This window comes from Cognatundibacterium aquatile, assembly GCF_014699135.1.
In the GTDB taxonomy this organism is placed as follows: Bacteria; Pseudomonadota; Gammaproteobacteria; order Burkholderiales; family Burkholderiaceae_D; genus Undibacterium; species Undibacterium aquatile.
The window spans coordinates 1-46015 of the sequence record NZ_JACOFT010000008.1 but is presented as its reverse complement, the minus strand read 5'-3'; the positions used below and the strand labels follow the sequence as shown (position 1 = coordinate 46015).

The following is a 46015-nucleotide window of genomic DNA, read 5'->3' as shown; positions in this document are numbered from 1 at the left end:
ATCCCGAACAGGACCGTGAAACGACTCTGCGCCAATGATAGTGCTGCAACCAGTGTGAAAGTAGGTTATCGTCAGGCTTGTATTCTGCGAACCCCCCGTTACTAGCGTAACGGGGGGTTTTGCTTTTAGTGAGAGTACTAGTTTTTTAAATGTTTTTTCGCTGAAATTAAGCGAAAAAACGAATTGAGAGACTAGACAAAAAGCAGATGTTAAACTATAATGTTGCTTCTGTTGACGTTGGTGACACAGCGTTAAATGTTTATCTGACTAAGCAAGAATATGGGTGCTTAGCTCAGTTGGTAGAGCGGCGCCCTTACAAGGCGTAGGTCGGGAGTTCGAGCCTCTCAGCACCCACCACAGATAAACATCGCAGTACAGGTTAAGTAGTTTCGGAGTGGTAGTTCAGTTGGTTAGAATACCGGCCTGTCACGCCGGGGGTCGCGGGTTCGAGCCCCGTCCGCTCCGCCAGTAATTGAGAAAACGAGTTGCGTAAGCAGCTCGTTTTTTTATTTGTACGTTCTGAATTCAATTTACCGTGCGCTGTGTCACTTATGGTGCATCACTGTATTTTCCCGGACCTGACGCTAAGCATCAGGTATAAAAAAAGACGAGTGAGATACTCGTCTTTTAAATTCTCCCATCAAACTTGCTTACGCCGTTTTAGAACTTTCGAGTTCTCCATCCAGTGCAAACACGATGTCATCGAGCATTTTTGCTAATTCCGCCGTCATCAGCATAAAGTCTGCATCGAAGCGCTCTTCCTCATTGGTTCCTTTGTCTTTATCCTCATCAAGAATATCCAACGGTTTAATCCGTTTGATCGTCAGCGTATCTGTCAACACAAAGCTGATGCGGTCGTCCCAGGTTAATGCCAGCTTAGTGCACTGCTTACCAGCCGCGATATGTTTCTGGACATCGTCAGGGTCAAGCGTATGACGCACATAGCGCACCGTCGCTTTATCTTCGGTCGATGATTTCAGCTCTGTATCTTGGTCAATCGTGAAGCCTTTTGGCGCTTCATTGCCAGCCAACCAGCCTGTCATTGCAGCCTGAGGTGAGGATTTGACCCGCAAACCTTCGAGCGGAAGCTTGTCACAGCACTTCAATAGCAATTTGACGACTTCATCGGCACGAGACGGGCTTGATGCGTCAATCACCAGCCAACGATTCGCCGGGTCGATCCAGACAAAGGTATTTCGCTTAACGCCAAATGCGCGAGGCAATAATTCATCAGTTACGCGTTCTTTTAAATCTTTCATCGCCTTTCTGCCGGGCGCAAAACCTTGCTGCTCCTCTAACTCTGCCGCGCGCGCTTTCGTGACCTGATTAATAACGCTGGACGGCAGCAGCTTTTTCTCTGTTGCCAGTGCTATCAGAAACTGATGATTGACACTGTGAACCAGCATATCGTTGTTGCGAGGCGATGCCCAACCCTGGCTTTGCATTTCATTCGATGCACATTGCGCGAAAGAGATTCTGGATAATTGCGCATTTAATTCCTCTGCGCTGATGTTCCAGGGCGAGGTAAGACGAAAAACCTGTAAGTTCTTAAACCACATAGCGTATCCAAACGAAGAAAACTGACATTCTACACGCCGCCCCATCGCAACTCACGTCGTAAAACGCCAGCTTCACGACATTCAGCGTCCACCGGTCACATAGGATTGGAACGCAGTTCAATTGCCCACCATACTTCGCACACAAATACATCAATTCATTACTTACCGTAGGGGGCAATCATGTTGCAACAAATCCTGATCAACACACCAATCTGGGTATGGGCGTTACTGGCGTTTCTCATTTATCGCGGAGTCTTGATGAGTCGTGACCGTCAGGTCACTTTACGTGCAACATTTATTTTGCCTCTGCTTATGTTGGGTCTGTCTTTGCAAGGGCTGATACAGCATTTTGGCATTCGCTTTGAATCAGTAGGGCTGTGGCTGCTTTCTGCCGTTTGCGTTAGCATTTTGAACGCTGCCTTTTTCGGAAAAAATAGTGTCCGTGTGGTATCAGAAAAGCTGATTCAGTTGCAGGGCAGCTGGATGCCACTCATCCTTATGATGTTGATTTTCTTCTTGAAATACTGTGAAAACATTGCTGTTGTAGTACAGCCAGAGCTGCGCTCGAATATTGGGTTTATCAGTGTCTGCAGCATCAGCTTCGGCATCATGAATGGTCTGTTTCTCGGTAAGCTTCTGAGAGTGCTGAGTTTGCTGACAAAACATAAACAACCTGCTTTGATGAAAACCGCATCAACGCTTACACTTGCAGACGGACATGGCGCGGGGGAGACAGTATAATGACCGCTGTCCTTATTTAGATTTGTTGCGCGAAACGCGATGAACCCTATGTGCCATGTTAGCTGAACAAAAACAAGAAATTCTCAATTCCTTAAAAAACGCGGTTGCCCCCATTTTGGAAGGCAGCGATCTGCAACCCACGATATTGCTTGAACGCCCACGAGATCCATTGCATGGCGATATCGCTTGCAATATCGCCATGCAGATCGCCAAACCATTGCGTAAAAATCCACGTGAAATCGCTCAGGCAGTTGTTGCGAACCTGGAGGCACAAAATAATCCTCTGATCAGCGCGGTAGAAATTGCGGGTCCGGGTTTTATTAATATTCGTATCGCAACGGCTGCCAAACAGTCAGTGGTCAAAACGGTGCTGCAACTAGGCACGACTTACGGTCAGAGTCAACGCGGAGCCGGGCAAAAAGTTGTTGTCGAATTCGTGTCGGCAAACCCTACCGGTCCTTTGCATGTCGGCCACGGCCGTCAGGGCGCGCTCGGTGATGCACTTGCTGCCTTGCTCGATGTACAGGGTTACGACGTCTCACGCGAGTTTTACTACAACGATGCCGGTGTGCAAATCGGGAATCTGGCTTTATCCGTGCAGGCACGCGCCAAAGGTCATGCACCGGGCGATGCCGCGTGGCCAGAATCAGCGTATAACGGCGATTACATCGCTGATATTGCCCGCGATTTTCTCGACAAAAAAACCGTTTCTGCCAGCAATGGTCAGCCAGTCACAGCAACGGGCGATGTCGACGATATAAATTCTATCCGCGAATTCAGCGTGACTTATCTGCGCCGCGAACAAGATACCGATTTGCTCGCATTCGGTGTGAAATTTGATAATTACTATCTCGAATCCTCTTTGTACACAGACGGTAAAGTCGAAGCCACTGTCAATGCGCTCAAAGCTGCCGGTAAAACATACGAACAAGACGGCGCATTGTGGCTACGCACCACTGAGTATGGTGACGACAAGGACCGTGTGATGAAGAAGACCGACGGCACCTACACCTATTTTGTGCCGGACGTTGCCTATCACGTCACCAAGTGGGAACGCGGTTATCGTCAGGCCATCAATGTGCAGGGTAGCGACCATCATGGCACGATAGCCCGCGTCCGTGCCGGTTTGCAGGCATTGAATGTCGGTATTCCACAAGGCTACCCTGACTACATCCTGCATAAAATGGTCACCGTTATGAAGGATGGTGCCGAAGTCAAGATTTCCAAACGGGCTGGGTCTTATGTGACCGTGCGCGATCTGATCGAATGGTCGGGCGGCGGTGATGAACAGCGTGGCCGGGATGCAGTGCGTTTCTTCCTGATTTCGCGTAAAGCTGATACCGAGTTTGTATTTGATGTCGACGTTGCCCTGGCACGTTCAGATGAAAACCCAGTGTATTACGTCCAGTATGCGCATGCGCGTATCTGTTCCGTATTGGCACAATATGCGACCGATGAAGCCGCTTTTGCGCCATTGCTGAATGTTGATCTGTCACCGCTGACAGCGCCGCGCGAAGCGAGTTTGCTGGCAAAAATTGCGGAATATCCTGAAGCATTGGAAAAAGCGCTGGATGAACTTGGCCCGCATCAGGTTGCTTTCTATTTACGCGATCTGGCTGGTGAATTGCATAGTTATTACAATGCCGAACGGGTATTAGTGGATGATGAGCCGACCAAGCTGGCGCGTCTGGCACTGATGCTGGCAACCCGTCAGGTAATCCGTAACGGTCTGGCTCTGATCGGTGTATCTGCACCGAATAAAATGTAATAGTCATTTCCTTTCTGTCGTTCTGGTTGCAACTGTTGTCATGATTTTCAACCAGAATGACAGATTGCCTAAGCAGTACCGGTCAGTATTCACAGAGTACAATTTTTTCGTCGGAGACGCATGAAATCACATCACTCAACGCTGCAGCGTCAGCAAGGTAATACCTTAACAGGCATCATTATTGGTCTGGTCATTGGACTGGGCATTGCGGTGGCAGTCGCATTGCTGATCACAAAATCATCGACGCCTTTTACAAACAAAGGTGGAAAATCGGACAAACCCGATCAGCCGGTAACGCAGCTGCAGGATCCGAACCGGCCTATGTATGGTAAGCCTGATGCGGTTAAAGAGGCGGCAAAGGAACAGGCAAAAGACGCCGCGGTGGCCAAACCAGCCGACGCTGTACCGACGCAGGCGGCTGTCCGCCCACCCGAAGTGAAAGCCGAAACAAAGCCAGCGCAGGAAAAGCCGGCAGCTGATAAAGTGAGCGACAAATCGGAAAAAGCAGCAGATGCGGCGGCGGATGATAAATACATCTATTTCCTGCAGGCCGGCGCATTCAAAGAGCAGGCCGACGCTGATAGTGCCCGTGCCAAGCTGGCTTTGATCGGCTTTGAAGCCAGAGTGACAGAGAAAAATTCAGATACCGGTACGATGTATCGCGTCCGTGTCGGTCCGATAAATAATGCCGAAACAATGAACCGAATGAAGGCCAAATTGTCTGAGAATGGCGTTGATGTGGCAATTGTCAGAACTGCGAAGTAATCAGATTCAGTAATTCAGATTAATAAAGGAAAAGATATGCGTAGATTTACTCAAGCGATATATGCAGTATTTTTGCTGGGCTTAGGCCTGGTTTCAGCAGGTGCGGGAGCCTCTCCGGCGATGCCGCAATCCGGCGTTGAATACCGCGTACTCGGTCGTCCGCAGCCAACAGAAGCTGGTAAAAAAGTTGAAGTCATTGAATTCTTTGGCTATTTTTGCCCGCACTGCAATGCGCTCGAGCCTTTGATCGCCGAATGGGTCAAAAAGCAGGGCGACAATATCGTGTTCAAACGTGTGCACGTGAATTTTCATAATCTGGTGCAACAGCAAAAACTGTATCTGACACTGGAAGCAATGGGTAAAGCCGACGAGTATCAGATCAAAGCGTTCAACGCTTTGCACGTCGAACGTAACCGTTTGCAATCCGATGCAGAAGTCATGAGTTTCGTTGCCAAGTCGGGTCTCGATAAACAGAAATTTACTGATGTTTATAATTCCTTTGCGATTCAAAGCAAACTGAACCGTACCAATCAATTGCTGGAGTCGTATCAGGTTGATAGCGTTCCTATGGTTGCGGTAGATGGCCGTTTCCTTACTTCACCGGTAGAGTCCGTCCGCACCATGGGTCGCGTTTCTGAAGAAACTCAGAACCGTTCATTGTTGCAGGTACTCGATTTCCTGGTCAGTAAAGCGCAAAAAGAAAAAGCGGGCGCAGCACCTGCTGCTGCGGCTGACAGTGGCAAGAAAAAATAAGCTGAAGTACGATGCAATAAGTCCGCTTCTGGCGGACTTTTTTTTTAATTGGACACTATGAAAAACGTTTTTATTACGGGTGCATCTTCCGGCATAGGCGCTGCGCTTGCGCGTGAATATGCGGCGCAAGGCGCAAAGCTGGGCTTGCTGGCTCGCCGCCGCGATAATCTTGAACAATTGCGCCGCAGCCTGCCAAATCCCGAGCTACATCATATTTACGCGCTCGACGTCACCGATCATGCGGCCTTAGCTGCCGCTGCTGCCGATTTCATACAAAAGACCGGCAAAGTCCATGTGGTGATTGCGAATGCAGGTATTTCCGTCGGCACCTTGACCGAATACGCTGGCGATCTCGCTGTTTTTGAACGCGTTGTACAAACCAATCTGACCGCCACCGTGGCGACATTTGCGCCATTCATCCAGACCATGAAACGCGATGCGCAACAGGATGCGTGCCGGCTCGTCGGGATTGCCAGCGTCGCCGGTATCCGTGGTCTGCCCGGTGCTGAAGCCTACAGCGCCTCCAAAGCCGCTGTCATCAGCTATTGCGAATCGCTGCGGGTTGAATTGAAAAAAAGCGGCATCCGCGTTGTCACGATTGCGCCGGGCTACATCGACACGCCGATGACGCAGATCAACACCTATCGCATGCCCTTCCTGATGCCGGTACAAAAATTCGCTGCGAAAGCGGTGCAGACGATAGACGCAGGTTGCTCGTATCGTGTTATTCCGTGGCAGATGGGCATAGTCGCCAAGTGTTTAAGGCTGTTGCCGAATGCGCTGTACGACGCCGTATTTTCACGCGCCCCGCATAAGGCGCGGGCAGACGAGCAGCGATAGATCAAATCAGATACCAGCGACGACTATGGTCAAAAAATGACGAACGATATCTTCCTTACCGATGCCATCGGGCAACAACATCAGCCCGTGGCCGCAGCACAGGCCAGAATTGTCAGTCTGGTGCCTTCAATTACCGAATTGATCTGCGATCTGGGCCTGGCATCGTCTCTTGTCGGGCGTACCGGGTTTTGTATACATCGCGCCGAGACGGTGCAAGCGATTCCCAAAATCGGCGGTACTAAGGATGTGAATATTGAAAAAATCCGCCGGCTCGCACCAACGCATCTGATTGTCAATATCGATGAAAATGAAAAACCGACGGTGGACTCGCTCGCAGAATTTATCCCGCATGTGATCGTCACCCATCCGAATACCCCGCGCGACAATCTGGCTTTATATCGTCTGCTCGGTGGAATTTTTCAGGTCGAGGCCGCTGCTGAACAACTCTGCGCGGCATTTGAAAAGGCATACGCTGATCTGCCGTTGCGTATATCCACGCAACGCGTTTTGTACTGTATCTGGAAAGACCCGTGGATGACCATTGCTGGCGATACCTATATCGCCAATATGCTGAATCTGGCGGGCTGTCAGGTCTGGACGCCGGAAAACAATACCTTGCGCTATCCGGCTTTCAGTTGGAATGACACGATGGCGGCGCAATTTGATAGCGTCTTATTGTCGACCGAACCTTATCGCTTCACGGAAGACCATGTCGATGCGCTGGAACGCCAACTCGGCAAGCCTGTGCAACTGGTCGATGGTGAAATGCTGTCGTGGTACGGCAGCCGGGCAATCAAAGGCTTGATGTATTTAAAAACATTGAGATTTTAAATCTGAAAATATTTTTACAAATTTTGGCTATTCCGCATAAATGTCACACTGAGGACACAAACCAGACACACCAGGATTGACATGTTTTTCTTCAGGGGCTGATACTCAAATGCATAGAAATCTGTCTGAAACCAAGGGCTGGCCTGCACTTCGATTGGGCATGGCCTGACGCTATTGCTGTTTTGCCCGGCTGACAGATTTCTCATCAAATTGAATATCTCCCAATCAACATTGCAATTCTAAGGAATCTTGTCATGACCAAAATGCGTAAGGCCATTTTGCTCGCCCTCTATGGTGCCAGCTCTGCCGCAGCGTTTACTCCGGTTTGCGTGTACGCGCAGACCAGCCCGGAAAAGGCCTCTGATGCGCCGGTACAAACGATGACCATCGTCGGTTCCCGCCGGATCAATTCTTCGGCCACGGAAACGCCATTACCAATCGACTTTATTTCTGTTTCCAAATCCGCTGAACAAGGTGGACAGTTCGATCTTGCTCAGACTCTGGCGAATATCTCGCCTTCGTTCAATTCCACCCGCCAGACTGGTGCCGATGGTGCTGATCTGGTGGATTCTGCGGCATTGCGCGGCCTGGGCTCAGACCAGACGCTGGTGCTGGTGAATGGCAAACGTCGTCACACCGTGTCGCTGGTCAATCTGTTTGGCGCGCGTAACCGTGGCAATACCGGTACCGATCTGAATGCGATTCCGGTCATGGCGATCAGCAATGTACAGGTGTTGCGTGATGGCGCAGCGGCGCAATACGGTTCCGATGCGATTGCCGGTGTGATGGATATCAGCTTGAAAAAATCGCTAGGTTGTGAAGCCAGTTTCGGTTACAGCCAGTATTCTGTCGGTGATGGTAAAAACTATTTGCCGTCTGCCTATTGCGGCATACAGATCGGTGAAAAAGGCGTGCTCGGTGTAACCGTGGAATACACCGATCGCGGCCGTTCAAACCGGGCAGATCCGGGTAATCCGCGCACCATCGGTGACACCAAAGTCACAGGACCCACCGTTTATCTGAACGGTGAAGTGCCGAATGGCGGCAACGATAAATTCTATTTCACGCTGGGAACGCAGCAACGTAAAGCCTCTTCAGCAGCATGGGCGCGTGGTGGTGTAGGTTCTGACGACATTCCTTCGCGCAATTCTGCTGCGATGTACCCGAATGGCTTTGTGCCTTACATCAACGGCGATATCAACGATATCTACGGCATCGCCGGTTACCGCTTCAGCATAGGCGAGTGGCGTGCGGATTTGTCGCAGACTTACGGTTTCAACGAACTCAAGTACAACATCAGCAATACTCTGAATGCATCCATCGCGAATAAAGATTTGCTGAGCGGCGGCAAAGGCATCAGCCCGAGCAGTTTTGATGCGGGCGGCTTCTCATTTTCTCAGGCGACGACGAATCTGGACTTCAGCCGTTTCTTTGACGGTTTCATGAATGGCGTGAACGTCGCGTTTGGTGGTGAATATCGCCGTGAAAATTACAAAATTTTCGCCGGTGAGCCAGGGTCTTACAATGATGTCGATGGCGTTGGTTTTGGTGGTAATGCCGGCAGTCAGGGCTTTCCGGGCTTCCAGCCAGGTGACCGCACCGACCGCAGCCGCAACAGCCTCGCAGCCTATGTCGATATCGAAACTGATGTGACGAATCGCTTTAAAGTACAAACCGCAGTGCGTGGCGAACGTTACAGTGATTTCGGCTCCACACTCACAGGTAAAGTTGCTGCGAGCTACAAAGCGACCGACGACGTGAATCTGCGTGGCTCGTTGAGCACGGGTTTCCGCGCACCATCGCTGCAGCAAGTGTATTTTTCGTCGACCTTCACCGACTTCATTTCCGGCGTACCGATGGATGTGGTGCTGGCACCGAATGGCGGCACGATTGCGAACGCCGCAGGCATCCCGAAACTGCATGAAGAAAAATCGAAAAACTACACGCTGGGTCTGACGTATAAACCAAGCAATACGTTTTCTATGACAGCCGATTTGTACCGCATCGATATTTCTGATCGCATCGTTTTATCGGGTCGTTTTGATGCGAATAATTATCCGGCGCTGGGTGCAACGCTGTCTGCGCTGGGTGTTGGTCAGGCACAGTTTTTTGTGAATTCCATCAATACTAAAACACAAGGTATCGATCTGACCGCATCGCATAAAACCAATCTTGGTGCCGGCAAACTCTCGACCTATCTGGGCCTCAATTACAGCAAAACTGAAGTCACGAAAGTGAATGCGCCGACATCGCTGAAAGGCTATGAAGATGTGTTGCTGTCCGAGCGTGAACGCCTGTTCATCGAGCAAGGCGGCCCGCGCGTGAAAGGCACGCTGGCATTTAACTATGAGCAAGGTCCGTGGGCCAGCGAATTCAAAGTTATCCACTATGGTTCGCAAACACTGGGCACTTTCTCCGGTACGGCAGCAGGTGTGCCGAATGCATATTACGAACCAAAAACCTCTGCCGATCTGGCAGTGACGTATGCATTCAATGACACCACCAAACTGACGGTCGGCGGCACGAATATTTTCAACGTCAAACCAACGCGTCAGAATCCGAACGAAACCGACAACGGCTTTTATTACGACAGCGTGCAGTTCGGTCTGGGCGGTGCAGCGTATTTCGTCAAACTGTGGAAAAAATTCTGATCGACATTCTGATCTGTCCGCTTATTTTTCTGGCGTAAAAAAAGGAGGCAAATGCCTCCTTTTTTATTCGATCAGCAATGCAGAACATGCGCTGATCCTATTGCCGGTTAGTCAGTGATACGCCCGCAATCACCAGCAAACCGCCAACGATCATCGACAACAAAATTGGTTCGCCCAGCAACAGCGCGGCGAGCGTGATACCGAATACCGGCACCAGATTATTGAATACCGCGGTTCGCGCCGGGCCGATGGCTTTCACGCCTTCGTAATACCAGACAAAACCGATCACCGTACCGAATGCACCCAGATACACGATGGCGGCAAGTACCGGCCAGGTCAGACGACTGGTATCGAATTGCGGCCATTCCGTGACCGCGCCGCAGACCAATAGCGACAAGCCCCACAGCGATGCATACGTGGTTGCAGCGATCGGCGACAAACCGCGCAGCGCATGTTTGCCGATGATGGTGTAGGCGGCCCAGCCGCAGACCGCGCACAGCATGAATAATTCGCCTTTACCGACTGATTGCGAGATATCACGGATCGCGCTGCCCAGATCGCCGCGCGTGATCACCACCGCCGCACCGGCAAACGCAATCGCGATGCCCAGCCAGCGCCGCGCGCCGAGGCGTTCACCAAACAACGCCGCCAATGCCAGCGCCGTGACAATCGGATTGAGCGCGACAAACAAGGCCGTGCGCCCGGCGGGCATGAGTGCCAGTGCTGAAAAAAAGCAGATGTTATATAAAAAGATGCCCGTCGCACCGAGCGCAAATGTCGCGTGCATTTGCTGCCGCGTCAGTTTCGGCAAGCCGCCTTCGAGCTTCCACGCCAGCAACCACAGCAGGCCGCTGGCCACCGCAAAACGCAGCGCCGCCGCGGTCATGTGCGGAATTTCACTCGCCACAATACGACCGGCAATAAAAGTGCCGCCCCAGAACAAGGCGACCGCAACCAGTTTCAGATACGTGGTGACAGGAACGGGAGTGTGGGCAGATTTCACGATAGCGCGCTTCAACAGAAAGCGTGAAGGGTACACGAAAATGCCGGTTCGCCGCATCAGCGTCACGTTGAGTTGTTCCGTATCGCGTAAAGCCCGGCACGAAAGGAGCTGAAAATTCCCCGAAAAATGCCATAAGAAGCGAAAAAATGGGGAGTATCAGCCATTTTTGCCTTCATCTCCTTATAAACAAAGGGTGTTAAAAAATACTGGGGGGAGTATATTTTCGACTTTGGGGGGGCCGGAATCACCGTTGCCGACGACTTGCAAGCGGATTGCCAATTGACATGCATACGGTTATCGTAATGTCACGTTAAGCATCGAAGGAGCAGGTTCAATGAAACTGAAACTATACCGATTTGAAAAAGATGAGCCTGCGAGAATTGAGACGATTAATCGTGGCGAGATATATCTTTCAGCACCACAAGAATTTAATGATCCTAATGATTGTCGGATGCAGGGGATATTTTCGCCTGAATTAGATTCCGTTTCTTACGAAACATTTAAAAACCGCATTGACCTCATTTATCCGCCAAGTGAGCCATCGTCTTGGCGCCACCCTCTAACGAATTCTGACGTTAAAAAGAATGTTGTCGCTGAAAAGCTTAAAGAAATTTTTTCGCGTTACGAACCAGAACCAAATATTGATTATGTAGATATCCAAGGGGCTGTAGCCCGCATAAGAAGTTACATAAAACATACAACAGGAGTCTGCTGTTTCTTTGCAGGTGATCCTAAAGATTCTTTAATGTGGGCGTATTATGCGGACAGTCATAAAGGGTTTTGTGTTGAGTATGAGTTGGATACTGACGCGCAAGGCAATTTGCCAGCGGGATTTCACAGAGTAAAGTATGAGAATCAGTTGCCTTCCCCTTCAATATTAGAGCTGCTTCTCACTCCAGAGGAATGCATAAGCAGATTAGTGACTACCAAAGAAAAAAGTTGGATTCACGAAAAAGAAGTTCGATATGTCGCACTCAATTCACTCTCTGATACGGACGATTTTTCTGTATCTGGTTCAGGAGATCGCTTTAAATTGCCGTCGTCATTGAGAGTAACAGGCATCATAACGGGGCAGAACTATCGGGGAAATCAGCTTGATTTTAAATTTAACGATCCATCCGTAAAAGTGAAGCGGTATAAAAACACTTTTGGGTGAAGTTAATAAACCATACGTCAGACCCAATTACTACGGCTAATGAGTGCTCGTCGCAGAGACAGACCTAGTAGACAATTCAAGGCAGACCCCATGCACCCCGACAAAGTTGACCGAAACCGCCTGCGCCAGCTGACGGATTTACCGAATATCGGCAAGGCCGGTGCGGCGGATCTGCGTTTGCTGGGCATCAGCGCGCCTGCGGATTTGGTGGGGCAGTGTCCGTGGCAGATGTATGAAAAGCTGTGCCAGCTGACCGGCGTGCGGCACGATCCCTGCGTGATCGATGTGTTCATGTCGGTCACCGCATTCATGAATGGCGAACCTGCGAAACCGTGGTGGGAATTTACCGACGCCCGCAAGCTGGCGCAGGCGGAAAAAGCCTCTTCCTGAAAAAAATGGGGGAGTATCCAGCTTTTTCGCATTGATCTCCTTATTAATAAAGGCTTCTGAAAAATACCCCACCCAGTATGTTGATGGCCTCAACAACGGCTTTGCTACGTTGTTGTGTTGCACAACTGAGCCGTTACCTGTCGTATTCCTGATTTTCTGCCATCGTTTTAATTGTCTTGTTACAAACCCCTTGTATAATTTTTGCAATAACTTCTTTACTACCGATCGTAGTGATTGATTGCTGAGTAAACCGACAAAATAAGCCGACAAAAAGGAAGATGGATGAATACCTGTGTGAGCTGCGGTACTGACAACCGGGGTGGTGCCAAGTTTTGTAAATCGTGTGGCAGTGCGTTGTTACCGCCAGCGCCGCCGACGCCTGAGTGTCATCAATGCCATGCGCCACTGACCCCAGGCGCGCGTTTCTGCAAAAAATGCGGTGCCAGCACTGGCGCTGATGTAGCCGCTGCCACGGCAACGGATGTTGTGGCGGCAACCACCAGCGAGGCACCAGTCAGCGCGACAGAACAACCAACAGAACAGCCAGCTGATCTGCCGACAGCGCAGGCATTTATTGCCAGCATTGCCAGCGAAGCCGCGACAAATCTGTCTGTGCAAAGCGTGAGCGCCACTGTTGACGATGCTGTGCCATCCGCAAACACGGATGTCCCTGTCACTGCAGCGACGCCAGCCGCAAGCACCGCGAATGTAGCTGCACAGCCATCGCAGTCAACTGGCGCTAACGCTTCTCCTTCCTACAATGCCCTGCCGGTCAGCAAGACGGCGACGCCGGTGACGGCCATCGTGCTGGTCGCCGCGGTCGTGGCAATTGCCGCTGGCGCTGGTGCTTACGTCTGGTATGCAAAATCCCGTTCGCAGACCGAGCCCGTCGTGACCAGTGCTGAACCCGTCGCCGCCTCATTGCCGAGCAGCCCGCCGGCGGATGTTGCGCCGGCTCCAGCTTCTGCCGTTGCAATGCCGGAAGTGACGACCGCACCGACGACACCGGCAACCACGGAAGCGCCTGCACCCGTGACCGCCAAAAAGAAACGCCGGAATGACGATGATGAATTTGACGAAGATGACGATTTTTACGATGAACCAGTCAACGCTAAACGCAAACAAGGGGCACAGGCACAGCCAGGCGGCGAAATGATGCATGGTAAGGCGACAGCTTTGTTAAACCGTGCCGACAGTTTTATCGCCAGCGGTGATTACGATAATGCACTGGCGACCGCCCAGACTGCGCTGGCGCTGGACCCCGGCAATACCGCGGCTCTCGCAAAAATCAGGAAAATCAAACAACTGCGTTCACGCTATTAAACCAGTTCCGCACATGGGCATACGCATGATTTCGTATGCCTATGTTCCGGCGTGGCATTGATAGACCGCGCCGCACATCTTCCATCACCCATCATTGTTAACCCCGTCCAGAGTGACGACATCCATCGGAGACTACATGAGCAGCAATCCAAAGACTTCCGGCAGCCCATTTGTGTTGCTGCGTGCCGCAGAGGCCGCAACGAACTGGCGCGCGCTTGCCATGACTGGCATGGCAGCACTGGCTTTTTTCCTGTCTATGGCGATGACTGCCTGGCTGACACGCCACAGCTTTTTGCTGGGGGGCCTGTTTTCCATCGTGACGTTGATTGTTGGTATCACCGGCTATTCGGCGGTTGGTATTTTGCTGATGCGCCAGTCGCAGGGACGTGAACTCAGTTTCAGCGATGCGATTATCCAGGGCATCTTTACGGTACATCGCATGCTGGGCGTGGCGCTGGTGTTGCTGGTGATTTTTTTGCTGGTGGCGCTGCTTGCGTTTGCCGTGCTTTTTTTGTGTAAGTTGCCCGGGCTTGGTTCCTTGCTGTATGCCGTTATGTTGCCATTGCTGACGGTGATCATCGGCGTCACTTTTGCCAGTATATTTTATGTAGCCATGCCACTGGCGGCACCGGCAATCTGGGCCGGTAACTCGGTAATGGAAACGATTGCCCGTTTGTTTGTGATTGTCCGTCAGCGTTTGCTGATGACGATTACTTATATCGTCGTGCTGTCTTTCCTGGTGCTGTTTTTGTCTGGCGTGGTGTCGTTCATTTTGTTTTCCGGCTATGTCACGACAATGGGAATTTCTCAGGCCGTCGGCATTAATCCTATGGGAAATGTGATGGGAATGATGTCCGGCATCATGGGAAGCCATATGGGAAATCAGATGGGATATGGCGGCGGCTTTGAGGCTCTGGAGAGCGGCATGGCGTACACCGGTGCGTTTGGTTTCGCAACCGGGCTGCTGTTCAGCGTTGGTATGGTCATTCCGTTTCTGACAATGATTAACGGTACCTGCCTGATTTATCTGCAAGTGACGGATGGTCTTAATTTTACCGAAGCGGAAGAACAATTACAGGCGCAGATGCAGGAGGCAAAACGTCGCGCCAACGAAGCCAAAGACCGTGCCGGGGCAAAATTGCAGGAAGCAAAAGACGCCGCAGTTGCATCTGCAGCGGCGGCCAAGAGTAATCAGCCAGCGGCGAAAGCCGAAGCAGATATCGCCCCAACAGTGACGCCAGCAGTGCCGCCTGCGCCTGTTGCACCAGTTGCCAGAGTATGTTCTGCCTGCAAAGCACCATTGGCAGCAGACGACATTTTCTGCGGTGAATGCGGCACAAAAAATCCTCTGTAAAAACTCTTATAAATCCGGTGCGATACCAGCTTCAGGTCAGTCGTCAAAGCGATATTTCAGCGTTGTACGACTGGCCTGACAGATCAGCTCAAACGCCATAGGCGTGTTGTTTCGGACGACAGAAATTTATGCGGAAATGGGCTGCACTCAGTTATATTGTGAATGCTGTTCGTGTTGAAAGCAGTGGATTTTGACTGAGTGACGATAGCCGATTTTCGGGAGCATTTCATGGGCATGAGCTGTTTTTATCTGACGCTGACACAGGAAAAACTGGATGAACTGAAACAGCATCCCGGACAAGTCCGCCAATTTATTTTTGCCAAAAACGGCAGCAACGACGAAGCGGAATTGTTTGATCTCGAAAAAGCCTGGCACGGCATACAGTATTTGCTCAATGGTGCGACTTTTGGCGGTGACGAACCTTTGGGGTGGGCGGTGTTTGGCGATCAGGAAGTCAGCGATGATCTTGGTAAAGGCCCCGCCCGTTGCCTGACCGCGCCTCAGGTCGCCGCAGTCAGTGCCGCGTTGCAGGAAATGCCCGCATCCGCGCTGGCGCAGCGCTTTGACGCAGCAAAGATGGAAAAAGCGCAGGTTTATCCTGAAGGGATGTGGATCACCGACGGGGTGCAGGCATTAAATTATCTGCTAGAACATTATTCCCATCTGCAAAATTTTTATGCAAATGCCGCCGCACATGGCAAGGCGGTCATCTGTTTTATCAGTTAGATCGTTGAGGTGTGTGTTATCCAGATTAATTAAGGAGCGGCGTGATGCATACAGCAACAGGATTCAGAAAGCGTTCATACATCGGTATGTTGATCGGTTTGACGGCATTGACGGTCGCGTCTACTCAGGTTGTTGCGGCGGAGCGTATTTCGCTGACGCGTCAGGATAGTCAGAGTGTTCCTGCTATGGTGTATCAGAATGCGGGAGCATGTCAGGGTGTGGCGATTATTTCCCACGGCGCTGGCGGTTCGGAAAAAGGCTATGTTTATCTGGCTGAATTCATGGCGAAAGAAGGTTTTCTGAGCGTTGTGCCGGGGCATTTGGAAAGCGGTAGACAATCTTTGCGTGAAGCCAAGCGCGGCGGCAGTTTGCAGGACGGCCTGACAGAATTAGTCACCGATGCACCAGCCTATGCGGCGCGGCTGATGGACATTAATGCAGCGCGTCAATGGGCTGCGGCACGTTGTACTGGCAGACGCGCGGTCTTACTCGGTCATTCCATGGGGGCGGCAGTGGCCATGATGGAAGCCGGTGCCGACAATAAAATGGGCGTGACCGGCACCGCCAGTTTCGATGCGTATATTACCTTGTCGCCACAAGGTGAGGGATTGATTTTTCCCGCCCATGCCTGGTACAAAATCAGTAAGCCAGTGTTATTGATGACAGGAACCAGAGACGATGATCTGGCACACGCTTCCTGGCGTACCCGTACCGAACCGTTTGCCGACATGTCTCCGGGTTGCAAATGGCTGGGTATCGTGAATGGCGCATCGCATATGAATTTTGGCGGGAATGGTTTATTGCATCGCACCGAAGGACTGACCACGCAAACCATCCATGCGTTTTTACAGGGCGCGCAAAGCGGCAATTGTGCGGCGCCGTCACCGTTGGCGGGCATGGAACTCAGAACAAAATAGCCGCTTGCCATCAGTTCGTGTGAACCGTTGCAGGCAGGTCAGCTCGCTTGTTGCCGCAATGTCAGTGCCTATGTTCTGGCAACAAAACGGATGATGCCGTCATCACCTGTTTGCCGCTGCAAAATGCCGTCAAACCACAGTTTGTGCAGATGCGCGAGTGCTTCGCCGATAGCAAATGTCAGCTGGTGCGCATCGAGCGGGCGGCGGAACATCAGTGGCACGATGTCACAGGCTGATTGCGGCGTCGTACAAGCTGCAACGACCTCGGCCAGGCGTTCAGCGTGATGTTCTTCCAATTGCGTGATGCGCGTGTGCAGCCCCTTGAACGGCTTGCCATGCGAAGGCAGGATCAGCACATCCTCAGGCAGCGGCAGGTATTTCTTGAGTGAATCGAGATACTGCTGCACCGGATTGGCTTCCGGTTCTATCGCAAACACGGATACATTCGTGGAAATGCGTGGCAACAGCATATCGCCAGAAATCAGGATATTCAGATCAGCGCAATACAATGACGCGTGTTCTGGCGAGTGACCAAAGCCGGTGATGATTTGCCAGCGCCGCTGATGAATCGTCAGGTCGATGCCTTCTTGCATGCGGCGATACGAAGTCGGCACCGTCGGTACCATGCGGCTGTAATGACTTTTTCTTTCCTGTATCTGTTCTTGCATCGCCGGATCGAGTCCGTGTTTGCGGAAATGCGGAAACATCGCGGTGCCATCCGCACCCGGTAAACCAGCCGACATCATGCGGGCAAAGCCATATTCGCCCGCTGTCATCCACAGCGGCACGTTCCACAAGGTACACAACCAGTCTGCCAGGCCGATATGATCGGGATGACAGTGGGTGGCAATCACCCGCACCACCGGCAAGCCGCGCAGATGATTGTGCAGATCACCGAACAACACTTCCCAGGCATCACGGGTGGCATCGCTGGCGATGCCGCAATCGACAATTGTCCAGCCATGTACCCGCCCCTGCGCAGTCTCGACTTCATCTTCCAGCAGCCACAGATTGATGTGGTTCAGTGCAAACGGCAGGCCCATGCGTATCCATAAAACGCCGGGCGCTATTTCCACCGTCTTGCCAGATTCCGGCAGGGTTTCGCCAAACGGATAATCGAGTTGTTGTTCCAGGTGATTCATTGTTGTCTCTTCTCTTTTTGGTACGTACGTTGTAGCCGGAATAGCCTACAATGCGTTTTTATGCAATTGACGTTAACGTCAATTCGATTTCAGCGATTGTAATCAGAAAAACGATTTTGTGTACTAAAACTATGGCCACCTACACCATTACCGACTTAGCCCGCGAATTTGATATCACGCCACGAGCGATACGTTTTTACGAAGATCAGGGCTTGTTAAGCCCGACCCGCGAAGGTCCCAGCGGTCGCAATCGTGTCTATACCGCGCGCGAACGCACACAACTGAAGCTGACCCTGCGTGGTAAGCGTCTGGGCCTGAGCTTGTCGGATATCAAGAGCCTGGTCGACATGTACCGCTCACCAAAAGATACCGAAGCGCAATTACAGAGCTTTCTGGTGGTGCTGGCACGGCACCGCGCTTCACTTGAGCAGCAGCGCGAGGATATCGAAGTCATGCTGGCGGAAATCAGCGCCCATGAAGATAAAAGCCGGCGTTTGCTGGCCTTGCATACGAAAGCTGGTCAGACCGCGTAGAAATACCAGTCTGCACAAAACGCAATCAATTGACGTTTACGTTAACGTCAATTAGTCGTATTATTTCCTACGCTCAGATTTTGCTCAGATTTTGTATTTCCGGGGAGACTTTATGTATCAGGACGCCACATCCGCAGCACCCGCCGCGCTTGATCACACGCTGGCGTTGACTTTGCTGCAGAGCTTCAACGGCCAGGGTGCGTTGATGGCGTGGAATGCAAAACTGACCGGAATGACGCCCGGCACCTGTGAGATCAGCTTGCCATACAGCGATGCTGTTAGTCAGCAACACGGCTATTTTCATGGCGGCGTGATTGGCACGCTGGCGGATGCTGCCGGTGGTTATGCCGCAAATACATTGTTGATGCCTGTAAGTGAGTGCTTAACTGCCGAGTATAAAATTAATATCGTTGCACCCGGCATAGGCGATACCCTGATCGCCCGTGGCAAGGTCTTGAAATCAGGAAAAACCCTGGTCGTTTCAAGCGCCGAGGTGTTTGTCGTCAATCAGGGGCAAGAAAAATTGTGCGCGATCATGCAACAGACTTTGTTTGTGATCGCAAAAAAATAACTGACGGTCCGCCGTGACGGTCAATGTAGTCGCAGCAAAAAATAACAGTATGGATGCAAAATTGGTTTCGCAAGGCTATCGCTGCGAAACCGGGATTGCGCCACTCTGATGAATAAAAAAGATTCTGTTCCATCATTACAGTGAGGATGACATGCTCCATTTACCCGGTTTAACTTTCGATCATGGCGACGATATCGCCGCTTTGCGTGAAGCCGTTCAACAATTTGCCGCCGCCGAAATCGCGCCACGTGCGGCGGAAATCGACCGCAACGACCAGTTCCCTATGGATCTGTGGCGCAAGATGGGCGATCTCGGCATTCTGGGTGTGACTGTCAGCGAAGAATACGGCGGCGCCAACATGGGCTATCTCGCCCACATCATCGCGATGGAAGAAATCTCGCGCGCGTCCGCCTCGGTAGGCTTGTCGTACGGCGCGCATTCGAATCTGTGCGTGAACCAGATCAAACGCAACGGCACCGAAGAGCAAAAGCAAAAATACCTGCCGAAACTGATTTCCGGTGAACACATCGGTGCGCTCGCGATGTCCGAGCCGAATGCAGGTTCCGACGTCGTCAGCATGAAATTGCGCGCCGATTTCAAAGGCGACCGCTGGGTGTTGAACGGCACCAAGATGTGGATCACCAATGGCCCTGACGCCGACGTGCTGGTGGTGTATGCAAAAAACGATCTGGAAGCTGGCCCGCGTGGCATGACCGCTTTCCTGATTGAAAAGAATTTCAAAGGTTTCAGTATTGCGCAAAAACTCGACAAGCTCGGCATGCGCGGTTCGCATACCGGTGAACTGGTCTTTGAAGATTGCGAAGTACCTGCAGAAAACGTGCTTGGTGGTCTTGGCAAGGGCGTGAATGTGCTGATGTCCGGCCTCGATTTTGAGCGCACAGTTTTGTCCGGCGGCCCGCTCGGCATCATGCAGGCGTGTATGGATGCCGTTGTGCCTTACGTGCATGACCGCAAACAGTTTGGTCAGCCGATTGGCGAATTTCAACTGATGCAAGGCAAACTGGCGGATATGTATTCCACCATGATGGCCTGCAAAGCTTATGTTTACGCGGTTGGCCAGGCTTGCGACCGTGCCACCAATCCGGAACAAGTCCGCGCCTTACGCAAAGATGCTGCGGGCGCGATTTTGTACTCGGCAGAAAAAGCCACCTGGATGGCAGGTGAAGCGATCCAGGCGCTGGGTGGCAATGGCTATATCAATGAGTACCCGGTCGGCCGCCTGTGGCGCGATGCCAAACTGTATGAAATCGGTGCTGGTACCAGCGAAATCCGCCGCATGCTGATAGGCCGCGAACTGTTTGCGGAAACGAAGTAAACTGGATTTTTCGTACTGGTGCGCACTCCCTTAAGTCACGCTTGCACGTAAGGGATTGCGCGTACACAGCAACTATACTCAGCCATGACCCAATTACACATCACGACACCGGTGCTTGCGCATCGCCCGCTTTCCGCTCAGCTACATAAATCAGTCTGGCTGAAGATGGATAATTTGCAGCCCTCGGGCTCGTTCAAATTACGCGGCATCGGCCTGATGTGCCAGCGCGCTGCCGCGCTGGGGGCGCAACATTTTGTCTGCCCATCTGGCGGGAATGCGGGTTTTGCGGCTGCGGTTGCGGGTGTGGCGCTGGGTCTGCCGACCACGATTTTTGTCCCGGAAACTACTGCTGAAAGTGTGCGCGCGGAGATACGCGCGATCGGTGCGACGGTGATCGTCACCGGCAAAGTGTGGGACGAAACCAACCAGGCGGCTTTGCAAGCCTGCGAACAGCCGGGTGCGGTATATATCCCGCCATTCGACCATCCTGATATCTGGAATGGCAATGCGACTTTGATCGACGAGGTTGCTGGTACGCTGGATTTTGACGTTGTGCTGTGCTCTGTCGGCGGTGGCGGCTTATTAAGCGGCATTGTGCAGGGCTTACACCGCAATGGTCTGGCGCATATTCCTGTTATTGCTGTAGAAACAGAAGGTGCGGCATCCTTACATGCATCGGTACAAGCGGGTGAACTGGTGACATTGCCTGCGATTACATCAATCGCCACCACATTAGGTGCCCGTCGGGTGGCGCAACAAGCGTTCGACTGGATGCAGAAACATGAGATTCACAGTGTCACCGTCAGCGATGCACAGGCAGTTGCCGCCTGTCTCGCGTTTGCGGATGATATGCGCACACTGGTGGAACCCGCTTGCGGTGCCACGCTGGCGGTGGCGTACCAGAATCTGCCTGTATTAAAAGAATTTAAGCGTCCCTTGATCGTGGTATGCGGTGGTATCGCTGTTGATATGGTAAAACTAGAGGCTTGGAAAACCCAGTTCAACCTGCCCTGAGCCATCGCTATGCCAAACACGCATTTTCCTAAGTTATTGTCGTCCCAGATCGCGTTTGATATCGCGCGTACGATACTGGATGGCTTTGACAAGCATTACCATTTATTCCGTATCAGTAGTCAGCAGGCAAAGCAGTTTTTTGAGGCGGGCGACTGGAAAGCGGCACAAATCGCCGCCCGTGAACGTATTCAGTTTTACGACACCCGCGTGCGGGAATGTGTGCGCGTACTGGAAGATGATTACGATGAAAACGATCTGACCGATGAGGTCTGGCGTGAAGTCAAACTGCATTACATGGGTTTGCTGATCGACCACTTACGGCCGGAACTGGCTGAGACATTTTTCAACACCGTCTGCACGAAATTACTTAACAGAAATTACTTTCATAATGATTTCATTTTCGTGCGTCCGGCAACTTCAACTGAATACATAGAACGTGACGATACGCCGCCGACTTATCGCGTGTATTACCCGGCAACTGACGGTCTGAATTACACGATCAAACGCATCGTCACGAATTTTCAGCTCAATACTCCTTTTGAAGATCTTGATCGCGATGTCGCCGTCGTCGAGGCACGTTTGCGTGAACATTTCGGGCGTGAAAAGCTGGAACCGAATCACCAGATTCAGGTGTTGGCGAATTTGTTTTACCGGAATAAATCTGCCTACATCATAGGCAAAGGGATTAACGGTAATCGCGAATATCCGTTTGTGATTCCGCTGATGCATAAACGGAAAAATGAGCTGGTACTCGATACGATCTTGTTTGATGTGATGCAGATTACGGTGCTGTTTTCATTCACCCGTGCGTATTTCATGGTCGATATGGAAGTGCCATCGGCGTATGTACAATTCATCCGCAGCATTTTGCCGAAGAAACCGCGTAGTGAAATCTATACGATGATCGGTTTGCAAAAACATGGAAAAAACCTGTTCTATCGCGATTTTCTGCATCATCTGAAATACTCGTCGGATCGCATCGAAGCGGCGCCCGGTATTCGCGGTCTCGTTATGCTGGTGTTCGCTCTGCCTTCTTTTCCGTATGTGTTCAAGCTGATCAAAGACAGTTTCCCGCCGCCGAAAGAAACCACCCGGGCGCTGATTAAAGAAAAATATCTGCTGGTGAAAAATCATGACCGTGTTGGGCGCATGGCCGACACGCTGGAATATTCCGATGTCGCTTTTCCGCGTTCACGGTTTTCTGAAGAGTTGCTCGAAGAAATCCGCCAATACGCGCCGTCCATGCTGGAAGTGAATGATGAAGAAGTCGTCATCAAACATCTGTACATAGAACGCCGCATGACACCGCTGAATATCTGGCTGACTGAAGCCGAACAACGTGGCGATATGCAGGCCATGGAACAAGGCGTGTTCGAATATGGCAACGCGATTAAAGATCTGGTCTCGGCGAATATTTTCCCGGGCGACATGTTGTATAAAAACTTCGGCGTGACACGTCATGGTCGTGTCGTTTTTTATGACTACGATGAAATTGAATACATCACTGACTGCACTTTCCGCAAGATACCGTTGCCGCGCAATGAAGAAGACGAGATGTCCGCTGAACCCTGGTATCCGATCGCAAAGAATGACGTATTTCCTGAGCAATTCGGCACTTTCCTGCTCGGAAATCAGAAAGTAAAAGAATTTTTTATGAAACACCACGCTGACTTGCTGACCGCCGATTACTGGCAGGGTCGCAAGCTGCGCATCGTGGACGGCAAGGTGGATGATGTCTTCCCGTATCCGCAGGAAGTCAGGTTTATCAATAAAGAGTTAGCACAGCAAAAATAATTTTTTTATGTCTTATCAGTATCAACAGTCTTAATCGCGCTTGCAGATGTTTTCAGAGAAAAACAGACAAGCAGAAATTTTGTATCACCTCACATTCAATGGAGAAAAACATGACAGATCCTATCGTAATCGTTGGCGCAGCCCGTACCCCTATGGGTGCATTTCAGAGCGATTTCGCTTCCCTGACGGCAAGTCAGCTCGGTGCTGTGGCGATCAAGGCCGCAGTTGAACGTGCTGGCGTCAAGCCCGAGCTGATTGAAGAAGTCCTGTTTGGTAACTGCCTGATGGCAGGTCAGGGTCAGGCGCCTGCGCGTCAGGCCTCGCTGGCGGCAGGTTTGCCGATGTCCACCGGCGCGGTGACCTTGTCCAAGATGTGCGGTTCCGCGATGAAGGCAACGATGATGGCATTCGATTCCATCAGCGCAGGCAGCAATGAAGTGATGGTGACCGGCGGTATGGAATCCATGACCAACGCGCCCTACATTATTCCAAAAGCGCGCGGCGGCTATCGTATCGGCCACGGCATGATTTACGATCACATGATGCTTGACGGTCTGGAAGATGCCTATAGCCGCGATGAAAAAGGCGGAGGCCGTTCCATGGGAACTTTTGCTGAAGATTGTTCTGCCAAATACCAGTTCAGCCGTGAAGATCAGGACGCATTTGCGATTGCTTCCGTCAAGCGCGCGCAAGCAGCGACAGCAGACGGCTCGTTCGCGTGGGAAATCGCACCGGTTACCGTTTCCGGTCGCGGTGGTGACGTCGTCATTGATAAAGACGAAGGCCCTCTGAAAGCCAAGCTCGACAAAATCCCGGCTCTGAAACCAGCCTTCAAAAAAGACGGCACGATCACTGCCGCATCTTCTTCCTCCATCAACGATGGCGCTGCAGCGCTGGTGCTGATGCGCGAGTCCAAAGCCAAAGAACTCGGCCTGACACCGATCGCAAAAATCGTCGCTCACGCATCGCATGCACAGGAACCAGGTTGGTTCACGACCGCGCCGATCGGTGCAATACAAAAGCTGTACAAAAAAACCGGCTGGACAACAGCAGATGTCGATCTGTTTGAAATCAACGAAGCTTTCGCTGCCGTACCGATGGCCGCGATGAAAGATCTCGGCATCTCCCACGACAAAGTCAACGTCCACGGTGGTGCCTGCGCACTCGGCCATCCTATCGGCGCATCCGGCGCACGTATCATCATCACGCTGATCGGTGCGTTGAAAAAACAAGGTAAGAAGCGCGGTGTGGCATCCTTGTGTATCGGAGGTGGTGAAGGCACAGCGATGGCCATCGAACTTTTTTAACACTGATTAAGCTACTGCGCGGCGCACTCTTGAGCCTGCGATGCTCGTCGTACTCAAGTACGACTGCGCTTCTTAACTCAATATTGCGTCGCTCGCTACGCTTACTCAGCGTTAAAACTATAGGTACAAAATTTTATTTTCATCAGGAAGCCCTTGCAGGCGACACCGCTGTGGGGCATCTTGAAATGCAATCTGACATACGCAGAACTGACAACAAGGAAGCAAGATGCCCACAGCACTTATCATCGGCGCGTCACGCGGTATCGGTCACGAACTGGCTTTGCAATATAAGGCGGCTGGCTGGCGTGTGATTGCCACGGCGCGTAAGGCGGTTGATCTGACAACTTTGCAGGCGCAGGGTTGTGAGGTCGTTCCTTTGGATGTCACGAACATCAATGATTGCGGTGGTCTTGGCTGGCGACTCGATGATGAAAAGATCGATGTCGCTATTCTGAATGCCGGCGTGTATGGCCCGCGCACGACGGGGCTGCAGACGCCGCATGACACGCAATTTGACGAAGTGATGCATACCAATGTGTTAGCCGCGATGCGGATTCTCCCGATCATATTGCCGCTGGTCGAAAATGCCGGTGGCCGTCTTGCCGTCATTTCATCGATGATGGGCTCCATCAGTGAGCGTAACGGCAGTCACGGCTGGTTATATCGTGCCAGCAAAGCCGCGTTGAATTCTGTACTGAAGGATGTGTCTTTACAGACGCGACAAGCGATTTGCGTGGCGTTGCATCCGGGTTGGGTTAAAACAGAAATGGGCGGCGTCGGTGCTGAACTTCCGGTGGCAGACAGTGCGCACGGCATACGCAAAACACTGGCGGGTTTGCAGTCAGACGACAACGGCCAGTTTTTCAATTACAACGGTGCCAGCCTGAACTGGTAAGCAGAAAAAACAAAAAAACAGACAGAACAACATCAGAACGAGACCAGGTATGTTACTTACAGCAGAACACGAAATGATCCGCGATGCGATCCGCGCATTTGCACAGGAAAAACTGGTACCGAATGCGGCGCGCTGGGACAAGGAACACCATTTTCCGGCAGCAGAATTAAAAGAACTGGCGCAGATGGGCGCGTATGGTGTTGCGGTGCCGGAAGAATTTGGTGGCGCGGGGATGGATTACCTGTCGCTGGCGCTGGTGCTGGAAGAAATCGCCGCCGGTGATGGCGGCACCTCAACGGTTGTGTCCGTGAATAACTGCCCGGTCTGCAGTATCGCGATGATGTATGCGAATGATGCGCAGAAACAGCAATGGCTGCGGCCGCTTGCACAAGGTGAGATGCTCGGTGCGTTCTGCCTGACCGAGCCGCATGCAGGCAGCGACGCGTCTGATCTGAAAACCACCGCCCGTCGCGAAGGTAACGATTATGTACTGAACGGCGTCAAACAATTCATCACCAGCGGCAAACATGCAGACGTCGCGATTGTTATGGCCGTGACGGATAAAGCTGCGGGTAAAAAAGGCATCAGCGCATTCTGGGTGCCGACCAAAACGCCGGGCTATATCGTCGCCGGGCTCGAAAATAAAATGGGTCAGCACTCTTCCGATACCGCGCAAATCCTGTTTGAGAATTGCCGTATCCCTGCTGAAAACCTGATCGGCGAAGAAGGCATGGGCTACAAAATCGCCTTGTCCGGACTCGAAGGTGGCCGTATCGGCATCGCTTCTCAATCGGTAGGCATGGCGCGCGCCGCATTTGAAGCCGCTCTGGCCTATGCCAAAGACCGCAGCAGCTTTGGCAAATCAATTTACGAACATCAGGCAGTGCAATTTAAACTGGCTGACATGGCAACCCAGATCGAAGCCGCACGTCAGTTGATCTGGCACGCAGCGAGCATGAAAGATGCTGGCAAACCTTGCCTGAAAGAAGCGGCGATGGCGAAATTGTTTGCGTCTGAAATGGCAGAAAAAGTCTGCTCCGATGCGATACAGATACACGGCGGTTACGGCTATGTCAGCGACTTTCCGGTGGAGCGGATTTATCGCGATGTGCGCGTATGCCAGATTTACGAAGGCACCTCAGAGATACAAAAAATCCTGATCAGCCGCGCGCTGGCCTGAGCGTACACCTTATCAACAGCATCCTGCATTTTCAAAAGGACACCGTGATGAAAGCACCCGTGGAATTCTGGTTTGATTTTGTTTCGCCGTATGCGTACATCGCTGCGCAATCCATAGAACAGCTGGCCGCCAGGTATGAGCGTGAAGTGAGCTGGAAACCGATGTTGCTGGGTGCCGTATTCAAAGTGACCGGCTCCAGCCCGCTGACCATGCGGCCACCGCAAATGGCGGATTATTTCAAGCATGATTTTTTGCGCTCTGCGCGTTATGCAGGAGTGCCGTTTGTTTTGCCGGAACTGTTTCCTATCGCAACCCAGAATACCTCACGGGTCTGCCTGTGGCTGCAAGACATTGCACCGCAGCGTGTCGGTGAATTCGTGCGTCAGGTCACACGTGCGTATTTTTCTGGTCCGACTGCATTGAATGATACTGGCTGGCTGGCGTCGCAGATAGCGGCGATGGGGCTGGACGGTGCCGCCGCCGCGGCCGCCTGCGACGATCCTCAGTACAAAGAAGCGCTGAAAGCGCAATGCGAGCAGGCGATAGAAAAAGGTATCTTTGGTGCACCGTGGATCATCGTTGATGGTGAATCTTTCTGGGGCAATGACCGCTTGCCGCAAGTCGAACAATGGCTGGCGAAGGGTGGCTTTTAAACAGCACCGCATAGATAAAAATTTTGAATTTATCAAAAAATAACCGGACAGAAAACGTGGAATTTTTCTGCGTCACGAGGAGAACAGCATGTTAAAAAAAGGCTATCAGCAGTTGGTAGACGAAGCGTACGCACAGATCAAGACTTACAGCGTCGCCGAAGCGCTGACGAAGCTGGATAAAGGTGACGTGCAATTCATTGATGTGCGCGACATCCGTGAGCTTGAGCGCGAAGGCGTGATCGCTGGCGCATTCCACGCGCCGCGCGGCATGATCGAATTCTGGGTTGATCCGGATTCACCTTATTTCCGTCCAGTATTCGGTGAGAACAAAGAATTTATTTTATTTTGTGCAGCAGGCTGGCGCAGCGCCCTGACCACCAAGACTTTGATGGATATGGGCCTGGAAAATGTTGCCCATATCGAAGGTGGCTTTACTGCATGGAAAGCCGCGGGCGCACCGACTGTTGCCAAGGAAATCAAGAAAGTTGTATGAGTCGTCAAGAGCAAAAAAATGCTAGCCCGTGTCCCTGTGGTTCAGCAAAAAAGTATGAACAATGCTGCGGCGTGTATATCAGCGGTACTGCCGCAGCACCAACCGCAGAAGCGCTGATGCGCTCACGTTACAGCGCGTATACGCGCAATGATGAAGCCTATCTGCGCGCGACCTGGGATGAACGTACTTGTCCATCAGAGCGCATCACCCATGACGAACCCACCAACTGGCTGGGGCTGGAAGTCAGAAAACATCAGCAAGACGGCGATCAGGCCATCGTGGAATTTGTCGCCCGCTACAAAATTGCAGGTAAAGCGCACCGCCTGCACGAAGTCAGTCGTTTTGTGAAATATGACGGCAAATGGTTGTATGTCGATGGCAGCTTTCCTCAAAAATAGATCAACACCGGAATCCAAATAATGACAATCCTAGAATCCAAACTGAACCCACGTTCTGATGATTTCAAAGCCAATGCCGCTGCCATGCAGACGGTAGTGGATGATCTGAAAGCGAAAATAGAAAAAATCGCGCTGGGTGGCGGAGACGAAGCACGCAGCAAACATCTGGCACGTGGCAAATTGCTGCCGCGTGATCGTGTGCAAATGCTGCTGGATGCCGGTACACCGTTTCTGGAATTTTCCCAGCTTGCGGCCTACGACATGTACAAAGAAAAAAACGGCAACGATGCGGCGCCGTCAGCCGGTGTGATTACCGGCATAGGCCGCGTGGCCGGCCAAGAGTGTGTGATCGTCTGTAACGATGCGACCGTTAAGGGCGGTACTTACTATCCGCTGACAGTCAAAAAACATTTGCGCGCACAGGAAATCGCCGAGCAAAATAATCTGCCATGTATTTATCTGGTCGATAGCGGCGGCGCAAACTTACCGAATCAGGATGACGTGTTTCCGGATCGCGATCACTTCGGTCGCATCTTCTACAATCAGGCGAATATGTCCGCCAAAGGCATTCCGCAAATTGCCGTGGTGATGGGTTCCTGTACTGCTGGCGGCGCGTATGTGCCGGCGATGAGCGATGAATCGATTATTGTCAAAAACCAAGGCACGATTTTCCTCGGTGGCCCGCCATTGGTGAAAGCCGCAACGGGCGAAGTGGTCAGCGCCGAAGACCTCGGTGGTGGCGATGTGCATACGCGTTTGTCCGGTGTGGTCGATCATCTGGCACAAAACGATACCCATGCGCTGTCTCTGGCACGTACTATCGTCTCGAATCTGAACCGCCAGAAGCCACAAACCGTGGTGCTGAAAGAAGTCGAAGAACCGAAGTTCGCAGCCAGTGAATTGTATGGTGTGATTCCGGTCGATACTCGCAAACCTTTCGATGTGCGCGAAGTGATTGCGCGGATTGTCGATGGCAGTCATTTCGACGAATTCAAAGCGCGCTACGGCACGACTTTAGTCTGCGGCTTTGCGCATATTCATGGCATGCCGGTCGGCATCATTGCGAATAACGGTATTTTGTTTTCTGAGTCTGCATTAAAAGGCACGCACTTCATCGAACTGTGCTGCCAGCGCAAAATTCCGCTGGTGTTTTTGCAGAACATCACCGGCTTTATGGTCGGACGCAAATACGAAAATGAAGGCATCGCGCGTAACGGTGCGAAGATGGTGACGGCGGTAGCAACAGCGAACGTGCCGAAGTTCACCGTGATTATCGGTGGTAGTTTTGGTGCCGGTAATTACGGTATGTGTGGCCGTGCTTACTCGCCGCGCTTCATGTGGATGTGGCCGAATGCGCGTATCAGCGTCATGGGTGGCGAGCAGGCCGCCAGCGTATTGGCGACTGTGAAACGCGATGGCATAGAAGGCAAAGGCGGTAGCTGGAGCGCCGAAGAAGAAGCCGCGTTCAAGCAACCGATCAAAGAGCAATACGAACATCAGGGGCACCCGTATTACGCCTCCGCCCGTTTGTGGGATGACGGCGTGATCGACCCTGCCGATACCCGCATGGTGCTGGGGCTGTGCTTGAGCGCCGCGCTGAATGCGCCGATTCCGGATGTGAAGTTTGGTTTGTTCAGGATGTAATGATCATGCGATTCGTCGACTTTTCTTCTGTTTTTTCATTGGCGCTTGTTTTCTTGTCTGTGCTGACACCCGCGCATGCACAGGCACAGAATGCCGATGCGTTGGCTGCTGTACCAGCTGCCGCAGCGGTAAAGCTGGCGAAAGATTTAAACGAGTCGGTCACGGGAATCGATGTCACGGTGAAAGATCTGTATGGTCGTACCATTACAGGTAAAGTCGTTATCACGCAATTTAAACCCGATGGTGATGGACCATTTCCTATCCTGATTCTGAATCATGGTCGCAGCGCCACCAACCGTGCTGAGCCGCCGCGTTTTCGTTATACCCAGCAAGTACGTTATTTTGTCCGGCGCGGATTTGCAGTATTTGAACCAACCCGTATTGGTTATGGTGAAATGGGTACCGATCCTGATCCTGAAGAGAGTGGCGCTTGTAATCGTAAGAATTATGCGCCGATGGCGGAAGCGGTCAGCACAGAAATTCTGGCGGTAATCGACTATGCGCGTCAGAAAAAATTTGTTGATAGCAACCGTCTTGTGATCGTCGGTCAGTCAGTCGGTGGCTACAGCACGGTGGCAACGACAGCGAAAAATCCTCCTGGCCTGATTGCCGCAATTAATTTTGCCGGCGGCTCGGGTGGTGATCCTGTGGGGCATCCCGGCGAGCCTTGCGAAGGACATAAACTGGAAAAAATGTACGCCACTTTTGGCGAAACGAGCAAAGCGCCTATGCTCTGGATTTATACCGAAAACGATCAGTATTTTTCACCGCGTTACAGCCAGGCATGGCATGCCGCGTTTGTAAAAGCCGGTGGCAAGGCCGAGTTCAGATTAATGCCGCCGTTTGCGAAAGATGGTCACAGCCTCTTTTCGTCGGGGATAAAAATCTGGGAGCCGTTGGTCAGCCAGTTTCTTGATGAAAATGGATTTTCTTTGCAGTAGATTGTGATTTAGAAAAGTGAATTTTTCGAAAAATTTACAACTCGATTCGAGGAGCCCTATGCATGGTTTAAAAAATTTTATTTTTCGCCATATTCTGTTGTTGATTATTGCGCTGCTAGGTGTTGCCCGTGCATATGCGTTTGATCTTGCACTGGTTAACCAAGGGGATCGCGTCGAAGACGGTAAGGTACAGATAGGCGCACGCGAGTTCCCGCTGCCGCCGGGTGTATGGATACTGACTGCCAAATATAAGCATCGGATTCATCTCAGGGGCACAACTAACGAGGGTGCAGACGTGTGGACAGGGTATTTCGTCAATCTTAAGAATAAACAGTTTCGCGCTGCAATGGAGCTAAGCGCATCGGTTTCATCGACTCCGACCACGCGCTGGATGCCTGAGCCATGCAAGCGCGACGATACCGTGTTCAAGGATAGTTTCAATAGCCGTATTGATTTCCCAGAATGTTTGTTGATTACGCATAACATCAAAATGTTTGAGCGTAGTTCGCAGTCTTGGTGGCACCCAACTTCAATATGGTTTGAAGAGCAGGAAATCAGTTTGCCGACGACGACGCTGGCGACGATGTACGACAAGTATCAGTTTGGCGATTGTGTCCTCGTGCGGTTTTGGTTTAATCCGGAATTGGCTGGAATGCCTCCGTCAAAAAATGTGACACAGTGGTCGAAAAATGACTGGCACAAAAACCGGCTTGAAAAAGATCCGGCACGATCTGAGTATATGCAGCAGTTCATCGCATGGTCTCAGTCGATTCCGGATGCTTACCGGGCGAGCTTGAACAAGAAGGCGACGATAGCTTTGCCGGACTTTCCGGTAGTGAACATGGCAAGATGAGATAGTCGCAGCACGGCGTTAAAGTCACACTAAAAATACGCAGAATTGAATTTTTGAAGAAAATCGAATTGGTCAGATCATGATGAATTTCCAAACATTGCAAATTACTCGAGATGCTCAAATTGCCACTGTGACCCTGAATCGTCCCGATGTGCGCAATGCATTCAATGAAACCACGATTGCCGAAATCACGCAGGTGTTTCAGGCACTCGATGCGGACACGGCTGTACGTGCGATTGTGCTGGCAGCGAATGGCCCGGCGTTTTGTGCCGGTGCTGATCTGAACTGGATGAAAAAGATGGCGGATTACACGCATGCCGAAAATCTCGCCGATGCCGCTCAGCTGGCGGCGATGCTGGCAGCGATCTACCGTTGCAGCAAGCCGGTGGTGGCAAAAGTGCAGGGCGATTGCTATGCCGGTGGCATGGGGCTGGTGGCCGCATGCGATATTGCGGTCAGTGTGGATGGCGCGAATTACTGCCTCAGTGAAGTGAAGCTGGGTTTGATTCCGGCGACGATTTCGCCGTATGTAATCAAGGCCATGGGTGAGAGTGCAGCGCGCCGTTACTTCATCACGGCAGAGCGTTTCAGCGCGACAGAGGCGCATCGTATTGGCTTCGTGCATGAAGTGGTGAGCGCTGACATGCTCGATAGCAAAGTGGCAGAGATCGTCAAGGCGCTGGTATCGAACAGCCCGCATGCCGTGCGTCAGGCCAAGCGTCTGGTACAGGACGTTGCCAGCCGTGAGCTGACGCCGGAACTGATCGCGGCGACGGTGGAAGGCATAGCGCAGATACGCGCGTCTGATGAAGGGCGTGAGGGCGTGCGTTCTTTCCTGGAAAAACGCAAACCGGAGTGGTTAGTATGAAAAAGCGCACCTTATTGACGGGGGCCGTCGCAGTGACGGCGCTGGCAGCAGCAGGTCTGGCGACGTACCGCAAATCGACCGTAGAAATCACATCGGTTGAGCGTATGCTGACCCTGTTAGACGGCCTGAAGTCACGGCAGTTAGCCGCCAAAAGCGGCTGGTCGCCGTACAAGGTGTTTGTGCATCTGGCGCAGAGCATACAGTATTCGATGAGCGGCTATCCTGAATTGAAATCAGAAGTATTTCAGCACACGGCGGGCAGCGCGGCTTTTTATGCATTCTCAGTTGCCGGTGCGATGCGCCACAATCTGACCGAGCCTATTCCCGGCGCCCCGGCTATTGCTGAAGAGGGCAATGTGAATGAGGCGATAGATCAGGTGATCACTGCCCTGCAGCAGTTTCAGGCATATCGTGGTCAGCTGCAACCGCACTTCGCGTATGGCTTGCTGAGTAAGACTGAATTTGCGCATGCACATGTGATGCATATTGAAAACCATCTGCTGGAAATGCAGACCTGACCTGATTAGTGGCAGATACGGCAGGTGCATCGACTTGCAACAATGGCTGTAATGGCTGCATTCTCCGCTCAACATGTGGCTTTCAGGCGGTAATAGCATGGTTTTTTTGAAAACTTTCAATACAGATGCCCAGTATTTATGCGGCTTGCGAAATTAAATTAGCTGGAAATGCCCGTAAAATGTGCGGGTTTTAAAAGTAGTCTGGAGCAAGTTTGAATTTCAACACACAAAATGATTGGGTCGCACGCAGCCTGCAACATGTATGGCATCCATGTACCCAGATGCAGCACCATGAAACGGTGCCCCTGATTCCGGTCAGTCACGGGCGCGGTGCATGGCTGTACGATATGGATGGCAAGCGTTATCTGGATGCCATCAGCTCATGGTGGGTGAATCTGTTTGGTCACGCCAATCCACGCATCAATGCCGCACTCAAGGATCAGCTCGATCAGCTGGAACACGCGATGCTGGCGGGTTTTACGCATACGCCCGTCATTGAATTATCAGAAAAATTAGCCGCATTGACCGACCACCAGCTTGGTCATTGCTTTTACGCCTCCGATGGCGCATCGGCGGTCGAAATTGCGCTGAAGATGAGTTTTCATTCATGGCGTAACCGCGGGCAGACCGACAAACAGGAATTCATCTGCATACAAGGCAGCTACCACGGCGAAACCGTCGGTGCGCTGGCGGTCACTGATGTCAGCCTGTTCCGCGAAGCATATGGCCCCATGCTGCAACGGGCGAATGTGGTTGCTTCGCCGGATGCACGTCTGGCGCAGGAAGGCGAAAGTGCTGCCGATGTGGCATTGCGTGCCGCCGCCGATCTGGAACGTGTGTTGCAGCAGCGCGAAGGAAAGATCGCCGCAGTGATTATCGAGCCGCTGGTGCAATGTGCGACTGGCATGGCGATGCATGATCCTGTGTATCTGCGCCGTCTGCGCGAGTTGTGCGATCAATACCATGTGCATCTGATCGCCGATGAAATTGCGGTCGGTTGTGGCCGCAGCGGCACTTTCTTTGCCTGTGAATCGGCGCAGATCTGGCCTGATTTTTTATGTCTGTCGAAAGGCATCAGCGGTGGTTATCTGCCCCTGAGTCTGGTGATGACGACCGATGCGGTTTATCAGTCATTTTATGATGCCGATGTGCGGCGCGGCTTTTTGCATTCGCATTCGTACACCGGCAATCCGCTGGCCTGCCGTGCGGCACTGGCGACGCTGGCAATTTTTGCAGAGGACGATGTGCTGGCGCAGAACCGCCGTAAAGCACAGATGTTTGCCGATGCGTTTGCACCATTGCGCGATGATCCGCGTGTGCGGCATGTGCGCCAGCAAGGGATGATTTTTGCGTTTGATGCGATTGTCGATGACGCTGAAAAAGCCGCGACATTTTCGCGCCGTTTTTTCAGCGCCGCCTTGCAGCAGGAATTATTGATGCGCCCGATAGGGCGCAGTGTCTATCTGATGCCGCCGTATATTCTGAGCGATGATGAAATCGCTTTGCTGGCACAGCAGACCATGAAAGTATTTGAAGAGGTTATGGCATGAGTGGCATCAGTAGTAATCAAAGTAATCAACATCCGGAGAGTAAAAATCCGGTGCATCAGAGTAATGAAAAGAGCGGCAATCTGCGGGTTGCTGCTGCCAGAATGCCGCTGTTGCAAACCCTGCGTGACGACCTTGATGTGCTGGAAGCACAGCATCTGATTCGTCGTCGTCGCACCGTAGAAACGCCATGCGCACCGAATGTGCGTGCCGATGGTAAAGAGTACGTCGCCTTTTGCAGCAATGATTATCTGGGGCTGGCGGCGCATCCCTTAGTCACACAGGCATTGCAAAAAGGTGTCAGTCTGTATGGAGCCGGAAGTGGCGCATCCCATCTGATCAGCGGTCACAGTCGTGCTCATGCGCATCTGGAACAGAAGCTGGCAGAATTCATGGCGCCGAATATCGATCAGGCGCGTGCTTTGTATTTCTGCACCGGTTACATGGCGAATCAGGCCGTGATCACCGCACTGGCAGGCAAAGATGCCGCCGTGTTTTCAGAAGAACTGAACCACGCTTCGCTGATAGACGGCGTGCGTTTGTCGCGTGCCGCAACCCAGGTGTTCGCGCATCGCGATTACGCCGCACTGGAAACCATGCTGAAAAATTGCACCAGCAAAAAACGTATCGTCGTCACCGACAGCGTTTTCAGTATGGATGGCAATATCGCCGACATACCTGCCTTGCTGACTTTATGTGAGCAATACGACGCGTGGCTGATTGTCGATGATGCGCACGGCTTTGGTGTGCTGGGCGAACATGGACGTGGCGTGTTTGAACATTTCCATCTGCGTTCACCGAATCTGGTGTATATGGGCACACTGGGTAAAGCTGCCGGTGTCGGTGGCGCGTTTGTCGCTGCGCATGAAACCGTGATCGAATGGCTGATACAAAAAGCCCGTGCCTATATTTTCACCACTGCCGCCGCGCCCGCGCTGGCGCATGCGCTGCTGACCAGCATCGATATTATTGCCGGTGAAGAAGGGCAGCAAAGACGCGTGCATCTGAACAAACTGATACAGATGTTCCGCCACGGGCAGGATTTAAAAGTCTGGCAAGGCATGCCGTCCGACACCGCTATTCAACCGATCGTCATCGGCAAAAATGATGCGATGCTGGCCGTTGCTGGCAACTTGCTTGATCAAGGTTATTGGGTCGGGGCGATACGTCCGCCGACGGTGCCGTTGGATACAGCGCGTTTGCGCGTGACCTTATCCGCTGCACATACGGAAGTGCAGGTGCTGCAACTGGTGCAGGCGATTAACCGTCTGGATCAGATGCATTATGTGGCGCAGTGTTTTGCGGAGGTAGCCTGATGTCTGCGTTGCGTCCGCACGATTATTTTGTGACCGGTACTGACACCGAAATTGGCAAGACGCTAGTCAGTAGTGCTTTGCTACTGGCCTTGTCACAACGCGGTGTACGCAGTCTGGGGATGAAACCCATCGCGGCTGGTGCAGTATTACAAGATGGCGTCTGGCATAACGATGATGTCGATAGTCTGGTGCAGGCGTCTGACGTAAAAGCGCCGCAACACATCGTTTGTCCGTATCTGATGCAGACCCCGGCAGCGCCGCACATCGTGGCGCAACGCGAGAAGATCCGTATTTCGTTGCCGCAGATTGTGGATGCGTATCAACAAGCTATGCAGCTCGCTGATGCGGTGATCGTCGAAGGCGTCGGCGGTTTCTGCGTACCGCTGGATGACCGCCACGACACCGCCGACATGGCGCAGGTATTGAATCTGCCGGTGATCATGGTGGTTGGCATACGCCTCGGTTGTATCAACCATGCTTTACTGACGGCGCAGGCGATTACAGCGCGCGGGCTGCGGCTGGCGGGCTGGGTCGCTAATATCGTCGATACACAAATGCTGTATCCCGACGAAAATATCGCCGCATTACGTGATCGTTTGACAGCGCCGCTGCTGGGATGTATTCCGCGTCTGAACCTTGAGGATACCCAGAAGGCAAAAGCTGCCGCCGCGTATCTTGATCTGAATTTTTTGAAGTGAAGGAAGTTTTATGCAAGCCAATGACACTCAGCAACACGCCGTACAGTTTCAAGCGCCCGTCAAAAAAATCGAAGCCGATACCTGGCCGGTTGACGATGTGCTGGCGCTGTTTGATTTGCCATTCAACGATCTGATGTTCAAGGCACAGACCGCCCATCGTGCCAATTTCCCAGATGGCGATGTCGAGCTGGCGACGCTGCTGTCGATCAAGACCGGCGGCTGCGAAGAAGATTGCGGTTACTGCCCGCAGGCAGCGCGTTACGACACCGGCGTGGAAGCCAAAAAAATGCTGGATGTGCGCGAAGTGCTGGACGCTGCCAAAGCCGCGCGTGAAAACGGCGCGACCCGTTTCTGCATGGGCGCCGCATGGCGTTCACCGAAAGACCGCGACATGGAAAAAGTTGAAACCATGGTGCGCGAAGTCAAAGCCATGGGTCTGGAAACCTGCGCCACGCTGGGCATGCTGAAAGAAGAACAGGCACAACGTCTGGCTGATGCCGGTCTCGATTACTACAACCACAATCTCGATACCGCGCCGGAGTTTTACAGCAATGTGATTTCCACGCGCGACTATCAGGATCGCCTCGATACGCTCGGTCATGTGCGCACCGCTGGCCTGAAAGTCTGCTGCGGCGGCATCGTCGGTATGGGCGAATCACGCCGCCAGCGCGCTGGCCTGATCGCGCAACTGGCGAATCTGAATCCGTATCCGGAATCGGTGCCGGTCAATCATCTGGTGCAGGTCGAAGGCACGCCATTGCACGGGCTTGATCCGCTTGATCCACTGGAATTCGTCCGCACGATTGCGGTTGCCCGCATCACCATGCCGAAAGCGCGTGTCCGTTTGTCCGCAGGCCGCCGTCAGATGGGCGAAGCGGTGCAGGCGATGTGTTTCCTCGCTGGTGCGAATTCGATTTTCTACGGCGATAAATTGCTGACGACAGAAAATCCGGAAGCTGCCGATGATCGGGTCTTGCTGGATAAATTAGGTTTGAAAACCCGTGGCAAAGTCGAAGCAAAAGCGGGTAGCTGCAGTTAAATCATTTCAAAAAAGAGCCGATACACGCCCTAAAACATGCTCCCGCCTGTCTGACAGGCTTGTATCTGCTACTCCAAAAAATAAGGACAACGAGACATGTTCACCAAAATCCTGATCGCCAATCGCGGCGAAATCGCCTGCCGTGTCGCTGCAACTGCACGCCGCATGGGTATCAAAACCGTCGCCGTTTATTCCGAAGCGGACGCCAATGCCAAGCATGTGGCTGTCTGCGATGAAGCCGTGCTGATCGGTCCGGCTGCTGCCAAAGAAAGCTATCTGTGCGCTGACAAAATCATCGCGGTGGCATTAGCGACCGGCGCACAGGCGATACATCCGGGTTATGGTTTCTTGTCTGAAAACAGTGAATTTGCCGAAGCCTGCGCCAACAATGGCATCGCCTTCATCGGCCCGCCAGCCTCTGCAATTCAAGCGATGGGCAGCAAATCTGCGGCGAAATCGCTGATGGAAAAAGCCAATGTGCCGTTGGTGCCTGGCTATCATGGTGATAATCAGGATGCCGACTTTTTGCAAAACGAAGCCGATCGCATCGGTTATCCGGTGTTGCTGAAAGCCAGCGCTGGCGGTGGTGGCAAGGGCATGCGTGTGATCGAACACAGCAAGGATTTCAAAGAGGCGCTGGCATCGTGCAAACGCGAAGCGATCAATTCTTTTGGTGACGATAAAGTGCTGGCAGAAAAATATCTGCAACGTCCGCGTCATATCGAGATTCAGGTGTTTGCCGATACGCATGGCAATTGCGTGTATCTGTTTGAACGCGATTGCTCAGTGCAACGTCGCCATCAAAAAGTATTGGAAGAAGCACCAGCACCCGGCATGACGCCAGAGCGCCGCGCAGCAATGGGTGAAGCGGCTGTCGCCGCAGCCAAAGCGGTGGGTTATGTCGGCGCAGGCACCGTTGAGTTTATTGCGAATCAGGATGGTTCTTTCTATTTCATGGAAATGAATACGCGCTTGCAGGTCGAACATCCGGTCACAGAAATGATCACCGGCACCGATCTGGTGGAATGGCAATTGCGCGTGGCAGCAGGCGAAGCCTTGCCGCTGCAACAGGAACAATTGCAGATACACGGCCATGCGATAGAAGCGCGTGTGTATGCAGAAAATCCGGAAAAAGGTTTTCTGCCATCGATAGGCACTTTGCGTCATGCGCGCACCCCAGCCGCCGTGAATTTTGAACTCGGTGGCAGCGCAGAACCAGCGGCTTTCCGCATCGACAGCGGCGTGCGCGAGGGTGATACGATTTCGCCTTTCTATGATCCTATGATCGCCAAAATGATCGTCTGGGGCAAAGACCGCACCGAAGCACTGGCACGTATGGCACAGGCTTTGTCGCAATACCAGATCGTCGGCTTATCATCGAATATCGCATTCCTGTCGCGCCTGATACACAGCGACGCCTTTGCCAATGCCGATCTCGATACCGGGCTGATTGCGCGTAACGAAGCACAACTGTTCCCACCAGCGCATCCAGCATCTGTGGATGTGGTCGCACTAGCTGTGGTGTCACTGTTGCTGTCTGAAAAATCCGGTGGCAGCGACCCGTGGCAGAGCAGCCACGGCTGGCGCATGAACAGCCTGATGCAGCGCGCCTTGCAGTTCGCTGAAGAACATCACCAGCACAGCGTACAGATCACGTATCTGGCTGATGGCTGGAAATTACGCAAGGATGGTGGCGCGGTAGAGATCAAGCTCGCATCGGCGAGTGGTAGCGGCGGCAACGATCTGGTATTGAAAATCGCTGACCGCACCGTCAGCGGCACCGTGGTGCGCGATGGTGAACACTTCCACGTCTTCAGCCAGGGTGTGCATACTGATCTGCATTACAGCGATGCCCTTGCCCATGCCGGTGAATCCGAAGCTGAAGGCGGCCGCCTGACCGCACCGATGCCGGGCAAGATCGTTGCGGTGTTGGTAGCGAAAGCACAGGAAGTCAAAAAAGGCGATGCGCTGCTGATCATGGAAGCCATGAAAATGGAACACACGATCTCCGCCCCGCACGATGGCGTGATCGATGACGTGCTGTATGCGATCGGCGATCAGGTCACCGAAGGCGCACAGCTGCTGGCGTTTGCGCAGTAAGAGCGAAGATAGAATGAGCAGTCAGAACCCTTCTCCGGCGCGCGGGAGAAGGGCAGGGATGAGGGCGCTGGATCAGCCGTGGAATGATTAACGGCGTTGCCCTCACCCCCAACCCCTCTCCCGCCAGCGAGAGAGGGGAGTAAAAAGCAGCCCTCTCCCGAAAGTGGGCGAGGGAAGCACAAAGCAACAACGATGCAACACAAAGCAAACTTTACCGACAGATAGTGCCGTTGAGAGTGAACAATATGCCCGACCTCTTTCCTCGTCATCCCAGCGTTGTGCCGGAAGATTTAAAGCGCTATGCCAGGACAATGCGAACGTCGATGCCGGATGCAGAGGCCTTGTTATGGAGTTTGTTACGCAACCGCCGTCTGGCGAATGCCAAGTTCCGGTGGCAACATGTGATTGCGCCTTACATCGTTGATTTTTATTGTGCAGAACACAGACTGGTGATCGAACTCGATGGCGGGCAGCATAGCGAACAGCAAGACTACGATCAGCGGCGCGATGCATTTTTAGAACAGAAAAATATCACGGTGCTCCGTTTCTGGAATCATCAGATGCTGAATGAAACAGAGGCCGTGCTGGAAGAAATTTACCGTATTTGTGTCAACCGCGATCACCCCGGGAATGGGCGTATCGCCTAAGGAATAAGCATGACTCTACTCTCTGTCAATATCAACAAAATCGCCTTACTGCGCAATTCACGCGGTCGCAATTACCCTGATGTCGATGCGTTTGCCGCGCGCTTTCTCGATCTCGGCGCGGCGGGCATCACGCTGCATCCGCGTCAGGATCAACGTCATGCGCGCTATTCGGATGTTGAAAGTCTCGGTCAGTTGTGCCAACAGCGCGGTGCTGAATTGAATGTCGAAGGTTACCCGGCAGCGGAATTTATGGAAGTCGTGTATCGCTATCGCCCCGCGCAATGCACGCTGGTGCCGGATGCGCCGGATCAGCTGACTTCCGATCACGGCTGGGACATGCGCAAAGATGCTGCCTTATTGCAGCCAGTGCTGGCGGGTTTGAAAGCCGCTGGCATACGCAGCAGCCTGTTTGTGGATGCCGGTATCAGCGATGCTGATCTGGCGCTGGCAAAACAAATGGGTGCCGACCGCGTTGAGTTATATACCGAGCCGTATGCCGAAACCTATGGCGCAGCGCAAAACGATGCCGTGCTGCAGACCTTTACCGACACCGCCTTGCGCGCGCAACGCGCCGGTCTGGGTGTGAATGCCGGGCATGATCTGAACCTGCAAAACCTGGGCAAATTTTTGCAGATCAAAGACATACTCGAAGTCTCTATCGGCCACGCCGTGATCGTTGAAAGCCTGGAACAAGGCATGGACAACGTCACGCGCCAGTATCTCGACATCATCCGTCGCGCAGTACAGGCATAGGCGCAGGCATAAGCATAAACATAAGCCAGCCGCCGCCATCCGCAGACTACACAGACTATGCAGGCAAAAGGAAAACAGATGACACCATCACTACCGCAACAAGTCAAAATCGTTGAAGTTGGCCCGCGTGACGGTTTGCAAAACGAAAAAGAAAGCATCCCCGCCGACATCAAAATCGAACTCGTGAATCGCCTCACCGCCGCTGGTTTTGCGAACATCGAAGCCGCCTCTTTTGTCTCGCCCAAATGGGTGCCGCAGATGGCCACGTCGGCCGAAGTCATGGCAGGCATCAGCCGCAAACCCGGCGTGATTTATTCGGTGCTGACGCCGAATATGAAAGGCTTTGAAGCCGCACTCGCTGCCGGTGCCGATGAAGTCGTGATTTTCAGCTCCGCATCCGAAGCCTTTGCGCAAAAAAATATCAATTGCTCGATAGAAGAATCGATAGAACGTTTCCGCGATGTCGCGCTGGCGGCCAAGCAAAATAACATCCGTTTGCGCGGCTCCATCAGTTGCGCTTTCGGCTGCCCGTATCAGGGCGAAGTCGCACCAGCCAGCGTGGCCGATGTCGTTCGCCGCTTGCGCGATCTGGGCTGCGATGAAATCGACATCGCCGACACCATCGGCGTCGGCACTGCGCGCCAGGTGCAAAATGTGATGCAACTCGTCGCACAAGAATTCCCGCTGCACAGCTTGTCCGGCCATTTTCATGACACCTATGGCCAGGCGCTGGCGAATATCTACGCCAGTCTGGAAGTCGGCATCAGCATCTTCCATTCCAGCGTCGCTGGCCTCGGCGGCTGCCCTTACGCCAAAGGCGCGACCGGCAACGTCGCCACCGAAGACGTGCTGTTCCTGATGCAAGGCTTAGGCATCCACACCGGCATTGATCTGAATGCCGTGGTCGACGCCGGACAATTCATCTCCACCCACCTCGGCCGCAAAGCCGTCAGCCGCGCAGGCAATGCGATTGCGGCGAAACGGGCGGGGTGAAATAGAGCGGGTGCAGTTGATGAGTGAGGAAATCAGCGGTGCTCAAGCTGCTAAAAATAGTGGCGGGGAATGGTGTAATTTGACACTCGTTTTGAGTGGGATGTGAGGTATGACGATGTGTTTTTTTTGTATCTGCTACTGACTTTTTGTCGGGCGGTTTCAAGCGGAAAACGTTTAAGCTAAGGAGCGGACTTTAGTTTGTCCCTGCGAACGGAGTGAGCGATTTGAGCGCATGGCTATGTAACAGATTCCATGAATGACGATATTAAGTGCCAAGCCTCTCGGTATTGTTCAAGGTTTTCTACATTTTTCATGCTTACTTTTCCCCAATTGGCGCTACGGGGCAAAGAGGTTATAAGGCCAACTGGCAAAACATAGTAATCAGGAGCCGTAACTTCCTTGCGCCCGTCTTTGGAGCCCCGATTGAGGAAAACCGCAACAACAAATTCGCAATCAAAGTTCTTGATTGGGAAATCTTTTGCACCAGTGTTCCAGCGACTTTTTACCTGTATGCGTGCAGATGTATTTTTTTCTGGATTAGTTGCGACCAGATCATAGCCGGGCATATTGGTATATGTTTTATACGCAGGAATTCTGTGAATTAGTAGCTGGCCCAAAACAAGAAATTCTGCACCTTCACTTTCTAGCCTTGTGTCTAAACGACTCATGAATAACCTCTGTTACCTAACGCTGCTCAAGGAGCGAAGCGACTGTGCTTGAGCGACTTGTTTGAACTGTATACTCCTGATTTAAACTGTGACCAATTCTGCAATTTTTTTTGCAACCACGCTCATTGAATCCTCTGAAGTGTCCAGACCGCTTCTTGATGCGAGCAATGGGCTGACATTTCGCAGAGCTTCATATGTGGTGTTATGAACTATTGGTACGAGTTGATTGGTTGCTAACAGTGCAGAAAGCTCTTTATCAGCAACGCCCTCTCTCGGTAGACCAGTAATCATTGCTGGTGTCACCAACACAAGTCCAATTCGAGAGTTCGCTAGACCTTTGTCGATCGCTCGCATCATTGGTACGCCCAACCCAAGATCCTTTTCACTAAACCATACTTTTACGCCTTCCGCTTCAAGTAAGTCATGCAACTCTTTTGCTGCGCCCTTTCGGTCGTCCCATGCGTGACATAAAAAAACATCTCGGAGATCAGGTCTAGCCTCAGCTTTAGTTTCAACAGTTTCTCGAATTGGCGTTAGTGATTGAATTTGATTTACGGTATAAAAAACACTTGAACTCGATTTAGACCATTTAGGTTTTGAACTACCACTGGATCTAGTTCCTCCACTACCGTAACTATTGTAACTACTATTGCTAGATGAGTATGGCGAACTATAACTGCTATAGCGTCCGCTTTTGTACCGGCATGCTGGGCAGGCCGCTGCTGCATCCGCAGAGCTATGCCCTCTAACTGGTGCTGTACATCTTGCCATAATATTTTTCTCCCTCTTTGGGTTGTAGTTCTAACGTTGATCTGCCTGGAACTGCGCACAACACACAAAAACCAGAGAGCAAGTGATCAAAAAATGCCAAACGTCGAAATGCCTATATGCGAAGTTTCCGCGTCCAGCGTCGAGTTATAAGCTGGATCGTCCGACGCGCTAATCCGCCGATATTCGTCTGATGCTCAGGTAGCTCACAATCTTCGACTTGTCATATACGATTGTTAGCTTTGCAGTGCCTTCAAGCACAGTGTATTTACTCCCAACCTCATCATATGCTTCAGGCTCGCCGAGCAAGATATGAATCTGTTCATCCGTCATACCAGATTTTATTTGAAACGGTAGATCTTCTTGGAACGATGAGTGTGTTTTCGAACTTTGTACGTAAATTTGAATGTCAAAAACATTGTCTCGTTCGAAGAGTAAATCAACGCCTTTTGCAGCGGAACCAACATAATGGCGAAATGGCGGATCAACATACACGTCTCGAAGAGCGTATCGATCGATAGCACCAATTACCTCGTTCGTTCTAGCATCCTTGCCGAGGGTATCGAGCAAGTCTTCAGCGAAGGACATTATGACTTCTCCATACAAATAGGCTTCGATGCCTGGAACTGCGCGCGACACGCCGAAACCAAAGCCAAGATGGTTGAGGAAATGCTGAAAATAGAGATCCAAGTGCGCGCATTTTCCGAGCCGAGCGTCCTGTTAAACATGTTTTATTTCCTCGCAGATACCATCAAAACGCGAAAAAAACTGTTGCTCGAAAGAAGACTCGGAGAGCGAAAAAGACTCACTAGAAAAATCCAATAATAGCTTTTTAGATTGTTCTGCGGCTTCTTTTTGCCAACCTGCATACATTTCACTCGCCTGACTAATGTCGCCAGCGTTGCGCATGCAATAGTCTGCTACCCACAAACAATAAATAAGTCTTTCTTTGGGTGACATCTTTGCGCCGTTATTGCCTGCCATCTTTCGTATGACTTCATCTCCCGCGTCAATAATCCAAGTCTCATTTTCGAAAGACGAATTCATATGTATAACGTGATTTAATTTCCATTTTTGAAAGATAACTGACTGCCAAAATAAATGCAATTTGTTTCATTCCTTTTAAAACCCGCATGGCGCTTGATTGTATTTGCTGATACCTGATCAATAGTAGGTATAACTGAATCGACAAAAAGTACAGATCGAATCAACTCAACACGCATCGTGTCAGCACCAGGCAAGCAGTAAAAAAATCAGCCAAAGCCTCCGTTTCTCATCAAAACAAAAATCAGAATCTGACATTGCCCGGCGTAGGGGGAAACAGAGCTACATCACTCTTCAAATCATGCCGCTTTTGGCAAAAATAGGGGAGTATATGCCAAAAATGCCTTTATCTCTTAATAAAACAAAGGGGTTTTAAATATACTCCACCCAGTATATTTTGAGTCTCAGCAGGCAAAAAAGAGGCAAAAAACAGGCAATGCTGGTTTTAGTGTTCCAGCGATGCCAGCAATTTGGGGACGGCGGAAACGCCGCTGCGGGCGAGTGCGGTCAGTGGGGTGACGCCGATTGCCACAATGCGCCACGACGCGCGTATGAGGTCGGCGGCGGTTTTTTCTTCCGGCGATAGTCGGGCTTCAACGCTGGTGATTCTTTCTTTTAACTGTGGCGTCACTTGCGGCGTTGCTTCTTTGAAGAGCAGCAACAGCGCGTAGCCAGTGGCCAGATCGGGCGTATCGTCGCGGCTCAGGTAATGCGCGAGCGGGCCGGTGGGGGATGTTTATTTGTCGTGAGGCGCGTTCCAACCAGAGCGCGCTATCATTGCTGCCGCGTGAGTGTATCGCGGGCAAAGGTTTTGCGGGTGCCATCTTTGGCGACGGATTGCAGATGGCAGCTCCATGTTTTGGTTTCCGGGTCCCAGGTGAAGGTGTTGAAGAAGGGGCCGTCGGGATACTCAAAGCGAAATTCCACCGAGTTGCCGTTGCGCTTGCCGCGCCCAACAGCCGAGAACTGCGCGCCGAAATTATCGATCCAATGCGCGACGTATTCGGCGCGTGCACGTGAATAGCCGATGTAGATGTCTGCTTCATAGCGTGAAGGGATGCCGGCATCACGCATTTTCAGCAGCAGAAACTGATGCTGCAGCACCCATGTTGCAGAGGCGGAGTTGTTAAGTTCTTTGCCGCCGATGCTGCGCGTGAGCGACCAGTCGCCTTCGAGATTACTAAACAAGTCATCATCAAAGCGCCCGCCACGGCCATCCTGGGCGATGGCGAGCGAAGCCAGTGTTGTTAATGCGAGTGCGAGTAGTGCGCGACGATACATCAGCGGTCTCCGGGATGATGAAGTGTGAGATTGATCGATTGCTCAACGCAGCGGGGTGCGTTCACAGCATAGGATGGCGAAGGATGGTTTTCCAATTGGCGGGGTTGGCACGCCGGATTGACCTGCTCCCCAAATTAGTACGAAACCAATTTAGAGTCCGCGGTTAAAAAACTGTCTGCAAATTGATTCGGCGTCAGATAGCCAATCGAGCTGTGCGGTCGTTGCTCATTATAGTCCTGACGCC

47 protein-coding genes and 2 tRNA genes are annotated in these 46015 nt (G+C 52.1%); 39 read left to right on the top strand and 10 right to left on the bottom strand.

Annotated features, from left to right (window positions below; all coding sequences use genetic code 11):
- Positions 1-281: 281 nt before the first annotated feature.
- Both H8K26_RS17380 and H8K26_RS17375 read left to right on the top strand, forming a co-directional pair.
- A tRNA-Val gene (locus H8K26_RS17380) sits at positions 282-357 on the top strand.
- A gap of 34 nt (positions 358-391) precedes the next feature.
- Positions 392-468 (top strand) — tRNA-Asp (locus H8K26_RS17375).
- Positions 469-650: 182 nt separating this feature from the next.
- Here H8K26_RS17375 and H8K26_RS17370 read toward each other — a convergent pair.
- Positions 651-1559 carry a recombination-associated protein RdgC gene (locus H8K26_RS17370; protein ID WP_190481290.1) on the bottom strand — a complete coding sequence of 303 codons (909 nt, stop codon included), beginning with the start codon at positions 1557-1559 and terminating at the stop codon, positions 651-653.
- A 180-nt stretch (positions 1560-1739) separates the two neighbouring features.
- Here H8K26_RS17370 and H8K26_RS17365 point away from each other — a divergent pair, with 180 nt between their 5' ends.
- The 7 genes from H8K26_RS17365 (at position 1740) to H8K26_RS17335 (ending at position 9908) form a co-directional block, all read left to right on the top strand.
- Entirely contained in the window at positions 1740-2300 is a 561-nt protein-coding gene (locus H8K26_RS17365; RefSeq protein ID WP_190481287.1) for a DUF6622 family protein, read from the top strand.
- Positions 2301-2355: 55 nt separating this feature from the next.
- Positions 2356-4068: an arginine--tRNA ligase gene (gene argS / locus H8K26_RS17360; RefSeq protein ID WP_190481285.1), complete on the top strand. Its 1713-nt coding sequence runs from the start codon at positions 2356-2358 to the stop codon at positions 4066-4068.
- A 120-nt stretch (positions 4069-4188) separates the two neighbouring features.
- On the top strand, positions 4189-4833 hold the full coding sequence (locus H8K26_RS17355; protein ID WP_190481283.1) for an SPOR domain-containing protein: 645 nt from the start codon (positions 4189-4191) through the stop codon (positions 4831-4833).
- A gap of 36 nt (positions 4834-4869) precedes the next feature.
- Positions 4870-5586 (top strand): thiol:disulfide interchange protein DsbA/DsbL, encoded by a 717-nt coding sequence (locus tag H8K26_RS17350; protein ID WP_186897534.1) that lies wholly within the window; start codon positions 4870-4872, stop codon positions 5584-5586.
- Between the two features lie 57 nt (positions 5587-5643).
- Entirely contained in the window at positions 5644-6426 is a 783-nt protein-coding gene (locus tag H8K26_RS17345; RefSeq protein ID WP_190481281.1) for an SDR family oxidoreductase, read from the top strand.
- Between the two features lie 36 nt (positions 6427-6462).
- Entirely contained in the window at positions 6463-7257 is a 795-nt protein-coding gene (locus tag H8K26_RS17340; protein WP_190481279.1) for a helical backbone metal receptor, read from the top strand.
- A 254-nt stretch (positions 7258-7511) separates the two neighbouring features.
- Positions 7512-9908 (top strand): TonB-dependent receptor plug domain-containing protein, encoded by a 2397-nt coding sequence (locus H8K26_RS17335; RefSeq protein WP_190481277.1) that lies wholly within the window; start codon positions 7512-7514, stop codon positions 9906-9908.
- A gap of 97 nt (positions 9909-10005) precedes the next feature.
- Here H8K26_RS17335 and H8K26_RS17330 read toward each other — a convergent pair whose 3' ends face one another.
- A complete protein-coding gene (locus tag H8K26_RS17330) occupies positions 10006-10872 on the bottom strand; it encodes a DMT family transporter (protein ID WP_223827097.1) in 867 nt (288 codons plus the stop codon).
- 373 nt (positions 10873-11245) lie between these two features.
- Here H8K26_RS17330 and H8K26_RS17325 point away from each other — a divergent pair, with 373 nt between their 5' ends.
- The 6 genes from H8K26_RS17325 (at position 11246) to H8K26_RS17300 (ending at position 16777) form a co-directional block, all read left to right on the top strand.
- Positions 11246-12067 carry a DUF2971 domain-containing protein gene (locus tag H8K26_RS17325; RefSeq protein ID WP_190481273.1) on the top strand — a complete coding sequence of 274 codons (822 nt, stop codon included), beginning with the start codon at positions 11246-11248 and terminating at the stop codon, positions 12065-12067.
- Positions 12068-12157: 90 nt separating this feature from the next.
- Positions 12158-12457, top strand: a complete 300-nt coding sequence (locus H8K26_RS17320) for a helix-hairpin-helix domain-containing protein (protein WP_190481271.1) — start codon at positions 12158-12160, stop codon at positions 12455-12457.
- A 282-nt stretch (positions 12458-12739) separates the two neighbouring features.
- Positions 12740-13780 (top strand): zinc ribbon domain-containing protein, encoded by a 1041-nt coding sequence (locus tag H8K26_RS17315; RefSeq protein WP_190481269.1) that lies wholly within the window; start codon positions 12740-12742, stop codon positions 13778-13780.
- Between the two features lie 136 nt (positions 13781-13916).
- Complete coding sequence (locus tag H8K26_RS17310; protein ID WP_190481267.1) at positions 13917-15134, top strand: zinc ribbon domain-containing protein; 1218 nt, start codon at positions 13917-13919, stop codon at positions 15132-15134.
- 228 nt (positions 15135-15362) lie between these two features.
- Positions 15363-15860 carry a YfbM family protein gene (locus H8K26_RS17305; protein ID WP_190481265.1) on the top strand — a complete coding sequence of 166 codons (498 nt, stop codon included), beginning with the start codon at positions 15363-15365 and terminating at the stop codon, positions 15858-15860.
- 44 nt (positions 15861-15904) lie between these two features.
- Entirely contained in the window at positions 15905-16777 is an 873-nt protein-coding gene (locus H8K26_RS17300; RefSeq protein WP_190481263.1) for an alpha/beta hydrolase family protein, read from the top strand.
- 68 nt (positions 16778-16845) lie between these two features.
- On the opposite strand, the gene H8K26_RS17295 is transcribed toward H8K26_RS17300, so the two are convergent.
- On the bottom strand, positions 16846-17919 hold the full coding sequence (locus tag H8K26_RS17295; protein WP_190481261.1) for an MBL fold metallo-hydrolase: 1074 nt from the start codon (positions 17917-17919) through the stop codon (positions 16846-16848).
- 131 nt (positions 17920-18050) lie between these two features.
- Between H8K26_RS17295 and H8K26_RS17290 the strand changes: the two genes are divergently transcribed.
- From H8K26_RS17290 to H8K26_RS17175, 24 genes are all read left to right on the top strand, one after another.
- Positions 18051-18452, top strand: coding sequence for a MerR family transcriptional regulator (locus tag H8K26_RS17290; protein WP_186884590.1), 402 nt, complete (start codon positions 18051-18053; stop codon positions 18450-18452).
- Between the two features lie 112 nt (positions 18453-18564).
- Positions 18565-19023, top strand: coding sequence for a PaaI family thioesterase (locus H8K26_RS17285; protein ID WP_186897545.1), 459 nt, complete (start codon positions 18565-18567; stop codon positions 19021-19023).
- Positions 19024-19174: 151 nt separating this feature from the next.
- Complete coding sequence (locus tag H8K26_RS17280; RefSeq protein WP_190481259.1) at positions 19175-20359, top strand: isovaleryl-CoA dehydrogenase; 1185 nt, start codon at positions 19175-19177, stop codon at positions 20357-20359.
- Between the two features lie 84 nt (positions 20360-20443).
- A complete protein-coding gene (locus tag H8K26_RS17275; RefSeq protein WP_190481257.1) occupies positions 20444-21373 on the top strand; it encodes a pyridoxal-phosphate dependent enzyme in 930 nt (309 codons plus the stop codon).
- Positions 21374-21382: 9 nt separating this feature from the next.
- Complete coding sequence (aceK, locus tag H8K26_RS17270) at positions 21383-23167, top strand: bifunctional isocitrate dehydrogenase kinase/phosphatase (RefSeq protein WP_190481255.1); 1785 nt, start codon at positions 21383-21385, stop codon at positions 23165-23167.
- Between the two features lie 110 nt (positions 23168-23277).
- On the top strand, positions 23278-24474 hold the full coding sequence (locus H8K26_RS17265) for an acetyl-CoA C-acetyltransferase (RefSeq protein WP_190481252.1): 1197 nt from the start codon (positions 23278-23280) through the stop codon (positions 24472-24474).
- 226 nt (positions 24475-24700) lie between these two features.
- On the top strand, positions 24701-25369 hold the full coding sequence (locus tag H8K26_RS17260) for an SDR family oxidoreductase (RefSeq protein WP_190481250.1): 669 nt from the start codon (positions 24701-24703) through the stop codon (positions 25367-25369).
- Between the two features lie 49 nt (positions 25370-25418).
- Positions 25419-26549, top strand: coding sequence for an acyl-CoA dehydrogenase family protein (locus H8K26_RS17255; RefSeq protein WP_186884240.1), 1131 nt, complete (start codon positions 25419-25421; stop codon positions 26547-26549).
- A gap of 47 nt (positions 26550-26596) precedes the next feature.
- A complete protein-coding gene (locus tag H8K26_RS17250) occupies positions 26597-27202 on the top strand; it encodes a 2-hydroxychromene-2-carboxylate isomerase (RefSeq protein WP_190481248.1) in 606 nt (201 codons plus the stop codon).
- Between the two features lie 88 nt (positions 27203-27290).
- The gene (locus H8K26_RS17245; RefSeq protein ID WP_190481244.1) at positions 27291-27695 is read left to right on the top strand and encodes a rhodanese-like domain-containing protein; all 405 of its coding nucleotides are present in this window, start codon (positions 27291-27293) and stop codon (positions 27693-27695) included.
- The gene (locus tag H8K26_RS17240; protein WP_190481243.1) at positions 27692-28093 is read left to right on the top strand and encodes a YchJ family protein; all 402 of its coding nucleotides are present in this window, start codon (positions 27692-27694) and stop codon (positions 28091-28093) included. The genes H8K26_RS17245 and H8K26_RS17240 overlap by 4 nt, the downstream gene beginning before the upstream one ends.
- Before the next feature lie 21 nt (positions 28094-28114).
- On the top strand, positions 28115-29737 hold the full coding sequence (locus H8K26_RS17235; protein ID WP_190481241.1) for a carboxyl transferase domain-containing protein: 1623 nt from the start codon (positions 28115-28117) through the stop codon (positions 29735-29737).
- Between the two features lie 5 nt (positions 29738-29742).
- The gene (locus H8K26_RS17230) at positions 29743-30678 is read left to right on the top strand and encodes a dienelactone hydrolase family protein (RefSeq protein WP_190481239.1); all 936 of its coding nucleotides are present in this window, start codon (positions 29743-29745) and stop codon (positions 30676-30678) included.
- Between the two features lie 58 nt (positions 30679-30736).
- Positions 30737-31531, top strand: a complete 795-nt coding sequence (locus tag H8K26_RS17225; protein WP_190481237.1) for a hypothetical protein — start codon at positions 30737-30739, stop codon at positions 31529-31531.
- Positions 31532-31610: 79 nt separating this feature from the next.
- Positions 31611-32399, top strand: a complete 789-nt coding sequence (locus H8K26_RS17220; protein ID WP_190481235.1) for an enoyl-CoA hydratase/isomerase family protein — start codon at positions 31611-31613, stop codon at positions 32397-32399.
- Positions 32396-32917, top strand: coding sequence for a DUF1569 domain-containing protein (locus H8K26_RS17215; protein ID WP_190481232.1), 522 nt, complete (start codon positions 32396-32398; stop codon positions 32915-32917). Before H8K26_RS17220 ends, H8K26_RS17215 begins: the two co-directional genes overlap by 4 nt.
- A gap of 212 nt (positions 32918-33129) precedes the next feature.
- Positions 33130-34467: an adenosylmethionine--8-amino-7-oxononanoate transaminase gene (bioA, locus tag H8K26_RS17210; protein ID WP_190481230.1), complete on the top strand. Its 1338-nt coding sequence runs from the start codon at positions 33130-33132 to the stop codon at positions 34465-34467.
- A gap of 101 nt (positions 34468-34568) precedes the next feature.
- The gene (gene bioF, locus H8K26_RS17205) at positions 34569-35780 is read left to right on the top strand and encodes an 8-amino-7-oxononanoate synthase (RefSeq protein ID WP_190481292.1); all 1212 of its coding nucleotides are present in this window, start codon (positions 34569-34571) and stop codon (positions 35778-35780) included.
- On the top strand, positions 35780-36478 hold the full coding sequence (bioD, locus tag H8K26_RS17200; RefSeq protein ID WP_190481228.1) for a dethiobiotin synthase: 699 nt from the start codon (positions 35780-35782) through the stop codon (positions 36476-36478). The genes bioF and bioD overlap by 1 nt, the downstream gene beginning before the upstream one ends.
- Before the next feature lie 10 nt (positions 36479-36488).
- On the top strand, positions 36489-37517 hold the full coding sequence (bioB, locus tag H8K26_RS17195) for a biotin synthase BioB (protein ID WP_186897558.1): 1029 nt from the start codon (positions 36489-36491) through the stop codon (positions 37515-37517).
- Positions 37518-37613: 96 nt separating this feature from the next.
- Complete coding sequence (locus tag H8K26_RS17190; protein WP_190481226.1) at positions 37614-39617, top strand: acetyl-CoA carboxylase biotin carboxylase subunit; 2004 nt, start codon at positions 37614-37616, stop codon at positions 39615-39617.
- A 245-nt stretch (positions 39618-39862) separates the two neighbouring features.
- Positions 39863-40264, top strand: coding sequence for an endonuclease domain-containing protein (locus H8K26_RS17185; RefSeq protein WP_190481224.1), 402 nt, complete (start codon positions 39863-39865; stop codon positions 40262-40264).
- Positions 40265-40273: 9 nt separating this feature from the next.
- On the top strand, positions 40274-41017 hold the full coding sequence (locus tag H8K26_RS17180; protein ID WP_190481222.1) for a pyridoxine 5'-phosphate synthase: 744 nt from the start codon (positions 40274-40276) through the stop codon (positions 41015-41017).
- Positions 41018-41095: 78 nt separating this feature from the next.
- Positions 41096-42010: a hydroxymethylglutaryl-CoA lyase gene (locus H8K26_RS17175; protein WP_190481220.1), complete on the top strand. Its 915-nt coding sequence runs from the start codon at positions 41096-41098 to the stop codon at positions 42008-42010.
- 236 nt (positions 42011-42246) lie between these two features.
- On the opposite strand, the gene H8K26_RS17170 is transcribed toward H8K26_RS17175, so the two are convergent.
- The 7 genes from H8K26_RS17170 to H8K26_RS18060 all read right to left on the bottom strand — a co-directional run.
- Positions 42247-42678, bottom strand: a complete 432-nt coding sequence (locus H8K26_RS17170; RefSeq protein ID WP_190481219.1) for a hypothetical protein — start codon at positions 42676-42678, stop codon at positions 42247-42249.
- A gap of 81 nt (positions 42679-42759) precedes the next feature.
- Positions 42760-43449 (bottom strand): toll/interleukin-1 receptor domain-containing protein, encoded by a 690-nt coding sequence (locus H8K26_RS17165; protein WP_190481217.1) that lies wholly within the window; start codon positions 43447-43449, stop codon positions 42760-42762.
- 168 nt (positions 43450-43617) lie between these two features.
- Positions 43618-44136 carry a hypothetical protein gene (locus H8K26_RS17160; protein ID WP_190481215.1) on the bottom strand — a complete coding sequence of 173 codons (519 nt, stop codon included), beginning with the start codon at positions 44134-44136 and terminating at the stop codon, positions 43618-43620.
- A gap of 30 nt (positions 44137-44166) precedes the next feature.
- Entirely contained in the window at positions 44167-44493 is a 327-nt protein-coding gene (locus H8K26_RS17155) for a hypothetical protein (RefSeq protein ID WP_190481213.1), read from the bottom strand.
- Positions 44494-44935: 442 nt separating this feature from the next.
- Positions 44936-45151: a hypothetical protein gene (locus tag H8K26_RS17150; RefSeq protein ID WP_190481211.1), complete on the bottom strand. Its 216-nt coding sequence runs from the start codon at positions 45149-45151 to the stop codon at positions 44936-44938.
- 113 nt (positions 45152-45264) lie between these two features.
- A complete protein-coding gene (locus H8K26_RS17145; RefSeq protein ID WP_190481209.1) occupies positions 45265-45771 on the bottom strand; it encodes a hypothetical protein in 507 nt (168 codons plus the stop codon).
- Between the two features lie 134 nt (positions 45772-45905).
- The coding region (locus H8K26_RS18060; RefSeq protein WP_190481207.1) for an integrase core domain-containing protein at positions 45906-46015 on the bottom strand (110 nt) is incomplete at its 5' end.

Coding starts and splice junctions, on each gene's coding strand:
- H8K26_RS17230 (WP_190481239.1), top strand. CDS start 29,743: ATGCGATTCGTCGACTTTTCTTCTGTTTTTTCATTGGCGCTTGTTTTC.
- H8K26_RS17215 (WP_190481232.1), top strand. CDS start 32,396: ATGAAAAAGCGCACCTTATTGACGGGGGCCGTCGCAGTGACGGCGCTG.
- H8K26_RS17175 (WP_190481220.1), top strand. CDS start 41,096: ATGACACCATCACTACCGCAACAAGTCAAAATCGTTGAAGTTGGCCCG.
- bioB (WP_186897558.1), top strand. CDS start 36,489: ATGCAAGCCAATGACACTCAGCAACACGCCGTACAGTTTCAAGCGCCC.
- bioD (WP_190481228.1), top strand. CDS start 35,780: ATGTCTGCGTTGCGTCCGCACGATTATTTTGTGACCGGTACTGACACC.
- H8K26_RS17255 (WP_186884240.1), top strand. CDS start 25,419: ATGTTACTTACAGCAGAACACGAAATGATCCGCGATGCGATCCGCGCA.
- H8K26_RS17320 (WP_190481271.1), top strand. CDS start 12,158: ATGCACCCCGACAAAGTTGACCGAAACCGCCTGCGCCAGCTGACGGAT.
- H8K26_RS17340 (WP_190481279.1), top strand. CDS start 6,463: ATGACGAACGATATCTTCCTTACCGATGCCATCGGGCAACAACATCAG.
- H8K26_RS17315 (WP_190481269.1), top strand. CDS start 12,740: ATGAATACCTGTGTGAGCTGCGGTACTGACAACCGGGGTGGTGCCAAG.
- H8K26_RS17325 (WP_190481273.1), top strand. CDS start 11,246: ATGAAACTGAAACTATACCGATTTGAAAAAGATGAGCCTGCGAGAATT.
- H8K26_RS17310 (WP_190481267.1), top strand. CDS start 13,917: ATGAGCAGCAATCCAAAGACTTCCGGCAGCCCATTTGTGTTGCTGCGT.
- argS (WP_190481285.1), top strand. CDS start 2,356: ATGTTAGCTGAACAAAAACAAGAAATTCTCAATTCCTTAAAAAACGCG.
- H8K26_RS17155 (WP_190481213.1), bottom strand. CDS start 44,493: ATGAATTCGTCTTTCGAAAATGAGACTTGGATTATTGACGCGGGAGAT.
- H8K26_RS17345 (WP_190481281.1), top strand. CDS start 5,644: ATGAAAAACGTTTTTATTACGGGTGCATCTTCCGGCATAGGCGCTGCG.
- H8K26_RS17165 (WP_190481217.1), bottom strand. CDS start 43,449: ATGGCAAGATGTACAGCACCAGTTAGAGGGCATAGCTCTGCGGATGCA.
- H8K26_RS17220 (WP_190481235.1), top strand. CDS start 31,611: ATGATGAATTTCCAAACATTGCAAATTACTCGAGATGCTCAAATTGCC.
- H8K26_RS17285 (WP_186897545.1), top strand. CDS start 18,565: ATGTATCAGGACGCCACATCCGCAGCACCCGCCGCGCTTGATCACACG.
- H8K26_RS17180 (WP_190481222.1), top strand. CDS start 40,274: ATGACTCTACTCTCTGTCAATATCAACAAAATCGCCTTACTGCGCAAT.
- H8K26_RS17170 (WP_190481219.1), bottom strand. CDS start 42,678: ATGAGTCGTTTAGACACAAGGCTAGAAAGTGAAGGTGCAGAATTTCTT.
- bioF (WP_190481292.1), top strand. CDS start 34,569: ATGCCGCTGTTGCAAACCCTGCGTGACGACCTTGATGTGCTGGAAGCA.
- H8K26_RS17260 (WP_190481250.1), top strand. CDS start 24,701: ATGCCCACAGCACTTATCATCGGCGCGTCACGCGGTATCGGTCACGAA.
- H8K26_RS17250 (WP_190481248.1), top strand. CDS start 26,597: ATGAAAGCACCCGTGGAATTCTGGTTTGATTTTGTTTCGCCGTATGCG.
- H8K26_RS17305 (WP_190481265.1), top strand. CDS start 15,363: ATGGGCATGAGCTGTTTTTATCTGACGCTGACACAGGAAAAACTGGAT.
- H8K26_RS17280 (WP_190481259.1), top strand. CDS start 19,175: ATGCTCCATTTACCCGGTTTAACTTTCGATCATGGCGACGATATCGCC.
- H8K26_RS17290 (WP_186884590.1), top strand. CDS start 18,051: ATGGCCACCTACACCATTACCGACTTAGCCCGCGAATTTGATATCACG.
- H8K26_RS17235 (WP_190481241.1), top strand. CDS start 28,115: ATGACAATCCTAGAATCCAAACTGAACCCACGTTCTGATGATTTCAAA.
- H8K26_RS17275 (WP_190481257.1), top strand. CDS start 20,444: ATGACCCAATTACACATCACGACACCGGTGCTTGCGCATCGCCCGCTT.
- H8K26_RS17300 (WP_190481263.1), top strand. CDS start 15,905: ATGCATACAGCAACAGGATTCAGAAAGCGTTCATACATCGGTATGTTG.
- H8K26_RS17355 (WP_190481283.1), top strand. CDS start 4,189: ATGAAATCACATCACTCAACGCTGCAGCGTCAGCAAGGTAATACCTTA.
- H8K26_RS17350 (WP_186897534.1), top strand. CDS start 4,870: ATGCGTAGATTTACTCAAGCGATATATGCAGTATTTTTGCTGGGCTTA.
- H8K26_RS17225 (WP_190481237.1), top strand. CDS start 30,737: ATGCATGGTTTAAAAAATTTTATTTTTCGCCATATTCTGTTGTTGATT.
- aceK (WP_190481255.1), top strand. CDS start 21,383: ATGCCAAACACGCATTTTCCTAAGTTATTGTCGTCCCAGATCGCGTTT.
- H8K26_RS17145 (WP_190481209.1), bottom strand. CDS start 45,771: ATGTATCGTCGCGCACTACTCGCACTCGCATTAACAACACTGGCTTCG.
- H8K26_RS17185 (WP_190481224.1), top strand. CDS start 39,863: ATGCCCGACCTCTTTCCTCGTCATCCCAGCGTTGTGCCGGAAGATTTA.
- H8K26_RS17190 (WP_190481226.1), top strand. CDS start 37,614: ATGTTCACCAAAATCCTGATCGCCAATCGCGGCGAAATCGCCTGCCGT.
- H8K26_RS17265 (WP_190481252.1), top strand. CDS start 23,278: ATGACAGATCCTATCGTAATCGTTGGCGCAGCCCGTACCCCTATGGGT.
- H8K26_RS17240 (WP_190481243.1), top strand. CDS start 27,692: ATGAGTCGTCAAGAGCAAAAAAATGCTAGCCCGTGTCCCTGTGGTTCA.
- H8K26_RS17370 (WP_190481290.1), bottom strand. CDS start 1,559: ATGTGGTTTAAGAACTTACAGGTTTTTCGTCTTACCTCGCCCTGGAAC.
- H8K26_RS17365 (WP_190481287.1), top strand. CDS start 1,740: ATGTTGCAACAAATCCTGATCAACACACCAATCTGGGTATGGGCGTTA.
- H8K26_RS17335 (WP_190481277.1), top strand. CDS start 7,512: ATGACCAAAATGCGTAAGGCCATTTTGCTCGCCCTCTATGGTGCCAGC.
- H8K26_RS17295 (WP_190481261.1), bottom strand. CDS start 17,919: ATGAATCACCTGGAACAACAACTCGATTATCCGTTTGGCGAAACCCTG.
- H8K26_RS17245 (WP_190481244.1), top strand. CDS start 27,291: ATGTTAAAAAAAGGCTATCAGCAGTTGGTAGACGAAGCGTACGCACAG.